General features: G+C 73.7%; 45 protein-coding genes, 1 other RNA gene and 1 pseudogene (2 of these 47 running past the window's edge). 27 read left to right on the plus strand and 20 right to left on the minus strand.

Translation table 11 applies throughout. The features are described from left to right. Window positions 1-1396, plus strand: partial view of a rhamnulokinase family protein gene (locus tag IFT72_RS04280; protein WP_192045646.1) — the 3' portion only. Its footprint begins 122 nt before the window's first position; the window shows 1396 of its 1518 coding nt (coding positions 123-1518); its start codon lies beyond the left edge, outside the window; it ends in the stop codon at window positions 1394-1396. 30 nt (window positions 1397-1426) lie between these two features. After that, on the plus strand, window positions 1427-2665 hold the full coding sequence (locus IFT72_RS04285; protein WP_192045647.1) for an alpha-hydroxy acid oxidase: 1239 nt from the start codon (window positions 1427-1429) through the stop codon (window positions 2663-2665). A 72-nt stretch (window positions 2666-2737) separates the two neighbouring features. Here the strand turns inward: IFT72_RS04285 and IFT72_RS04290 are convergent, their stop codons facing one another. Next, on the minus strand, window positions 2738-3757 hold the full coding sequence (locus tag IFT72_RS04290; protein WP_167259086.1) for a LacI family DNA-binding transcriptional regulator: 1020 nt from the start codon (window positions 3755-3757) through the stop codon (window positions 2738-2740). Between the two features lie 231 nt (window positions 3758-3988). Here IFT72_RS04290 and IFT72_RS04295 point away from each other — a divergent pair, with 231 nt between their 5' ends. The 4 genes from IFT72_RS04295 to IFT72_RS04310 all read left to right on the plus strand — a co-directional run bounded on the left by IFT72_RS04295 (window position 3989) and on the right by IFT72_RS04310 (window position 9340). Then, window positions 3989-6031 carry a beta-galactosidase gene (locus tag IFT72_RS04295; protein ID WP_192045648.1) on the plus strand — a complete coding sequence of 681 codons (2043 nt, stop codon included), beginning with the start codon at window positions 3989-3991 and terminating at the stop codon, window positions 6029-6031. Then, on the plus strand, window positions 6028-6972 hold the full coding sequence (locus tag IFT72_RS04300; RefSeq protein ID WP_056054441.1) for a carbohydrate ABC transporter permease: 945 nt from the start codon (window positions 6028-6030) through the stop codon (window positions 6970-6972). Before IFT72_RS04295 ends, IFT72_RS04300 begins: the two co-directional genes overlap by 4 nt. An 89-nt stretch (window positions 6973-7061) precedes the next feature. Then, window positions 7062-7895: a carbohydrate ABC transporter permease gene (locus IFT72_RS04305; RefSeq protein WP_056055866.1), complete on the plus strand. Its 834-nt coding sequence runs from the start codon at window positions 7062-7064 to the stop codon at window positions 7893-7895. Between the two features lie 116 nt (window positions 7896-8011). Then, window positions 8012-9340 (plus strand): ABC transporter substrate-binding protein, encoded by a 1329-nt coding sequence (locus IFT72_RS04310; RefSeq protein WP_056054445.1) that lies wholly within the window; start codon window positions 8012-8014, stop codon window positions 9338-9340. A gap of 122 nt (window positions 9341-9462) precedes the next feature. Here the strand turns inward: IFT72_RS04310 and IFT72_RS04315 are convergent, their stop codons facing one another. The 11 genes from IFT72_RS04315 to IFT72_RS04365 all read right to left on the minus strand — a co-directional run bounded on the left by IFT72_RS04315 (window position 9463) and on the right by IFT72_RS04365 (window position 22490). Further along, window positions 9463-10512 carry an NAD(P)-dependent alcohol dehydrogenase gene (locus tag IFT72_RS04315; protein ID WP_192045649.1) on the minus strand — a complete coding sequence of 350 codons (1050 nt, stop codon included), beginning with the start codon at window positions 10510-10512 and terminating at the stop codon, window positions 9463-9465. A 151-nt stretch (window positions 10513-10663) separates the two neighbouring features. Further along, a complete protein-coding gene (locus IFT72_RS04320) occupies window positions 10664-11677 on the minus strand; it encodes a zinc-binding dehydrogenase (RefSeq protein ID WP_185232528.1) in 1014 nt (337 codons plus the stop codon). Between the two features lie 19 nt (window positions 11678-11696). Then, window positions 11697-12464, minus strand: coding sequence for an SDR family oxidoreductase (locus IFT72_RS04325; RefSeq protein ID WP_056054451.1), 768 nt, complete (start codon window positions 12462-12464; stop codon window positions 11697-11699). 79 nt (window positions 12465-12543) lie between these two features. Beyond that, complete coding sequence (locus tag IFT72_RS04330; RefSeq protein WP_056054456.1) at window positions 12544-13935, minus strand: GntP family permease; 1392 nt, start codon at window positions 13933-13935, stop codon at window positions 12544-12546. 163 nt (window positions 13936-14098) lie between these two features. Further along, window positions 14099-15127, minus strand: coding sequence for an ABC transporter substrate-binding protein (locus tag IFT72_RS04335; protein ID WP_185232532.1), 1029 nt, complete (start codon window positions 15125-15127; stop codon window positions 14099-14101). Window positions 15128-15149: 22 nt separating this feature from the next. Continuing rightward, a complete protein-coding gene (locus IFT72_RS04340; protein ID WP_192045650.1) occupies window positions 15150-16067 on the minus strand; it encodes an ABC transporter ATP-binding protein in 918 nt (305 codons plus the stop codon). After that, complete coding sequence (locus IFT72_RS04345) at window positions 16064-17224, minus strand: iron ABC transporter permease (RefSeq protein WP_197981073.1); 1161 nt, start codon at window positions 17222-17224, stop codon at window positions 16064-16066. Before IFT72_RS04345 ends, IFT72_RS04340 begins: the two co-directional genes overlap by 4 nt. Further along, a complete protein-coding gene (locus tag IFT72_RS04350) occupies window positions 17221-18255 on the minus strand; it encodes an iron chelate uptake ABC transporter family permease subunit (RefSeq protein WP_192045651.1) in 1035 nt (344 codons plus the stop codon). Before IFT72_RS04350 ends, IFT72_RS04345 begins: the two co-directional genes overlap by 4 nt. Window positions 18256-18286: 31 nt before the next feature. Next, on the minus strand, window positions 18287-19135 hold the full coding sequence (locus tag IFT72_RS04355) for a galactosyltransferase-related protein (RefSeq protein ID WP_371741164.1): 849 nt from the start codon (window positions 19133-19135) through the stop codon (window positions 18287-18289). Continuing rightward, a complete protein-coding gene (locus IFT72_RS04360) occupies window positions 19123-20181 on the minus strand; it encodes a glycosyltransferase (protein WP_192045652.1) in 1059 nt (352 codons plus the stop codon). Before IFT72_RS04360 ends, IFT72_RS04355 begins: the two co-directional genes overlap by 13 nt. Beyond that, the gene (locus IFT72_RS04365) at window positions 20178-22490 is read right to left on the minus strand and encodes a glycosyltransferase (protein ID WP_192045653.1); all 2313 of its coding nucleotides are present in this window, start codon (window positions 22488-22490) and stop codon (window positions 20178-20180) included. Before IFT72_RS04365 ends, IFT72_RS04360 begins: the two co-directional genes overlap by 4 nt. Before the next feature lie 329 nt (window positions 22491-22819). Here IFT72_RS04365 and IFT72_RS04370 point away from each other — a divergent pair, with 329 nt between their 5' ends. The 7 genes from IFT72_RS04370 (at window position 22820) to rnpB (ending at window position 29759) form a co-directional block, all read left to right on the plus strand. Next, on the plus strand, window positions 22820-23755 hold the full coding sequence (locus tag IFT72_RS04370) for a WcbI family polysaccharide biosynthesis putative acetyltransferase (protein WP_185232540.1): 936 nt from the start codon (window positions 22820-22822) through the stop codon (window positions 23753-23755). Continuing rightward, a complete protein-coding gene (locus tag IFT72_RS04375) occupies window positions 23752-24801 on the plus strand; it encodes a hypothetical protein (RefSeq protein ID WP_192045654.1) in 1050 nt (349 codons plus the stop codon). The genes IFT72_RS04370 and IFT72_RS04375 overlap by 4 nt, the downstream gene beginning before the upstream one ends. Beyond that, on the plus strand, window positions 24798-26183 hold the full coding sequence (locus IFT72_RS04380) for a glycosyltransferase family 2 protein (protein WP_371741165.1): 1386 nt from the start codon (window positions 24798-24800) through the stop codon (window positions 26181-26183). The genes IFT72_RS04375 and IFT72_RS04380 overlap by 4 nt, the downstream gene beginning before the upstream one ends. 109 nt (window positions 26184-26292) lie before the next feature. Beyond that, a complete protein-coding gene (locus IFT72_RS04385) occupies window positions 26293-27675 on the plus strand; it encodes a hypothetical protein (protein ID WP_192045655.1) in 1383 nt (460 codons plus the stop codon). Between the two features lie 9 nt (window positions 27676-27684). Further along, the gene (locus IFT72_RS04390; protein WP_192045656.1) at window positions 27685-28500 is read left to right on the plus strand and encodes a Nif3-like dinuclear metal center hexameric protein; all 816 of its coding nucleotides are present in this window, start codon (window positions 27685-27687) and stop codon (window positions 28498-28500) included. A 65-nt stretch (window positions 28501-28565) separates the two neighbouring features. After that, window positions 28566-29306 (plus strand): zinc ribbon domain-containing protein, encoded by a 741-nt coding sequence (locus tag IFT72_RS04395; RefSeq protein ID WP_255465392.1) that lies wholly within the window; start codon window positions 28566-28568, stop codon window positions 29304-29306. A 70-nt stretch (window positions 29307-29376) separates the two neighbouring features. Further along, window positions 29377-29759: RNase P RNA component class A (gene rnpB / locus IFT72_RS04400), an RNA gene on the plus strand. Between the two features lie 112 nt (window positions 29760-29871). Here the strand turns inward: rnpB and ppgK are convergent. Together ppgK and map are read right to left on the minus strand one after the other, a co-directional pair. Next, window positions 29872-30639, minus strand: a complete 768-nt coding sequence (gene ppgK / locus IFT72_RS04405) for a polyphosphate--glucose phosphotransferase (RefSeq protein ID WP_185232548.1) — start codon at window positions 30637-30639, stop codon at window positions 29872-29874. A 38-nt stretch (window positions 30640-30677) separates the two neighbouring features. Further along, a complete protein-coding gene (gene map, locus IFT72_RS04410; protein WP_056055875.1) occupies window positions 30678-31541 on the minus strand; it encodes a type I methionyl aminopeptidase in 864 nt (287 codons plus the stop codon). A gap of 93 nt (window positions 31542-31634) precedes the next feature. On the opposite strand from map, the gene IFT72_RS04415 reads away from it, so the two are divergent. The 6 genes from IFT72_RS04415 (at window position 31635) to IFT72_RS04440 (ending at window position 41365) form a co-directional block, all read left to right on the plus strand. Further along, window positions 31635-31808: a hypothetical protein gene (locus IFT72_RS04415; protein WP_056054483.1), complete on the plus strand. Its 174-nt coding sequence runs from the start codon at window positions 31635-31637 to the stop codon at window positions 31806-31808. 66 nt (window positions 31809-31874) lie between these two features. Next, a complete protein-coding gene (locus tag IFT72_RS04420) occupies window positions 31875-33212 on the plus strand; it encodes a glutamine synthetase family protein (protein WP_056054486.1) in 1338 nt (445 codons plus the stop codon). Window positions 33213-33242: 30 nt separating this feature from the next. Beyond that, the gene (locus IFT72_RS04425; protein WP_192045657.1) at window positions 33243-36188 is read left to right on the plus strand and encodes a bifunctional [glutamine synthetase] adenylyltransferase/[glutamine synthetase]-adenylyl-L-tyrosine phosphorylase; all 2946 of its coding nucleotides are present in this window, start codon (window positions 33243-33245) and stop codon (window positions 36186-36188) included. A gap of 501 nt (window positions 36189-36689) precedes the next feature. After that, window positions 36690-38333: a glycosyltransferase gene (locus IFT72_RS04430; RefSeq protein WP_156369927.1), complete on the plus strand. Its 1644-nt coding sequence runs from the start codon at window positions 36690-36692 to the stop codon at window positions 38331-38333. After that, window positions 38326-39882, plus strand: coding sequence for a glycoside hydrolase family 26 protein (locus IFT72_RS04435; RefSeq protein WP_192045658.1), 1557 nt, complete (start codon window positions 38326-38328; stop codon window positions 39880-39882). The genes IFT72_RS04430 and IFT72_RS04435 overlap by 8 nt, the downstream gene beginning before the upstream one ends. 58 nt (window positions 39883-39940) lie before the next feature. Further along, the gene (locus IFT72_RS04440) at window positions 39941-41365 is read left to right on the plus strand and encodes a UDP-glucose/GDP-mannose dehydrogenase family protein (protein ID WP_056054500.1); all 1425 of its coding nucleotides are present in this window, start codon (window positions 39941-39943) and stop codon (window positions 41363-41365) included. Between the two features lie 114 nt (window positions 41366-41479). On the opposite strand, the pseudogene glnA reads toward IFT72_RS04440, so the two are convergent. Then, window positions 41480-42880, minus strand: a pseudogene (gene glnA, locus IFT72_RS04445) (type I glutamate--ammonia ligase); the annotation flags it as partial. Between the two features lie 139 nt (window positions 42881-43019). Between glnA and IFT72_RS04450 the strand changes: the two are divergent. After that, window positions 43020-43472: an RDD family protein gene (locus tag IFT72_RS04450; protein WP_167259107.1), complete on the plus strand. Its 453-nt coding sequence runs from the start codon at window positions 43020-43022 to the stop codon at window positions 43470-43472. A 113-nt stretch (window positions 43473-43585) separates the two neighbouring features. Here the strand turns inward: IFT72_RS04450 and IFT72_RS04455 are convergent, their stop codons facing one another. Continuing rightward, window positions 43586-44302 carry a DUF4191 family protein gene (locus IFT72_RS04455; protein ID WP_167259108.1) on the minus strand — a complete coding sequence of 239 codons (717 nt, stop codon included), beginning with the start codon at window positions 44300-44302 and terminating at the stop codon, window positions 43586-43588. Between the two features lie 133 nt (window positions 44303-44435). Here IFT72_RS04455 and IFT72_RS04460 point away from each other — a divergent pair, with 133 nt between their 5' ends. Further along, complete coding sequence (locus IFT72_RS04460; protein ID WP_192045659.1) at window positions 44436-45830, plus strand: hypothetical protein; 1395 nt, start codon at window positions 44436-44438, stop codon at window positions 45828-45830. A 12-nt stretch (window positions 45831-45842) separates the two neighbouring features. Here IFT72_RS04460 and sucB read toward each other — a convergent pair whose 3' ends face one another. The 3 genes from sucB to IFT72_RS04475 form a co-directional block, all read right to left on the minus strand. Continuing rightward, window positions 45843-47366, minus strand: coding sequence for a 2-oxoglutarate dehydrogenase, E2 component, dihydrolipoamide succinyltransferase (sucB, locus tag IFT72_RS04465; RefSeq protein WP_192045660.1), 1524 nt, complete (start codon window positions 47364-47366; stop codon window positions 45843-45845). Between the two features lie 64 nt (window positions 47367-47430). Continuing rightward, window positions 47431-48804: a dihydrolipoyl dehydrogenase gene (gene lpdA, locus IFT72_RS04470; RefSeq protein ID WP_192045661.1), complete on the minus strand. Its 1374-nt coding sequence runs from the start codon at window positions 48802-48804 to the stop codon at window positions 47431-47433. 191 nt (window positions 48805-48995) lie between these two features. Beyond that, window positions 48996-50471 (minus strand): leucyl aminopeptidase, encoded by a 1476-nt coding sequence (locus IFT72_RS04475; protein WP_192045662.1) that lies wholly within the window; start codon window positions 50469-50471, stop codon window positions 48996-48998. An 86-nt stretch (window positions 50472-50557) separates the two neighbouring features. Between IFT72_RS04475 and IFT72_RS04480 the strand changes: the two genes are divergently transcribed. The 5 genes from IFT72_RS04480 to IFT72_RS04500 all read left to right on the plus strand — a co-directional run bounded on the left by IFT72_RS04480 (window position 50558) and on the right by IFT72_RS04500 (window position 56538). Then, window positions 50558-51472: a proteasome assembly chaperone family protein gene (locus IFT72_RS04480; protein WP_056054517.1), complete on the plus strand. Its 915-nt coding sequence runs from the start codon at window positions 50558-50560 to the stop codon at window positions 51470-51472. Between the two features lie 46 nt (window positions 51473-51518). After that, entirely contained in the window at window positions 51519-52868 is a 1350-nt protein-coding gene (locus tag IFT72_RS04485) for an MFS transporter (protein ID WP_192045663.1), read from the plus strand. Window positions 52869-53022: 154 nt separating this feature from the next. Then, the gene (locus IFT72_RS04490) at window positions 53023-54522 is read left to right on the plus strand and encodes an RNA polymerase sigma factor (protein WP_371741198.1); all 1500 of its coding nucleotides are present in this window, start codon (window positions 53023-53025) and stop codon (window positions 54520-54522) included. Between the two features lie 4 nt (window positions 54523-54526). Beyond that, the gene (locus tag IFT72_RS04495; protein WP_185232565.1) at window positions 54527-55786 is read left to right on the plus strand and encodes a MurT ligase domain-containing protein; all 1260 of its coding nucleotides are present in this window, start codon (window positions 54527-54529) and stop codon (window positions 55784-55786) included. Next, entirely contained in the window at window positions 55783-56538 is a 756-nt protein-coding gene (locus IFT72_RS04500) for a type 1 glutamine amidotransferase (protein ID WP_185232567.1), read from the plus strand. Before IFT72_RS04495 ends, IFT72_RS04500 begins: the two co-directional genes overlap by 4 nt. A 99-nt stretch (window positions 56539-56637) precedes the next feature. On the opposite strand, the gene IFT72_RS04505 is transcribed toward IFT72_RS04500, so the two are convergent. Then, the gene (locus tag IFT72_RS04505) at window positions 56638-56865 is read right to left on the minus strand and encodes a hypothetical protein (RefSeq protein WP_056054537.1); all 228 of its coding nucleotides are present in this window, start codon (window positions 56863-56865) and stop codon (window positions 56638-56640) included. Window positions 56866-57099: 234 nt separating this feature from the next. On the opposite strand from IFT72_RS04505, the gene IFT72_RS04510 reads away from it, so the two are divergent. Continuing rightward, on the plus strand, window positions 57100-57671 hold the start of the coding sequence (locus IFT72_RS04510; RefSeq protein ID WP_167259114.1) for a type IIA DNA topoisomerase subunit B. It continues 1525 nt past the right edge of the window; 572 of the gene's 2097 nt are visible here — the first part of the coding sequence; the start codon lies at window positions 57100-57102; the stop codon falls past the right edge of the window.

Consider the following 57671-nt stretch of genomic DNA (forward strand, 5'->3'; position numbering starts at 1 on the left):
CGCGAACGAGCCCGTCGCCGTGCCCGAGGGGGAGCCCGGGGGAGTCGCGGGCCGCGTCGGCCTGCACTGGGACGCCCTCGGGCTCTGGCGGTCGGTCACCGCGGGGCTGACGCAGGCCCTCCGCGACGAGCCCGCCGTCGCGTCGATCGGGGTCGACTCCTGGGCCGTGGACTACGGGCTGCTGCGGGACGGCCGCCTCCTCGGCCCGCCGTACCACTACCGCGACGAGCGGTCGGCGGCCGGGGTCGACGCCGTGCACGCGGTCGTGCCGCCCGAGGAGCTCTTCGCCCGGACCGGCCTCCAGCACCTGCCCTTCAACACCGTCTTCCAGCTCGCCGCCGACCGGGCGACGGGAGTCCTCTCGCCCGCCGACCGAGCCCTGCTCGTGCCTGACCTCTTCTCGTGGTGGCTCACCGGCACGGCGGCGACCGAGCGCACCAACGCCTCGACGACCGGCCTGCTGTCGCCCGTGACAGGGGAGTGGGACGCCGAGCTCGTCCGGCGGCTCGGCCTCGACCCCCGCCTGTTCGCGCCGCTCGTCGACCCGGGGACGTCGCTCGGCCCGCTGCGGCCGTCGGTCGCCGCCGCGGTCGGCGCTCCGCCCTCGCTCGAGGTCACGGCGGTCGGTTCGCACGACACCGCGTCGGCCGTCGTCGCCGTCCCGCTCACGGGCGACGACGCCGCCTACGTGTCGAGCGGCACGTGGTCCCTCGTCGGCCTCGAGCTGCCGTCTCCGCTGCTCGGCGACGACGTGGGGGCGGCGGGGTTCACGAACGAGGGCGGCGTCGACGGCCGCGTGCGGTTCCTCAAGAACGTCTCCGGCCTGTGGCTGCTCAGCGAGTCGATGCGCGCCTGGAGCCGCTCGGGCACCTCCGCCGCCGAGCGCAGCAGCGACCTCGCGGCGCTGCTGGCCGAGGCGGCCGCCGTGACGCGGCCGGTCGCCGTCTTCGACGCGACCGACGAGCGGTTCACCCCGCCGGGCGACATGCCCGCGCGCATCGGCGCGTGGTGCACCGAGCACGACGTCGAGCCCCCGCGCGGCCGCGCCGAGACGGTGCGCAGCATCCTCGAGTCCCTCGCGGCCGCCTACGCGGCGACCCTCCGCGACGCCGAGCGGCTCTCGGGCCGCACCGTCCGCACGGTCCACGTCGTCGGGGGCGGCTCGCAGAACGAGCTGCTCTGCCAGCTCACGGCCGACCGCACCGGCTGCACGGTGCTGGCCGGGCCGGTCGAGGCGACCGCCCTCGGCAACGTTCTCGTCCAGGCCCGTGCGGTCGGGCTCGTCGACCGCTCGTCGTCGCTCGAGTCGCTGCGCGCCCTCGTCGCCGCGTCGCACGCCGTCGTGACCTACCGGCCGCGGACGTCGCCGCTCGCGGCCCCCGCCCGCGCCTCCTGACCTCTCCACCCCGACCCGGAAGGACCACCCATGGTCGACCGCCGCCTGCCGAACCTGCACGACCTCGCCCCGCTGATGCAGTTCAAGAAGCCCACCTTCGACCTCAAGGCGAAGCGCCTGCGCGAGGCGCTCACCATCGAGGACCTGCGGAGGATCGCCAAGCGGCGCACCCCCACCGCGGCCTTCGACTACACCGACGGCTCGGCGGAGGCGGAGATCTCGCTGCGCCGTGCCCGCCAGGCCTTCCGGGACGTGCAGTTCAACCCGGCGATCCTGCACGACGTCGCCACCGTCGACACGGGCTGGGACGTGCTCGGGAAGCGGGTCGAGCAGCCGTTCGGCATCGCGCCGACCGGCTTCACCCGCATGATGCAGACCGAGGGGGAGAAGGCGGGAGCTGCCGCGGCGGCGGCGGCGGGCATCCCGTTCAGCCTGTCGACGATGGGGACGGCGTCGGTCGAGGACGTCGCGGAGGCGGCGCCCAGCGGTCGGAACTGGTTCCAGCTCTACATGTGGAAGGACCGCGACCGGTCGATGGCGCTCGTCGACCGTGCGGCCGCGGCGGGCTTCGACACCCTGCTGGTGACGGTGGACGTGCCGGTCGCCGGCGCGCGCCTCCGCGACTCCCGGAACGGGATGACCATCCCGCCGTCGCTGACGCCCCGCACGATCGTCGACGCGCTGCCCCGGCCCTGGTGGTGGATCGACTTCCTCACCACCGAGCCCCTGGCGTTCGCGTCGCTCGACCGCTGGTCGGGCACGGTCGCCGAGCTGCTCAACACCATGTTCGACCCCACGGTGACCTACGACGACCTCGCCTGGATCAAGTCGCAGTGGCCGGGCAAGCTGGTGGTCAAGGGCGTGCAGACCGTCGAGGACGCGAGGCGCGTGACGGACCTCGGCGTCGACGCCCTGATCTTGTCCAACCACGGCGGACGGCAGCTCGACCGCGCACCGATCCCGTTCCACCTGCTGCCCGACGTCGTGAAGGAGGTCGGCGCCGACACCGAGGTGCACCTCGACACGGGCATCATGTCGGGGGCCGACATCGTCGCGGCGGTCGCCCTCGGGGCGCGCTTCACGCTGGTCGGCCGCGCCTACCTCTACGGCCTCATGGCCGGCGGGCGCGAGGGCGTCGACCGGGCGATCGAGATCCTCTCGGTCGAGATCGCGCGCACGATGCGCCTGCTCGGCGTGAACTCGCTCGAGGAGCTGGAGCCCCGCCACGTCACGCAGCTCGAGCGGCTGGTGCCCCGCGCGCGCAGCTGACGCGACGGGGAGGCGGCGGGGGCGGGCCCGCGGCCGCACGCCGGCCCAGGCCCCGGGCCCCTGCGGGCCCGGTCAGGCGCTGTCGCGCCACACGATGTCGGTCGGCAGCAGGACGCCGACGGCGCGGTCGGTGCCCCCGAGCTGGTCGAGCACCTGCTGGGCGGCCCGGCGGCCGAGGTCCTCCGCCGGCTGCCGCACGGTCGAGAGCGCCGGCGTGCAGCGCAGCGCCCACGAGCTGTCGTCGAAGCCGACGATGCCGACCTGCCCCGGCACGTCGACGCCCCGCCGGTGCAGCACGTCGAGGGCCCCGGCCGCGACGGCGTCCGACGCGGCGAAGACGCCGTCGACGGTGGGGTCGCGTCGCAGCAGCTCCGTCATGCCGTCGACGCCGGCGGTGTAGCTGTAGAACGGGTTCCGGACGACGAGGTCGGGGTCGAAGAGGTCGCCGAGGGCGGCCCGGAAGCCCGCGAGGCGGTCCTGGCCCGAGTCGCGGTCCAGGCCGGAGGCGAGCATGCCGACCCGGCGCCGGCCGGTGCCGAGCAGGCGACGCACGATCGCCTCGGCCGCCGCGGCGTTGTCGATGCCGATGTAGGGGATGTCGGGGGCGTCGAGCGGGTGGCCGACGAACGACGCGGGGAGGCGCAGCTCGGCGACCGCCTGCGAGATCGGGTCGCCGGTGCGGGCCGACAGGATGATCGCGCCGTCGACGAAGCCGCCCCGGAGGTACTCGACGACGCGGTCGCTGTCGCGGCGGGAGTCGATCATCAGGGTGACGAGCTGGTGGTCGGCCTGCGAGAGCACCGCGTTCGTGCCGATCAGGATGTTGCCGATGTTGGGGTCGTCCAGGACCACCGAGTGCGGCTCGTGCACGATCAGCGCGACGGCCCGCGACCGCTGGGTGACGAGGTTGCGCGCGGCCGCGTTGCGGACGTAGCCGACCTTCGCCACCGCGGCCTCCACGGCCTCCCGGGCCTGCGCCGACACGTAGGGCTCGTCGTTGAGCACCCTCGAGACGGTGCCTCGTGAGATGCCCGCCTCGGCGGCGACGTCGTGGATCGTGGCCCGGCGCCGGGGGGCTGGCTGACCAGGCATGGGAGTCACCTTAGCCGACCCTGGACGGCCGGGCCCGGCATCTCCGGGCCCGTCGTGTTGACAAACCGGAGAGCCTGGGTTTTACTCTGTGAACGTTCCCAGAAAGACTCGCCCCGGCCCTCGTCGGTGGTGTGTGGGAACGATCACAGAAACTGTGTGTGAACCTTCACAGACGAAGGGCTCCGGCCTGGCGTCGGCGGGGGAGAACCCGACGACGAAGCCGAGGCCCCCGTGCTGACCCAGACCCTCCCGCAGCGCACCGCGCTCGACCTCGGGCTCGACGGCCTCGTCTTCGGCTGCGACTACAACCCCGAGCAATGGTCGCGCGAGACCTGGGTGGAGGACGTGGCGCTGATGCGCGAGGCCGGGGTCAACCTGGTCGCGATCAACATCTTCGGCTGGTCGCACGTGGAGCCCGAGCCTGGGCGCTTCCGGTTCGACGACCTCGACACGGTCATCGAGCTGCTGCACGAGGCCGGCATCGGCGTCAACCTCGGCACCGGCACGTCGTCCCCGCCGCCGTGGCTCACCACGCGCCACCCCGAGGTGCTGCCGGTCGCGGCCGACGGCACGACGCGCTGGCCGGGCGGCCGCCAGGCCTACTGCCCCAGCTCGCCGGTCTTCCGCGAGCGCGCCCTCGACCTCGTGCGGGCGACCGCCGAGCGCTACGGCTCGCACCCGGCCCTGAAGCTCTGGCACGTCTCGAACGAGCTCGGCTGCCACAACGCCCTGTGCTACTGCGACGAGTCGGCCCTCGCCTTCCGGGCCTGGCTGGAGGCGCGTCACGGCACCGTGGACGCGCTGAACGACGCGTGGGGCACGGCCTTCTGGAGCCAGCGCTACTCGTCGTTCACCGAGGTGCTGCCCCCGCGGGCGACGCTGTCGTTCGTCAACCCGGCCCAGACCATCGACTTCCACCGCTTCAGCTCCGACGCGCTGCTGGAGCACTACCGGGCCGAGGCCGAGGTCATCCGGCTCGCCAGTGCGGTGCCGATCACGACCAACTTCATGGTGGCCGCGCACATCAGGAACCAGGACTACTGGACCTGGGCGGGCGACATGGCCGTGATCGCCAACGACCACTACCTCGACCACCGCCTCGAGCGCCCCGAGGTCGAGCTCTCGTTCGCCGCCGACACCACCCGGGGCCTCGCCGGCGGCGCGCCGTGGATCCTGATGGAGCACTCGACGGGAGCCGTGAACTGGCAGCCCCGCAACCTCACGAAGGCACCGGGCGAGATGCTCCGGAACACCGCCTCCCACGTGGCCCGCGGCGCCGACGGCGTCTGCTTCTTCCAGTGGCGCGCGTCCGTCAAGGGCACCGAGAAGTTCCACTCGGCGCTGCTGCCGCACGCCGGCACCTCGTCGCGCACCTGGCGCGACTCCGTCGAGCTCGGCGCCCTCGCCGGCCGCCTCGGCGAGCTGCAGGGCTCGCGGGTCGTCGCCGACGTGGCCCTCGTCTTCAGCTGGGAGAACTGGTGGGCGGCCGACCTCGAGGCGCACCCCACGTCCGACTTCTCGTACATCGAGCAGGTCCACCGCCTCTACGGGGCCCTCTGGGAGCTCGGCGTCACCGTCGACGTGGTCGCGCCCGGCGCCCCCCTCGACGGCTACGCGCTCGTCGTGGTGCCGAGCCTCTACCTCGTCCGCGACGAGCACGCGGCCGTGGTCGACGAGTTCGTCGAGGCCGGCGGCTCGGCCCTCGTCACGTTCTTCAGCGGCGTCGTCGACGAGACCGACGCGGTGCGCGTCGGCGGCTATCCCGGGGCGTTCCGCGACCTGCTGGGCGTGCGGGTCGACGAGTTCTCCCCGCTGCCGGTCGGCGGCCGGGTCGAGATCTCGGGCGGGCCCGTCGGCGCCACCGGGTCGCTCTGGTCGGAGCCCGTGGAGCTCGTCGGCGCCGAGGCCGTCCTGGGCTACGCCTCGGGCACGCTCGCCGGTCGCCCCGCCGTGACGCGGAACGCGCACGGCCGAGGCCTCGGCTGGTACGTCTCGACCGAGCTCGACGCCGCGACGCTCCGCCACGTCGTGGCCCGCGCCGTCGACGAGGCCGGGGTCGCCCCCCGCAGCGAGGTCGCCAGCCGCGCCGGGGTCGAGGTGGTCCGCCGCGTCGACGACCAGCACGAGTGGATCTTCGTCCTCAACCACTCCGACGACGTCGTCGTCCACGAGTTCTCCGGCTACGACCTGGTCTCCGAGCAGCACGTCTCGGGGTCCGTCGAGCTCGCCGCGGGCGGCTCGCACATCATCCGCCAGGACAGGAAGGCATCATGACCGTCACCTCCGCCCGCTCGCGAGGTCGCCGCGCGACCGACGAGGCCCCGCGACCCGAGGCCGCCGGCCGCAGGAGGGGGTTCCGCTACCGCAAGGCGATCGCGATCTTCGTCCTCCCGTTCGGCGTGCTCTTCGCGGCCTTCTACCTCACGCCCATCCTCTACGCGGTCTGGCAGTCGCTCCAGAAGATCGAGCGCGAGGGCACCTTCGGCGCCCCCACCCAGGTCTTCGGCGGCCTGGCGCAGTACGCGCTGGTCTTCCAGAACGGCGAGTTCTGGTCGTCCATCCTCCGGGTGCTGCTCTTCGGCGTCGTCCAGGTGCCGGTCATGCTCTTCCTGGCCCTGCTCTTCGCCCTGCTCCTCGACTCGCCCCTCCTCCGCGGCAAGCGCTTCTTCCGCCTCGCCTTCTTCGCCCCGTACGCCGTCCCCGGCGTGATCGCGGCCATCATGTGGGGCTACCTCTACTCGCCGAGCCTCTCGCCGTTCTCCGCGGTGACCTCGAGCGTGGGCCTGCTCGACGGCGGCACGGTGCTGTGGGCCATCGCCAACGTCGTCACCTGGGTCTTCGTCGGCTACAACATGCTGATCATCTACTCGTCGCTGCTCGCCATCCCCACCGAGATCTACGAGGCCGCGCGCCTGGACGGCGCCTCGCAGTGGCGCATCGCCGTCGCCATCAAGATCCCGCTCGTCATCCCGGCGATCGTGCTCACCGCGGTGTTCTCGGTGATCGGCACCCTGCAGCTGCTGACCGAGCCGCTGGTGTTCCGCCAGTTCACGTCGACGATCTCGTCGACCTTCACGCCGAACATGCTCGTCTACTCGACGTCGTCGGTGCCCAACTTCAACCTCGCCGCCGCGTTCAGCGTCGTCCTCGCGGTCGCGACGTTCATCCTCTCGATCGGCTTCCTCCGGTTGACCCAGCGGAAGGCCGACCAGTGACCGTCGACGCACCCACCCGTCCCGCCCAGTCGTTCGACGACGCCAGCACCCCGGCGCCGAAGCGCGGCCGCGGCCCCCGCGAGAGCGTCATGTCGCGCTCCGCCGCGATGATCATCATGGGCGCCTTCACGCTCTACTTCCTCATCCCGATCTTCTGGCTGTTCGTCTCGTCGACCAAGACGCTCGACAACTTCAACAGCGGGCCGGCGCTCTGGTTCTCGGCGACGTCGCTGCAGGACTTCGTCGGCAACATCGGGCAGCTCTTCACCTACAACGACGGCATCTTCCCGCGGTGGATGCTGAACAGCATCGTGTACGCCACGGTCGCCGGCGGGCTCGGCACGATCCTCTCCGCCATGTGCGGCTACGCCCTGGCGAAGTACCGCTTCCGCGGTCGCGAGGCCCTGTTCAACGTCTTCCTCGGCGGCGTCCTGGTGCCCGCGACGGCGCTCGCGCTCCCGCTCTTCCTGATCTTCAGCCAGGTGCAGCTGACCGACACCTTCTGGGCGGTCTTCCTGCCGAGCATCGTCAGCCCGTTCGGCGTCTACCTGAGCCGGATCTACGCGGCGTCGAGCGTGCCCGACGAGATCATCGAGGCCGCCCGCATCGACGGCTCGAGCGAGCTCCGCACCTTCTTCACCGTCGCGATCCGCCTCATGTCGCCCGCCCTGGTGACGGTGTTCCTCTTCCAGTTCGTCGCGATCTGGAACAACTTCTTCCTGCCCCTCGTGATGCTGCGGTCGCAGGAGCTCTTCCCCGTGACCCTCGGCCTCTACACCTGGAACTCCAACGTGAGCCAGTACCCCGAGCTGCGCACCCTGGTGCTCGTGGGGGCGTTCGTCTCGATCATCCCCCTCCTGGTCGCCTTCCTCAGCCTGCAGCGCTTCTGGCGCAGCGGCCTGGGCGCCGGCGGGCTCAAGTGAGCCGGCCCGGCCCGCTCGACCCGCACCGCGCCTCCTCGACTTCCCTTCCCCACGGCAACAGCGTCGTTCCCACCCGTGACCGGGCACCCCGGTCACGCACCTCGATAGGAATCAGCATGAACAGATCCCGCGTCCTCACGATCGCGGCAGCCGCCGTGGTCTCGACCATCGCCCTCGCCGGCTGCAGCTCCGGCAGCGGCTCGGACAGCGCCTCCGGCGACTCCGCCTCGTGCGAGGCCTCCTCCGGCACGGTCACCCTGAACTTCACGACCTGGGTGCCGAACATGGACAAGGTCGTCGCCCTCTGGAACGAGGAGAACCCCGACATCCAGGTCAAGGTCTCGATCGTGCCGAACGGCAACAGCGGCACCTACCAGAACTTCTTCAACCAGCTGAAGGCCGACAACGCCCCCGACATCGGTCAGGTCGAGTACGACACGCTGCCCGCGTTCCGCGTGCAGGACGGCCTCGCGAACATCGCCTCGTGCGAGGGCGTCTCCGACGCCGAGGCCGACTTCTCCGACGGACTCTGGAACCAGGTCACCTTCGGCGAGGACGACTCCGTCTACGCGATCCCGCAGGACTCCGGCCCCATGGCGCTGTACTACCGCAAGGACCTCTTCGAGCAGGCCGGCCTCGACGTGCCCACCACGTGGGAGCAGTACGCCGAGGACGCCGTGACGATCAAGGAGATGGGCGGCAGCATCACCAACTTCGCCAAGGGCGACGTCAACCAGTTCGCCGGGCTCGTCTCGCAGGCCGGCGGCCAGTGGTTCGACACGAGCGACGGCACCTGGAGCGTCGACATGACCGACGAGGCCTCCACCAAGGTCGCCGACTACTGGCAGGACCTCATCTCGAAGGGGCTCGTCAGCACGCTGCCGAGCTTCACCGATGAGTGGAACAACGCCTACAACACCGACCAGGACTGGACCTGGGTCTCGGCCGTCTGGGGCGCCAACACCATCTCGAGCGGCGCGCCCGACACGTCGGGCAAGTGGGCCGTCGCGCCCATGCCGCAGTGGGAGGAGGGCGAGAGCGCCTCGGCCGCCTGGGGCGGATCGTCGAACGTCGTCTTCAAGGGCAGCGAGCACCCCGCCGAGGCGTCGAAGTTCCTGATCTGGCTGAACACCTCCACGGAGGCGCTGGACGCCCTCAACAAGGAGGCCAACCTGTACCCGGCCTCGACCACCGGTGCCGATCTGCCTGCCCTGACCGCCGGCGTCGAGTTCTACGGCGACCAGCCCATCTACGAGGACTTCGCGAAGGCCGCCGAGAACATCCAGCCCTTCACCTGGGGCCCCACGATGACGCAGACCTACAGCGACATCTCGGACGGCTTCGGCACCGCGGCCTCCGGCGACGGCACCCTGCTCGACGCCCTCAAGGACGGCCAAGAGAAGACGATCGCGGCCCTCGAGGCGCAGTCGATCGCGGTCAAGTAGCGGCGCAGCACCGCAGCACCGCAGCACCGCAGCACCGCAGCACCGCGACACGACGACGCCCGTGCCGGAGGACCTCCTCCGGCACGGGCGTCGTCGGCGTCGCGGGTCGCCCCGCGCGGGCCTCAGGGGGCCATGGTCGCCGTGTCGATGACGAAGCGGTAGCGCACGTCGGACGCCAGGACGCGCTCGTAGGCCTCGTTGATCTGGTCGGCGCTGATCAGCTCCGTCTCGGGCAGGATGCCGTGCTCGGCGCAGAAGTCGAGCATCTCCTGCGTCTCGCGGATGCCGCCGATGGCCGAGCCGGCCCAGCTGCGACGCGCGGGGATGAGAGCGAACGCCGGCACCTCGAGGGGCTCCGAGGGCGCGCCCACGTTGACGAGCGTCCCGTCGACCCTCAGGAGGTTCAGGTACGCGCCCATGTCGATCTTCGCCGACACGGTGTTGACGATCAGGTCGAACGAGTTGGCCAGGTCGGTGAAGGTCTGCTCGTCGCTGGTCGCGTAGTGCGCCTTCGCGCCGAACCGCAGCGAGTCCTCCTCCTTCGAGGTCGTCTGCGAGAGCACGGTGACCTCGGCGCCGAGCGCCGCGGCGATCTTGACGCCCATGTGGCCGAGGCCGCCCATGCCCACGATGGCGACCTTGGTGCCCTCGGTCACGCCCCAGTGGTGCAGCGGCGAGTAGAGGGTGATGCCGGCGCAGAGCAGCGGCGCGACCTTGTCGTAGTCGAGCGACTCCGGCACGCGGAGGACGAAGTCCTCGGTCACGACGACGGCCTGCGAGTAGCCGCCCTGCGTGATGGTGCCGTCGGCGGGGTCGACGCCGGTGTACGTGCCGACGTTGCCCTTCGCGCAGTACTGCTCGTCGCCGCGCAGGCAGTACTCGCACTCGCCACACGAGTTCACCATGCAGCCGACGCCGACGCGGTCGCCGACCTGGTGCTTCGTCACCTCCGAGCCGACCTCGGAGACGGTGCCGACGATCTCGTGGCCGACGACCTGCGGGTACTGGATCTCGCCCCACTCGCCGCGGACGGTGTGGATGTCGCTGTGGCAGATGCCGGCGTAGGCGATCTCGATCATGACGTCCTTCGGGCCGACGTCGCGGCGCTCGATGGTCGTCTTCACGAGGGGCTCGGTGGCCGACGGGGCGGCGTAGGCGGTGACGGTGCGCATGGGGGTGCTCCAAGGGTGGTGGTGAGGGGGAGGCGCGGAGCCCGACACGAGGTCGCTCCGGTCGCCTCCCACCACGCTACGCGCGGCACCTCCGTGGAGGCAGGCCCCGTCAGTGCCCCCTCCGCGCCCGCTCCCGGCGGGAGGCGCGTCGTCAGCCGTGCCAGGCGGAGACGAGCACCTTGCCGCTGGCCGAGGAGTCCTTCGCGACCTCGAAGGCGCGGACGGCCTCGGCGGCCGGCAGCCGGTGGGTGACGACCGCCTCCAGCGACGGGTCGTCGGTGAGCAGGCGCACGGCCTCGTCGATCTCGTCGTCGAAGCGGAACACCCCGACGACCGTGAGCTCCTTCGAGATGGCCGGTGCGAGGTTCACGGGTCGGGGCTGGTCGGGCACCATGCCGATCTGCGCGACGACGCCCCGACGACGCGCGGCGACGAACGCGGCGCTGATCGCGGGGGAGGCGCCCGAGCACTCGAGCACGACGTCGAAGGCCTCGGCGGGCACCTCGTCGACGCCGAGGCGCAGGACGACGTCGGCCCCGACCGCCGTGGCCCGGGCGAGGGGCTCGGGCAGGAGGTCGACCACGGTCACGTGGGCGGCTCCGCGGGCGCGGGCTGCCGCGGCGGCGAGCAGGCCGATCGGCCCGGCCCCCGACACGAGCACGCGCGCCCCGGTGACGTCGCCCGCCCGGCCGACGCCGTGGAGGGCGACGGCGAGGGGCTCGGCGAGGGCGGCCCGGTCGAGGGGCAGCCCTTCGGGCAGCACCCGCACCATGCCGGCGTCGACGACGAGGTGCTCGCTGAGGGCCCCCTGCGTGTGCGGTCGGGTGGACGCGCTGCCGAGGTAGGAGCCGCCGGGCCAGAGGTGCGGGGCGTCCTCGACGCCGGGCGCCGGCGTGCCCCGACGGGCCGGGTGGACCGTCACGGGGGTGCCGGGCGCGAGGCGGCCGCTGGGGTCGAGGTCGACGCGGCCCGAGAGCTCGTGCCCGGGGGTCAGGGGCTCCTCGACGACGAAGGCCCCGTTGGCGCCCTCGAAGTAGTAGTGCAGGTCGGAGCCGCAGATGCCGACCCACTCGACGCGGATGCGCACCTCGCCCTCCGTGGGCTCGGGCAGGGGGACGTCGCGCTCGGCCAGGCTGAGGGCTCCGTCGATCTGGATGGTCTTCATGGTCGTGTCCTCCACTGCTCTAGACGACGCTCGTCATGCCGCCGTCGACGAAGATGTTCTGCCCCGAGACGAAGTCGCTCGCCGCCGAGGCGAGGTAGATGAGGGTGCCCTGCAGCTCCTCCACCCGGCCCCAGCGCTGGGCGGGGGTGCGCTGCCGCAGCCAGGCGTCGAAGGTCTCGTCCTGCCAGAGGTCGGTGTTCATCTCGGTCGCGAAGTAGCCGGGCGACAGGGTGTTGACCTGCACGTTGTGCCGCGCCAGGTCGGCGGCCATGCCGCGGCTCAGCTGCGCGACGCCGGCCTTGGTCGCCGAGTAGGGCGCGATCGTCTGCCGCGCGAGCATCGACTGCACGCTCGCGATGTTGACGATCTTGCCCGAGCCGCGCTCGACCATCCCCGGGGCCACGAAGCGCGAGACGTAGAACACGCTCGAGAGGTTCGTCCTGACCACCGCGTCCCAGTCCTCGACCGGGAACTCGGTGAAGGGCGCCCGACGCTGCACGCCGGCGTTGTTCACCAGGACGTCGGGCACGCCGTGCTCCGCCACGAGGTCCGCGACGGCGGACTCGACGGCCGCGGCGTCGGTGACGTCGAAGAGCGTCGCGGCGGGGCGACGGCCGGTCGCGCGCTCGATCTCGTCGCGCGTCTCCTCCAGGGCCGCGGCGTCGCGACCGTGCACGACGACCCGGGCCCCCGCCTCCGCCAGGGCCGTCGCCAGGGTGCGACCGAGGCCGCGGGAGGAGCCGGTCACGAGGGCCAGCCGGTCGGTCAGGTCGAACAGGTCGTTCACGATGTTCCTCTCGAGGGGCCCTGCCGGCGGACTCCGGGAAGGGCGGGGAAGGGCGGGGCCGTGCGGGGGCGGGGGAGGGCTAGAGCAGCGCGCCCACGCCGAAGACCAGGAGGGCGGCGGCGAAGCCGAGCACCGACTCCACCGCCTGCTGCACGGTCCAGACGCGGAGCGTCGTCTTGACGTCCATGCCCATGAGGCGGCCGACGAGCCAGAAGCCCGAGTCGTTGACGTGGCCGGCGAAGACCGAGCCCGCGGCGGTGGCGAGCACGACGGCGGCGAGCTGGACGGGGTTGAGGTCGGCCAGGGCGACCGCGGGGGCGATCAGGCCGGCGGCCGTCACGAGGGCGACGGTGGCCGAGCCCTGGGCGAGGCGCAGGATGGCGGCGATCAGCCAGGCGGCCACGATGACGGGCAGGCCGAGGTCGCCGAGGACGTCGGCGAGGGCGTCGCCGATGCCCGAGGCGCGGAGCACGCCGCCGAACATGCCGCCGGCGCCGGTGATGAGCACGACGGAGCAGATCGGGCCGAGGGCGCTCTCGAGCACCTTCTCGAGGGCGCTGCCGCTCACGCCGCGGGCACGGCCGAGGACGACGGCGGCGACGAGCACCGAGATGAGCAGCGCGATGCCGCTGGTGCCGACGAGCACGAGGGCCTGGACCCAGGTGGCGTCGCCGTCGACGACGCCGACGGACGAGAGGGAGGTGAGGCCGGTGTTGAGGAGGATCAGCACGAGCGGCACGGCGAGGACGGCGATGACCGTGCTGGCCTTCGGCGGGTTGCCGGCCTGCACGTCGTCCTTCTCGTCGCCGAAGAGCGAGAGCACGGGGAGGGGGATGCGCGCGTTGACGTACTTGGCCCACAGGTAGCCCGAGACGTACCAGAGCGGGAAGACGATGACGAGGCCGGCGAGCAGGACGATGCCGAGGTCGGCGCCGAGCAGCTCGGTCGCCGAGACGGGGCCCGGGTGCGGGGGCAGGAAGACGTGCATGACCGAGAAGGCGGCGGCGGCGCTGATGCCGTAGAGCAGCATCGACTTGCCGCCCATGCGGCGGGCCACGGCGAAGACGATCGGCAGCATGACGATCAGGCCGGCGTCGAAGAAGATCGGGAAGCCCATGATGAGCGAGGCGAGGCCGAGCGCGAACGGCGCCCGCTTCTCGCCGAAGACGTCGACCATCCGGTCGGCGAGCACCCGGGCGCCGCCCGACGACTCGACGAGGCGGCCGAGCATCGCGCCGAGGCCGACCAGCAGGGCGACGGAGCCGAGCGTGGTGCCGAAGCTCGTCACGAGCAGCTCGGCGATGGCACCGGTCGGGACGCCGGCGACGAGCGCCGTCAGCGCCGCGACGATGACGAGGGTCAGGAAGGCGTGCAGCTTGAACTTGATGACCAGCAGCAGGATGAGCGCGATGGCCCCCGCCGCGATGGCGAGGAGCGGCCCCGCCTCCAGAGTCTGTGTCCAGTCGTCCATGTCGATCTTCTCCGTTGAATTCGTCGGGCGAGGTGCGCCGTCCCACGCCGGAGCCCGGTGCGGGCCCTGCGTCCGGGTCAGGGTGCCATGAAAAGTAGGACTTTTGCAAACGGACTGACCCGGACACGGCGGCGGGCACGACGCACCCTCGCCTCGACGAGCGTCAGAGCGGTCGCGACTCGCGCAGGATCTCGGCGAGCTCGGTCATGTGCTCGGCCTGCGAGCGGTAGTCGAGGGCGGCGCCCGACCAGCCGTCGTGCACCTGCCCCGCGGCGAGGGCGGGGTGCGACGCGAAGGTGGGCTGCGCCTCCAGGTCCGCGGTCTGGAAGCCCTCGTTGTTGACCAGCAGCACGTCGCCGGTCATCATCTGGCTCGCGTTCTCCCAGCTGAAGATGTCCCAGTAGTAGTACCCGTCCGGGTGGAGGTCCGTGTACCGGACGCCGAGGCTGCGGTACAGCTCGGTCTCGGGCTCGTCGGCGGGCTTCGTCACGTAGACGCCGTCGGCGTCGGCGTACATCGCGGTCACCTCGACGTCGCTCTCGTCGGCCGCCGCCGTGAGGTCGGCCGCGGCGGCGTCGAACTCGGTCTTCGCGTCGGCGATCGTCGCGTCGTCCACGCCGAGCGCCGAGGCGAGCCGGTTGACGCTGTCGATGACGTCGAGGCCCGAGCCGCCGACCTCGATCGCGACGACCGGGGCGATCTTCTCGAGCTGGGCCTGCTGCTCGGCGTCGGCGAAGCCGTAGTACGGCGCCTCGAGGTCGAGGGTGCCCTCGCGGTCGGTGGGGTAGATGCCCGTCACGATCAGGTCGGGGGCGGCCTCGGCGAGGGCCTCGAGGTCGATCTCGCCGTAGGAGTTCCCGACGATCGCGGTGTCGTCGAGGTCGGCGCCCTCGAGGCGCGCGTCGCTCGCGACGTCGTAGCGGCCGAACAGGGCCACCGGCTCGACGCCGTAGCTCATCAGGCCGATCGCGTAGTCGGTGAAGCTCGCGACGCGCTCGGGGCGGTGGTCGAGCTCGACCGTCGTGCCGGTGTCGTCGGTGAAGCTCCAGGCGCCGGTGTCGGCGCCGTCGGCCGCGGGGGAGTCGCCCCCCGCGTCGGTCGAGCAGCCGGAGAGCACGAGGGCGAGGGCCGCGACGGGCGCGAGGAGGCGGAAGGGGCGGAGGGGGCGGCGCACGGCCGTCGAGATGGTCACGAAGAGTAAGGGTAGCCTACCCTTACCTCGTGGCGCCACCGGCGTCCGCGAGGCCGGGCTCGCCGGCGGGATCCACGGCGAGATCCGCGGCGGGGTGCAGGTCGGGGTCGCGCGGCACCACGAGCGGAGCACCGCTCGTCGGGTCGGTCAGCACCACGGCGTCGAGGTCGAACGCCTCCCGCAGCAGCTCCGGCGTCAGGACCTCCCACGGCGTCCCGTCGGCCAGCACCCGTCCGGCGCCCACGACCACGAGCCGGTCGGAGTACCGAGCGGCGAGGGTGAGGTCGTGCAGCACCATCACCACCGTGGTGCCGCGCCGCCGGTTGATCGACCGCACCAGCCGCAGGATCTCGAGCTGGTGGGCCAGGTCGAGGAAGGTGGTCGGCTCGTCGAGCAGGAGCACGTCGGCCTGCTGCGCGAGGACGAGCGCGAGCCACGCGCGCTGCAGCTGCCCGCCGGAGAGCGACCCGACGTCGCGCCCCGCGAGGTCGCGGAGCCCCGTCGCGTCGAGGGCGTCGTCGATCGCCGCCGCGTCGGCGGGCGTCCACGGGTGCAGCAGGCTCTGGTGCGGGTGTCGACCGCGCGACACGAGGTCGCGGACGGTCGTCGCCGACGGGGTGAGGGGCTTCTGCGGCAGGACCGCCAGCCGTCGCGCCACGGCCCTGCCGGGCAGCGAGCGGAGGGGCTGGCCGTCGAGCTCGACCGCGCCCGCGACCGGCGCCAGCAGCCTGCCGAGCGCGCTCAGCACCGTCGACTTCCCGCTGCCGTTCGCGCCGATGAGGGTCGTGACGGTGCCGCGCTCGATCGACAGGTCGAGCCCGTCGACGACGATCCGCCGGTCGTAGCCGAGCGTCACCCCCCGGGCGCGGAGCGCGGGGCCGGGGGAGTCGCGGGCAGGGGAGGCAGGGGAGGCGGGGGAGTCGCGGGTGGGGGCGGTCATGCGGGTCGGTCCTCTCGACGGTGGCGGACGAGCAGCCAGATCAGGTACGGGGCGCCGACCACGGCGGTGACGATGCCCACGGGCACCTCGCCGGGCAGCAGCGTCCGGGTGGCGAGGTCGGCGGCGACGACGACGAGCGCCCCGAACGTCGCCGAGGCGGCGAGGGGCGGGCGGCCCGTGCCGGCGACGCGCCGGGCGAGCTGCGGCGCGACGAACGCGACGAACTCGAGCGGCCCCCCGGCCGACACCGCGGCGGCGGTCAGCAGCACGGCGCAGGCGAGCACGACGAGCCGGTGGCGCTGCACGGCGACGCCGAGCCCCCGCGACAGGTCGTCGCCCAGCTGGCTGACGTCGAGCGCCCTCGTCTGCGACGCCGCCAGCGGGGCGACGACGGCGAACACGACCAGGGCGGGCCAGACGCTCGCCCACGAGATGCCCGAGACGCTGCCCACGAGCCACTGGCTGGCCGCCGCGGCGTCGGTGATCCGGGCGCGGGCGACGAGCCAGCTCGTGAGCCCGCCGAGGGCGGCGGTCGCCCCGATGCCGACGAGCACGAGCCGGTAGCCGTCGACGCCGCCCCGCCACGACAGCGCGTACACCGCCACGGCGGCCACGAGGGCCCCGACGACCGCGGCCGCCGGGACGCCGACGCTGAGCAGCCCTCCCGTCACGGAGTACCCGCCACCGGCCAGCACGATCGCCGCGACGGCGCCGAGGCCGGCGCCCGAGGTGACGCCGAGGATGTCGGGGGTCGCCAACGGGTTGCGCGCGAAGGTCTGCGTGAGGGCGCCGGCCAGGCCGAGGCACGCCCCGACCACGAGCGCCCCGGCGACCCGGGGCAGGCGCAGGTCGAGCACGATGAGCTCCTGGGCGGGCGTGCCGCCGCCGGCGAGGGTGCGGACGACGTCGGCGACCCCGAGCGACGACGACCCCGCGGCGAGCCCCACCAGGGCGAGGGCGACGACGACCAGCAGCGAGCCCGCCGTCGCGGCGGCCGCGCGGGGCCCGCCGACGGCGCGAGGCCGTGCCGGTGCCCGAGTCCCGGCCTCGGTCCCGGCCGCGACCTCGGTCCCGGCCGCGACCCGGTCGGCGGGCGCCGGCGGCGTGGTCGCGGGGCCGCCCCCGCCGGCGGGCGCGCGGGCGTCGAGCCGCCTCACAGCGCGGCCGCCGTCCCGCGGCGGACGATCGCGACGAAGGCCGCCCCGCCGAGCACCGTGAGCACCACCCCGACCGACAGCTCCGACGTGCCGCCGACCAGCCGGCCGACGACGTCGCAGGCGAGCAGGACGACCGCGCCGACGAGCGCCGAGGCCGGCAGCAGCCGGGCGTGCCCGCCCCCGACGAGCGCGCGGGCCAGGTGCGGGGCCGTGAGCCCGACGAAGCCGATCGGCCCGCTGACGGCGACCGCGGCGGCCGTCAGCAGGGTGATGGCCCCGAGCCCGACGAGCCGCGCCCGGAGGAGGCTCTCGCCGAGGCCCCGGGCGAGCTCGGCGCCGAGGGCGAGCGTGTCGAGCGACCGGGCGTTGACCGCCGCCAGGGCCGCGCCGGCGAGGGCGAGGGCGACGGCCGGCCCCGCCCCGTCGAGCGAGCGACCGGAGAGCGACCCGACGACCCAGATGCGGTACGCGGCGAGCGTCGTCTCGTCGGAGAGGACGAGGAACGACGTCAGCGCCACGAGGAGGGCCGAGACCGCCGACCCCGCGACCGCGAGCGGCACGGGGCTCGCGAGCCCCCGCCCGAGGGCGGCGACCGAGAAGACGACGACGCTCGCGACGACGGCGCCGACGAGCGCGAGCCAGAGCGTCGCGACGACCGAGCTCGTGCCGAGCACGTACACGCCGACGACGACGGCGAGGCTCGCCCCGGCCGAGACGCCGAAGAGCCCGGGGTCGGCCAGGGGGTTGCGCGTCTGGCCCTGCATCACGGCGCCCGCGAGGCCGAGGGAGGCGCCCACCAGCAGCCCGAGGACGGTCCGCGGCACGCGGGAGCCCCAGACCACGGCCCCGACGTCGCGGGCCGGGTCGAGGAGGGCGCCGACGACGGCGGCCGGCGAGAGGACGGCGCTGCCGAGGGCGAGGCTCGCCGCGACGACGACGACCAGGGCGGCGAGGAGGAGCACGCCCCGGGGAGCGGCCCGCCGGGCAGCACCGAGGCCGGAGGTGGAGAGGGGAGGAGCGGACGAGGTCACCAGGTGAGGTTAGCCTACCCTCACCACGAGGTCAGGCCGGCTGCCCCGTCGCCGCGGGCGTCGTCCGTGCCCAGCCCCCGCTCCGGCGCTCGATAGCCCCGGCCTCCTCGAAGGCGGCGAGCCACCCCTCCATGGGCCAGCTGCCCCAGCGCTCGGCGAACACCCGCCCGTTGCGGAGGATGTCGTCGAGGTGCTGCCAGGGCGGCGAGGAGGTCGGGTGCCACTGGTGGTAGGCGTGCGCGCCGCCCACCCAGACGAGCGGCACCTCCGCCGCGTGCGCCGCGAACGCGAAGTCGGTGTCCTCCCCGCCGTAGCCCTCGTACTCCGCCGAGAAGCCGCCGACGCGGGCCCAGGTGTCGACGTCGAGCGCGAACGAGAGCGACCAGAACAGCCGGTGGTCGCCGTCGCGGGCGACGACGGTGCGGCCGGCGGGAGGCGCGGGCCGGGCCGCGTGCGGGCGCGTCAGCCCCGCGGGGTCACGGTCGAGCTCGGCGAGGCTCGCGCCCTCGGGCAGGTACGTGACGGGGCCGCAGAGCAGCGCGCCGGGGTGCCGGGCCGCCGCGGCCTCGTAGCCGGAGACGAGGTCGGGCCCGGGCACGCAGTCCGCGTCGAGGAACACGAGCAGGCTCGCCCCGAGCGCCCGGGCCGCCGCGGCGCCGCGGTTCCGGCCCTCCGCGAGCCGCAGGCCGTCCGGCCCCGGCGGGACGTGCACGACGACGGCGTCCTCCAGCCCCGCGCCCTCCGGGGCCGGGGACTCGTCGAGCCACACGACGACGTGGGGCACCGGAGGCGCCAGCCGGCCCAGGCGGACCCGCTGGGCCCGCAGGTGGCCGAGCCGCGCCTCCGAGCACAGCGTCACGGCGACCGTCAGCGCTGCCACGAGGCCACCTCCGCGACGACGGCCGCGGCCCGGGCGGGCGCGCCCTCGACCTGCCAGGTCGACCAGTCGGGCGTCGTCGCCAGCGCCCGGTCGAGGAGGGCGGGCCACGCCTCGTCGGCCGGCCACCCGTCGACGACGACGGCGAGGCCGCGGTCGGCCAGCAGGCGCGCCGTCGCGCCCTGCTCGTCGAACGGGCGGCCCTGCGGCACGACGACGGCGCGGGCCCCGGCGGCGGCGAGGTCGGCCACGCTGTTCTGCCCGGCCGCCGTCACGACGACGTCGGCCGTCGACAGGAGCTCCCAGGGGTCGTCCACCCACGCGCCCGCCTCGCCGCCCAGCAGGGTCCACGAGGCGCCGGGGGTGACCGCCGCGGCGCGCGCGACGTCGTCGGCGAGGCGACCCGCGCCTCCGTCGCCCCCTCCCGGCAGCACCAGCACCCGCGGGCCCGCCGAGGCCGTGGGGCGCACCGCGCGGGGTCGACCGGCGAAGCGGGAGATGCCCCCCACCGTCCGGACGCGGTCGGCGGCGACGTCGAGGGCGGGGGAGGCGTGGAGGCCCGGCGCCCACGGCGCGAGGACCCGCTCGGCGGCGCGGAAGGCGAGGAGGTGGGGCTCGTCGGAGCGGTCGCCCGGCTGGGTGACGACGACGGGCGGGACGCCGAGGAGGCGGACGAGCAGCGCGACCTCGACCGAGACGTCGACGACGAACGCCGCGGGCCGGTGCTCGCCGACCCAGCCGGCGATCGCGGCCAGCCGCCCGGAGTGGCCGGGGTGGTGCAGCGGGGCCCAGTGGAGCAGGCCCCGCACCGTCGGGGAGGCGTCGCGGGGGTCGAGGTCGGCGCCGTCGCCCGAGCGGGGCGCGACGGGCCCGTCGTCGCGGGGCAGGAGCACCCACTCGGTGTCGGCGGGGAGGCCGGCGGGGGCGGGCAGGCTGCTGAACACGACCACCCGCGCGGCGAGGTGCGGGCGCACGGCCGTGAAGCGCGTGACGTGGCCGGCCCCGTGGTGGTGGACGTACCAGCCGACGAGCGGCGGGGCGTCGCTCACGCGTCGGCCCGGGCGCCGGCGTCGGTCACGTCGAGGGAGTCGAGCGTGTCGACCGTGCCCGTGTCGACCGGGGAGGGCGACGACGTCGACGAGACGCCTCGGCGGGTCTCGACGAGCGACCGGTAGAGGCCCTCGAGCACGCCCGCGCGGTGCCGCAGCGACAGCCGGTCGACGGCGTCCTCGCGGATGCGCGCCCGGAACCCGGGGGTGCTCTGCGACTGCGCGGCGAGCCCCTCCGCGACGTGGGCCAGCGCGTCGGCGTCGCCCATGGCGACGAGGCCCGCTCCGGCCGACGAGCCGACGACCTCCGAGACGCCGCCGGTGTCGAAGGCCGCCACCGGCGTCCCGACGGCGAGCGCCTCGGCGATGACGAGGCCGAACGGCTCCTCCCACACGGGCGTGACGAGCGCGCAGGCGCTGCGGCCGACGAGGTCGGCGAGGCTGCGCTGGTCGAGCTCGCCGACGTAGCGGACCCGGTCGCCGAGGTGCGGCTCGACGGCCTCCTCGAACCAGGCCGCGTCCCCGACGCGGCCGGCGAGCACGAGGCGCCGACCGGTCCGCCGGGCGGCTGCGATCGCCAGGTCGGCGCCCTTCTCGGGCACGAGCCGCCCCGACCAGACGAGGTCGTCGCCGCCCGGCCCGAGCGGCCACAGGTCGGTGTCGACGCCGTTCGGCAGCACGAGCGACTCGACGCCCGCCGCCCGCCACTCCCGCGCCGTGTGGTCGCTGACGGCGAGGAAGGCGCTGCGCGGCTCGGGCCCGCGGGCGTGGTGCTCGAGCAGGTCGGGCAGCGTCGGCGTGTGCAGCGTCGACACGACGGGCACGCCGAGTCGGCCCGCCCACGAGAGGGGCAGGCCGTGCAGGCTGTGGTTCTCGACGACGTCGAACTGGTCGGCGTGGTCGGCGACCCAGGCCAGCGCCCGGTCGAGGGCCGGCAGCGCCCGCTCGAGGTAGCCGGCCGGGTACGTCGTGTCGGTGGCCTCGGAGGGGTCGTCCCACACCACGGGCGGGAGGGTGAACTCGGTCGGCCCGCCCTCCAGGAAGTCGCTGCCCTCGGGGGCGCAGAGCACGACGTGGTGGCCGCGGGCACGGAGCGTCCGCACCTGGTTCCAGACCGACGACTCGAGCCCGCCCGCGTGCGGCTGGCGGATGGGGTACCGGAGCGGTGCGACGACGGCGATGCGGAGGGGCTCCCCGTCGCGGCCGGAGGCGTCGCCCGGCTCGGCGGCGTCCGCCCGGCCGCGCGGCTCCGGCGCGGAGGCGCCCGAGCGGTCGGCCACCGAGCGGAGCGCGGCGGCGTAGGCCTCGTCGTGCGTCGCGGCCACCGTGCGCCGCTGCACCCGGCGCACGAGGCGCCGGCGCGCGACGAGCTCGGCCCGGGCGGCGCTGCCGGGACGGCCTCCCCGGCCGTCGGTCAGGGTGCGGAGGGCCTCGGCGAGCGCGGGAGGGTCGCCGGCGTCGAACGCAGCGAAGGAGTCCGGGTGCTGCTCGGCCGCGTAGCCGACGCGGGGGCCGGCGACGGGGACGCCGAGGTCCCAGCAGAGCTCGACCCAGCCGGAGTGGGTGCCGTGCCGGTAGGGGAGCACGGCCACGTCGAGGTCGGCGAGCGACGCGGCGAGCTCGTCGTCGGAGAGGCGGGGGTGCACGTCGAGGACGGCGTGGGGGTCCGACGCGACCAGCGCGGCCACGCGGGCCCGCGCCTCCTCGTCCCGCACGCGCTCGTTGAGGTCGACGCGGACGACGACGTCGGTGCCGTCGCGGCGCAGCAGCTCGGCCGCGGCCAGCAGCGTCTCGACGGCGCGGACGGCGTCGATGTTCGGCCGCAGGTCGCGGAGCGCCGCGCCGACGACCAGCGCGTCGGACGCCCGGCCGGAGGGCGCCTCGGCGTCGAGGGGCAGCAGGTCGGGGTGCGCGACGACGACGGCCTCGCGCCCCCAGCGCCGGGCCACCTCGGCGGCGGCTCCGGGCGTGAGGGTCAGGACGACGTCCGCGGCGGGCACCAGGAGGTCGAGCTGGGCGGCGTGGTCGCCCTGGTCGACGAGCTGGGGGTTCTCGAGGTCGTGGACGGTGTAGACGAGCGGCTTGCCGACCTCGCGCAGCGCGGCGACGACGCCCGCGAGGTGCTCGAGGGTGAACGACTCCGTGCCGAAGTGGACGTGCAGGAGGTCGAACTCGTCGGCGTGCGCCCGGACCCAGCCGGCGTCGACCATCACGGGGGGCCACCACTGGCCGGGGCCGGCGCCGGCCGGGGCCGGGTCGGCGAGGCGGACGACCGTGGCGGAACGGTCCGCCGCGTCGAGCGCGCGCACGTAGGGGTGGGCGGCGGGGACGGACGCGACCCGGAGCAGCGGCTGCGGGGGAGCGACCCGGTCGTTCAGGGGATCGATGATCGTGCCTCCTCGGCGTGTCGTCTGGGGCGGGGCGGACGAGTCCGCAGGACCCTGCTGACGTCCGGGGGCCGGTCGGTGTCGAGGAGGGGGTGAGCCGATGGGAGCGGCCTCCACGGACGCTAGTCCTCGGGAGGCTCTCAGGCCCTGTGTGCGTGTACCCCTCTGATCCGCGCCGGGCGGGAGGGCCCCGGACCCGGCAAGCTGGAGCTGCCCGCCACGACCGTCGCCGGCAGGAAGGCGACCCCATCGTGACCACCACCCCCGTCGTCGACGGCCGCACGCGCCACTACGGCGACTTCTACGGGCTCAGCGAGCCCGAGGGCGACGGCGCCGTCGCCCTCGTCGTCGGCAACTGCCAGGCGGAGTCGCTCCGCATCGCCCTCGAGGGAGGCGGCCTGCGGACGGTGAGGACGCCCGCGGTCCACGAGCTGGTCGCCACGGACCTCCCGCACCTCGCGCGCTGGCTCGCCCGGGCGGAGCTGCTGGTCTCGCAGCCCGTCCGCGACGACTACCACGGCCTGCCCCTCGGGACGGCGCAGCTCGCGGCGGCGCTGCCGGCGCGGGCCCGGGTCGTGCGGGTGCCCGTCATCCGGTTCGCGGGCCTCTACCCGGCCCACGCCATCGTCCGGCCGCCGAGCGACGCGTCGCTGGTGCCGCCCGTCGTCGAGTACCACGACCTGCGGCTCGTCGTGCGGGCCGCGGCGCGGGGCGGCGCCGTCGACGCGCCCTCGCCGCTTCCCCCGCTCCGGCCCGAGTCCGTGCGGGCGGTCGCCGAGCTCTCCCGGGGCGAGCTGCGCCGGCGCGAGGAGGCCCACGACGCCGTCGTCGTCTCCGACCTCTTCGACCGCCCCTCCTTCGCCCAGATGCGCACGCTCAACCATCCCGGCAACCCCGTCTGGCGCTCGCTGGCCGAGCGGGTCCGTCGTCGGCTCGCCCTGCCCGAGCACGAGGTCGACCCGGGGCGCCCCCTGCTCGACAGCGTGCACGCGCCCCGGGAGGCCGTCGTCGTCGAGGCGTTCGGCCTCGACGAGGCGCCGACCGACCACTGGGTCGTCGGCGGCCGCCGCGTCGAGGCGGCCGAGGTCGAGGAGGCGCACCTCGGCTGGTACGCCGACCACCCCGAGGTCGTGACGGCGGCGCTCGCCCGCCACGCCGACGCGCTGCGCCTGCTGGGGCTGTCGTGAGCGGCCCGGTGCCGGCGCCCTCGGCGCCCGGCTCCGCCGGCCTGCCGGCCCTCGTCGTCACCGACGACCCGCAGCACGGGGTCTCGACGTACGCCCGCCGCGTCGCCGAGGCCGTGGCGGCCCTGGTCGGGCGGGACCTCGCGGTCGGGCCCGATGCGCTCACCGGCAGCGCGCCTCCGGCCCGGTCCCACCTCCACTTCACCGACCGGCTCTGGGGCGGGTCGCCCGAGGAGGCGGCCGACCGCGTGGAGGACCTCGCGCGCCGGACGTCGCTCACGGTCACCCTGCACGACCTCCCGCAGCCCTCCGACGGCGAGCGCAACCTCCCGCGGCGCGCCGAGTGCTACCGGCGCGTGGTCGAGGCGGCCGCGGGCGTCGTCTGCAACAGCCGGCACGAGGCGCTGCTGCTCGACGAGCACGTCCTCGCCGGGGCGGGCGCCCGGGCGGCCGTCCTGCCCCTGGCCGTCGACCCCGTCGGGCCGGCGCCCGCGCCCGGGCAGCGCCCGCGGCCGGACGGGACGGCGGCCGTCATCGGCTTCTTCTACCCCGGCAAGGGCCACGCCGAGCTCGTCGACGCCGTCGTCGAGCTGCGGGCCGCCGGGTCGGCCCTGCGGGTCGCGGCCCTGGGGCGCGCGTCGACGGGCCACGAGGCCGAGCTCGCCGAGCTCGTCGCCGGCGCCGCCTCCCGCGGAGTGTCGCTGGAGGTCACGGGCTACCTCGACGACGACGAGCTGCTCGAGCGCTGCCGCCGGGCCGCGGTGCCCGTCGCCGCCCACCGCCACGTCTCGGCCTCCGGATCGATGGCGACCTGGATCGCGACCGGGCGGCGCCCCCTGGTGCCCGACACGAGGTACTCCCGCGAGATGGCCGAGCTGCGGCCGGGCACCCTGACCCTCGTCGACCCCGACGACCTCGTGACGGCGTTGGCGGCGGCCCTCGCCGACCCCGCCTCGACCTGGCTCGGGCCGTCGGCGGTGACGGCGCCCGGCCTCGCCGACGTCGCGGCGGCCTCGGTGCGCTGGTGGGCCGACGAGGTGGCCTGGTGACGGCGCGGCCGCCGTGGGGGCGGGGCCTGCCCGGCAACCGCTGGGACCTGCTCGACGGCGACCTCCCCGCGGAGCCGCCCCGCGTGAGCGTCGTCGTGCCCCACTACCGTCAGCAGGCCGAGCTCGACCGGACGCTCGCGGCCCTCGCCCGGCAGACGCACCCCGCCGACCGCCTCGAGGTCGTGGTCGTCGACGACGGGTCGCCCGAGGCGCCCGTCGTGCCGCCCGGCGTCGTGCTCGTGCGGCAGCGCGACGACGGCTTCCGGCTGGCCGCCGCGCGCAACCTCGGCGTGCGGACCGCGACCGGCGACGTGCTCGTCTTCCTCGACGCCGACACGGCGCCCGAGCCGGGCTACGTCGCCGCGGTGACCCGGCTGCCGGCCCTCGCGCCCGAGGTGGTGGCCGTGGGGCGCCGCCGGCACGCCGACTTCGGCGGCGTCCCGGTCGACGCACCGGTCGAGGTCGCGGGGCCGGCCGCCGAGCTCCCGTCGCCCGCGTGGCTCGATGACGCCCACCGTGCCAGCCGCGACCTGCTCGACGCCGACGACCGGTCGTACCGCCACGTCATCGGGGCCGTCACGGCCTGCAGCCGGTGGCTCGTCGAGGAGGTCGGCGGGTGGGACGAGGGCTTCACCGAGTACGGGGGAGAGGACTGGGAGTGGGTCCACCGCGCCTGGCGGGGCGGGGCCGTGCTCGCGCACGTCCGCGACGCGGTCGCCTGGCACGACGGCCCGGACTGGGCCGGTCGCTCCGGCGACGACGAGGCCCGGCAGCGGCGTCAGAACGCGGAGACGATCACGCTCAGCAGGCTGGTGGCCGTGTCCGGCTCCCGCCCCCGGGCGCTGCGGGTCGACGGGCCGGTCGACGTCGTCGTCCGCCTCGGCCGCGCCCTGTCGCCGGGGCGTGCCTTCCTCACGGCGGACTCCGTCCTGGCGGTGCTGCCGGAGGCGCGGGTCGTCGTCCCGAGCGAGGTCGCGTCGGCCGTCGGCGGCGACCCGCGCGTCGTCTCCGCGGCGGCGGTCGCCACGCGGCCCGAGATCGTGACGGGTGCCCGGGTGACGGTCGACCTGCCTGGTGAGGTGAGGGTCCGGGACGGTGTGGCCCTCGTCCGGGCCGTGGCCGAGGTCGGCGTCGGCGAGCTGGGCACCGTCGAGCTGTGCGCCGTGGAGCCTGAGGACGGTGGGCGGGAGGGCGGCAGAGGCGACGAGGCCGGCGGAGCCGCGCCCGTCGTCGTCGCCCGCGTCACGTCCCGGCGGGCCGAGCTGCGGCGGGCGCGCTGGGAGCGCAGCGACCTCTTCCGGACGGAGCGCCGCGCGGCCGACGGCCTCGAGCCCCTCGTCGGCGAGCCCTCCCTCGCGGCGTGGCTCGGCGGGTGGGGCTGAGGGGCAGGCACCGCACGGGCCTGCCGACGGCCCCGCGACTCCGTCGTTCCTGCTGGTCACACCGGCGAGCCTCCCCGGCCCGGCGTGCCGCCCGAGGTACCGTCCCGCCATGACCGACAGCGTGCGGACGGCCGAGGGCGACACCATCGTGGTGCCCGAGGCCGACGACGCGCCCCAGCGGCACCGCTCGACCTTCGTCGAGCCGGTGCCCCGCACGTCGCCCGAGGCGGAGGCCACCGCCCCGCCCGAGGCGACCGACCAGGAGCTCCGCCCCGTGACACCCACCCTGACGCCCGAGGCCCCCGCCGACCTGGAGCAGTCGCCCGCCGACCCCGAGCCGTCGCCCGCCGACCTCGACCCGGCGGCGGTCGTCGAGCCGATCGCCCCGGTGCGCGAGCCGCGTCCCGTCTCCGTCCCATCGCACCGGGCCGACGTGCCCGCCGACGTCGTGCCGACCGACGCCGCCGAGCCCCGCCCCGCGAGCGTCGCGCGTCACTCCCTCGACACGTCGAGCATCACCCTCCCCGTCTTCGCCGAGCCCGTCGACCCCTCGCTGCCGCAGCCGCCCGAGCGCATCTCGCTCGACGACGACGTCCTCGTCCGCATGGTCGAGCGACGCCTCGACGACACGGCGACCGTCGACCTGATGGCCGTCGTCCAGGCCCAGATGGAGGCGCGCCGCCAGGAGGCCGCCCGCTTCGCCCGCTGGGCCGACGAGGTCGGCCGCATCGGCACCGACGAGGCCGCCGAGGCCCTCGAGCGCACCCGCCTCCGCTTCACCGGCGTCATCGACGTCGTCCTGCCCCTGACGCTCGCTCCGGGCGACGAGGTCGCCGTCGCCCCGGAGGTCTCGTCCGAGGCCGCCGAGCCCGCCGTCCTCGACGTCGCTCCTGCCCCCGAGGGCCCGCAGGTCGTGGAGGAGGCGCCCGCCGGGTCCCCGGCACCGGTCACGACCGCCGCCGCCGCCGAGGTCGCCCGCGCCGAGCCGGCTCCCGTGCCCTCCGACGTCGTCGCCGGCACCTCGGCCGCTGACGCCCCGGTCGCCCCCGTCGCCGTGGCCGCGCCCTCGCGACGCCCCCTCGGCCTGGCCGGCCTGGCCGTCGGCGTCCTCGTCGTCCTCGCCGCCCTGGTGCTCACGCTCCTCGACGCCGGCCTCCTGGTCTCCGCCGTCGTGGCGACCCTCGCGGTGCCGGTCGTCGGGGGCCTCGTGGCCACCGCGGCGCTCCGCGTCGCCTCACAGCGCCGCCCGGGCGACGCCCGGCTCGAGACCCGGGGCCCGATCGCCGTCGTGGCCGCCGTCGTGCTCTCCGCCGTCGTCGGCCTCGGCCTGCTGGCCCCCTCGTCGGAGGCCCTCTCGTGGCAGGGCTACCTGCTCGGCGGCGCCCCGCTCGAGCCGGTCGTCGGCCTGCTCGTCGCCCTGGTCGCCGCGGCCCTCGTCGCGGTGGTCGTGGTCGCGTCCGTCGCCCTCGTCCGCCCGGCGGCCCGCGACTAGGCTGACGGGGTGTCCTCCCTCGCAGCCGTCTCCGCCGCCGTCGAGCGCCTCTGGCCCCTCGCGGGCGCCGAGTCGTGGGATTCTCCGGGCCTCGTGCTCGGCGACCCCGAGCAGCCCGTCCGGCACGTGCACCTGGCGGTCGACGCGGTGCTCGACACCGTCGACGAGGCCGTCGCCCTGGGCGCCGACCTCCTCCTGACGCACCACCCCCTGCTCTTCCGCGGCGTGACGACGCTGGCGGGCGACACGACCAAGGGCGCCGTCGTGGCCCGGCTGCAGCGGGCCGGGTGCGCCCTCCTCGCGGCGCACACCAACGCCGACGTCGTGCCCACCGGCACCTCGCGGGTGCTGGCCCACCAGCTCGGCCTCGTCGACCAGTCGCCGATCACGGCGGGCGCCCTCCCGGGCACCGGGCTCGGCGTCGTCGGGCGCCTCCCGCGCCCGATCAGCCTCGTCGCGCTCGCCCGCCAGCTCGGCGACGTGCTGCCGCCCACGGCCTCCGGAGTCCGGGTGGCCGGAGACGCCGACCGCGTCGTCGAGACCGTGGCGCTCTGCGCGGGCGCCGGCGACTCGCTGCTCGACCACCCCGCCGTGCGGGCCGCCGACGTCTACGTCACGAGCGACCTCCGGCACCACCCCGCCTCCGACGCCCGCGACCTGATGCGCCTCGGCCACGGGCCCGCCCTCGTCGACGTGTCGCACTGGGCGAGCGAGTGGCTCTGGCTCGACACCGCCGCGGAGCAGCTCCGACGCGAGCTCGACGACGTCGAGGTCACCCTGAGCGACCTCCGCACCGACCCCTGGGACTTCGCGGTCGTGCAGTAGCCGCCGCCGACCCGCCCGGGCGCCCCGGCGCCCGCCCCGTTCCGCCCCTGATGAAAGAAGTCCCCGTGCCGTTGCAAGCCAGCCCCGCCGACCAGGCCCTGCTGCTCGACCTCCAGAAGCTCGACACCACCCTGCAGCAGCTCGCGCACCGTGCCGCGAACCTCCCCGAGATCGCCGTCCTCGCGACGGTCGACGGCGACGCCCACCGCCTCCGCAGCCGCATGGCGTCGGAGCAAGGCGCCTGGGAGGACGCGCAGGCCGAGCTCCGCCGCGTCGAGTCCGACGTGGCGGTCGTCGAGGCCCGCGTCGCCCGCGACCGGCAGCGGCTCGCGAGCACCTCGTCCGTCAAGGACGTCCAGGCGCTCGAGGCGGAGCTAGCCGCCCTCGCGAAGCGGGGCTCCGACCTGGAGGACATGCAGCTCGAGGTGATGGAGCGCGTCGAGAGCCTCGGCGCCGTCGCCACGGTCACCCACGAGGAGCTCGACCAGCTCGAGGTCCGCCGGGCCGACGCCCGGAGCACGCGCGACGCCAAGCTCGGCGAGCTCGAGATCGAGCGCCGTCAGGTCGAGGCCGACCGCGCCACGCTCGCCGAGAAGGTGCCGGCCGACCTGCTCGACCTCTACGAGACGCAGCGTCGCCGGTACGGCATCGGTGCCTCCCTCCTGCGCGGCGGCGTCTCGAGCGCCAGCGGGGTCACCCTGACCGGCAGCGACCTGGCCGCCGTGCGCTCCGCCAGCGCGTACGACGTCGTGCTCTGCCCCGACAGCAACGCCGTCCTCGTGCGCACGAACGAGTCCGGGATCTAGGCCTCTCCGGGGCACGGGGGCCGGCACCGGCTCGGCGCCCCGCCGGCGCGCGCTACAGTGGCAGGGCGGATGGGTCGGCAAGACGGTCGCGTCGGTCGGGGGCTCGCTCCCGACCGCCGAGGAACGTCCGGGCTCCACAGAGCAGGGCGGTGGGCAACACCCACCCGGGGCGACCCGCGAGACAGTGCAACAGAGAGCAGACCGCCTCGGTCACGTCGTGAGACGGGGCCGCGGTGAGGGTGAAACGGTGGTGTAAGAGACCACCAGCGGTTCGGGTGACCGACCGGCTAGGCAAACCTCGCCCGGAGCAAGGTCAGACAGAGGACGTCGAGGTGGCTCGCCGAGTCCTCGGGTAGACCGCTGGAGGGCTGCGGCAACGTAGTCCCGAGATAGATGGCCGTCCATGGTGCCTCGGCACCGGGACAGAACCCGGCGTATCAGCCGGCCCATCCGCCCCAGACCGACAGGAGGCCCGGGTGCAGGAGGCACGCCTCCCGCACCCGGGCCTCCGTCACGTCGTGACGACGGTCGGCCCGGGCGGTCGCCGCCCCGGGCCGTCGTCGGCTCAGACCGTGGTCGTGGGCCGCGACGACGCCGCGAGGGCCGCCGCGCCGAGGATGCCCGCGTTGTTGCGCAGCACGGCCGGCACGATCTCGGCCCGGAGGTCGAGCAGGGGGAGGAACTCCTGGTGGTGCTTCGAGACGCCGCCGCCGACGATGATGAGCCGCGGGTAGAGCAGGGCCTCGAGGTGCGAGTAGTACTTCTGCAGGCGCTTGGCCCAGTGCTTCCAGCTCAGCTCGTCGCGTTCCTTGGCGGCGAACGAGGCCTTCGTCTCGTAGTCCTTGCCGCCGATCTCGAGGTGGCCGAGCTCGGCGTTGACGATGAGGACGCCGTCGTTGATGAGCGCGGTGCCGATGCCGGTGCCCAGCGTCGTCATGACCACCAGCCCCGGGACTCCCTTCGCCGCGCCGTAGCGCGTCTCGGCGTAGCCCGCCGCGTCGGCGTCGTTGACGAAGTGGATGTCGCGCCCGAGGGTGGTCTCGAAGAGGCGCTCGGCCTCGAAGTCGATCCACTTCTTCGACACGTTCGCGGCCGAGAGCGTCTTGCCGTCCATGATCGCGGCGGGGAAGCAGACGCCGACGGGCACGTCGAGGTCGTCGACGCCGAGCTCCTCGACGATCTGCTTGACGACGGCCACGATGTCGTCGGGCTCGCCGCCGGCCGGGGTCGGCTTCTTGAGGCGGTCGGTGAGCAGCTCGCCCGACTCGACGTCGACGATCGCCCCCTTGATGCCGGTGCCGCCGATGTCGATGCCCACTGCCTTCTGTGCCACGGGTGGAACCTTCCTAGGGGAGTGTGTCGGAGTTGGGGTCAGCTGAGGGTGAGCACGTCGGCGCCGCGCTCGGTGACGACGAGGGTGTGCTCGAACTGCGCCGTGAGCGACCGGTCGCGGGTCGTGACCGTCCAGTCGTCGGGCCAGATGTCGGCCTCGACGCCGCCGAGCGTCAGCATCGGCTCGATGGTGAAGACCATGCCGGGGGTCATGACGTCGTCGTACTGCGGGGCGTCGTAGTGGGGGATGACCAGGCCGGAGTGGAACGCACGGCCCACGCCGTGGCCGGTGTAGTCGCGGACGACGCCGTAGCCGAAGCGCGCGGCGTAGGACTCGATCGCGCGGCCGATGACGTTCACCTGCCGGCCCGGCGCGACGGCCTTGATTCCCCGACGCAGGGCCTCCCGCGTCCGGTCGACGAGGTCGACCGTGGCCTGGGGCGCCTCGCCGACGATCATCGTGCGGTTGAGGTCGCCGTGGACGCCGTCCTTGAACGCGGTGACGTCGACGTTGAGCAGGTCGCCCTCGACGAGGGTCGTGTCGTCGGGGATGCCGTGGCAGATCACCTCGTTGAGCGAGGTGCAGATCGACTTCGGGAAGCCGCGGTAGCCCAGGGTCGAGGGGTAGGCGCCGTGCGCGACGAGGAACTCGTGGGCGACCCGGTCGAGCTCGTCGGTGGTGACGCCGGGGCGGAGGGCCGCTTCCACGGCGTCGATGGCCTGCGAGGCGATCCGGCCGCTCTCGCGGATGAGCTCGACGGTCGGGGCGTCGTACACGTCGCCGCCCGTGTAGGGCGCAGGACCGGCCTTGCCCACGTACTCCGGTCGAGGGATCGACGCGGGGACCGGACGCTGCGCTGAGATCCGGCCCGGGGTCAGGTGTCCGTGGGAGTCCCGAGGCATGTCGTCCACCTTAGGGGGAGACGTCGTCCGCGGGGCGCACCCGGCGGGCCCCCGGCGGCCCCGGGGCTGGGCCCCTGGAGGTAGCCTGCTGCCATGGCACCCGAGTACTGGTACAACATCACCACCCACGAGGTCGAGGAGGGCAAGGTCTCGCCGGCCGTCGACCGCGCCGGCCCGTACGCCACCCGTGAGGAGGCGGAGCGTGCGATCCAGACGATCACGGAGCGCAACGCCCGCCTCGACGCCGAGGACGCCGCCGACGACTGACCGGGCCCGCGCCCCCGCGGCGCGCGTCCCGTCCACTAGCCTGGTCGTCGAGCAGAAAGGCCGTGCATGGACAAGCAGACAGACTTCGTTCTTCGGACCATCGAAGAGCGGGGCATCAAGTTCATCCGCCTCTGGTTCACCGACGTGATCGGCACCCTCAAGTCGGTGGCCATCGCGCCGGCCGAGGTCGAGGGGGCGTTCGCCGAGGGGATCGGCTTCGACGGCTCGGCGATCGAGGGGCTCACCCGCTCCTACGAGGCCGACGTCCTCGCGCAGCCCGACCCGACGACGTTCCAGATCCTGCCCTGGCGGGGCGAGATCGACCCGACGGCCCGCATGTTCTGCGACATCACGACGCCCGACGGGCAGCCGGCCGTCGCCGACCCGCGCAACGTCCTGAAGCGGACGCTCGCCCGCGCCGGTGACCGGGGCTTCACCTTCTACACGCACCCCGAGGTGGAGTTCTACCTCCTCAAGAGTGCCCAGCACGGCCCGGAGGGCCCCCAGCCGGTCGACTCCGCCGGCTACTTCGACAACGTGCCCGGAGGCACCGCCCACGACTTCCGTCGTCGCTCGGTGCGCATGCTCGAAGACCTGGGCATCTCGGTGGAGTTCAGCCACCACGAGGCCGGGCCGGGCCAGAACGAGATCGACCTCCGCTACGCCGACGCGCTCACCACGGCGGACAACATCATGACCTTCCGCACGGTCATCAAGGAGGTCGCGATCGAGCAGGGCGTCTACGCGACGTTCATGCCGAAGCCCTTCAGCCAGCACCCCGGGTCGGGCATGCACACCCACATGTCGCTCTTCGAGGGCGACTCGAACGCCTTCTACGAGGCGGGCGCGGAGTACCAGCTCTCCCGCATCGGTCGTCAGTTCATCGCCGGCCTGCTCAAGCACGCCCCCGAGATCACGGCCGTCACGAACCAGTTCGTCAACAGCTACAAGCGCCTCTGGGGCGGCGACGAGGCCCCGAGCTTCGTCACCTGGGGCCACAACAACCGCAGTGCCCTCGTGCGCGTGCCGCTCTACAAGCCGAACAAGGGGAACTCGAGCCGCGTCGAGTACCGCGCGATCGACTCGGCGGCGAACCCCTACCTCGCCTTCTCGCTCATGCTGGCCGCCGGCCTCAAGGGCATCGAGGAGGGCTACGAGCTGCCGACCGAGGCGGAGGACAACGTCTGGGGCATGAGCGACGCGGAGCGCCGTGCGCTGGGCTACAAGCAGCTCCCCGCAAGCCTCGACCACGCCCTCTCGATCATGGAGGACAGCGAGCTCGTCGCCGAGACGCTGGGCGAGCAGGTCTTCAACTACGTGCTGCTCAACAAGCGCCAGGAGTGGAAGGCCTACCGCGCGCAGGTCACCCCCTACGAGCTGCGCTCGAACCTCGAGATCCTCTAGCCCGCGCCGCACCCCGCGCGCCCGACCGTCATGACCCGCCCGAGCACCGGACTGTCCGAGCTCGCCCGGCTGGGCTTCGCGGAGCTGCGGGAGGCCCGCGACCGCATCGAGCGGCTGGTCGCCGAGGAGCCCCGGGCGGAGTCGCTGGTCGCGTCGTTCGCCCGCGCTCCCGACCCCGACGCGGCGCTCCGGCATCTCGAGCGGCTCGTCGAGCGCGACGCCGACGGCGTCTCCCGGCTCCTCGACGGCGGAGCTGGCCCCCGCCTGGTGCGCGTCCTCGGGGCGTCGTCGGGCCTCGCGGAGTTCCTGACGCGACGACCGGACCAACTCGCGGGCCTCCTCGTGCCCCTCACCGTGCCTCCCTCACCGGAGGAGTACGTCGGCGACCTCCTCGCCGTCGTCGCGGGGCTGGTGGGCGACGACGCCGCGGTCGCGCTCCGTCGCCGGTACCGCCACCACCTCCTGCGGCTCTCGGCCTGGGACCTCGAGTCATCCGACCCGGTCGCCGTCCTGCCCGAGGTGGCCGCCGCCCTCGCCGACCTCGCCGGCGCCGCCCTCGAGGCCGCCGTCGACGTCGCCCGGCGCGAGGTGCCCTTCCCCGCCGACGACGTGGCCCGTACGCGCTTCACCGTCATCGGCATGGGCAAGACGGGCGCCCGCGAGCTCAACTACCTCAGCGACGTCGACGTCGTGTACGTCGCCGAGGGCGCCGACGGGCTCGAGCCGGGCCGGGCCGTCGAGATCGCCACCCGCCTCGCGGTCCACGCCGTGCGCGCGGTCTCCGACCTGTCGATCGAGCCCGAGCTCTGGGAGGTCGACGCGAACCTCCGCCCCGAGGGCAAGGACGGTGCGCTCGTCCGCACGCTCGACTCGCACGTGGCGTACTACGACCGCTGGGCACGCGGGTGGGAGTTCCAGGCCCTGCTGAAGGCCCGGCCGATCGCGGGCGACCGCGAGCTGGGTGAGCGCTACGTCGAGCGCATCGCGCCCTTCGTCTGGTCGGCGGCCTCCCGCGAGGCCTTCGTCGAGTCGGTGCAGCGGATGCGCGAGCGCGTCACCGACCTCATCCCCGCCGACGAGGTCGACCGTCAGCTCAAGCTCGGCCCCGGGGGCCTCCGCGACGTCGAGTTCACGATCCAGCTGCTCCAGCTCGTGCACGGCCAGGCCGACGACGGCGTCCGGGAGCGGTCGACCCTCGCGGCCCTGTCGGCCCTCGCCCGCCGGGGCTACGTCGGGCGGGCCGAGGCGGCCGAGTTCGACCGCGACTACCGCGTCCTCCGGCTGCTCGAGCACCGCATCCAGCTCTCCCGCCTGCGCCGCACGCACCTCATGCCGACCGACGACGACGACCTCCGCGCCCTCGCCCGCGGCACCGGCCTGGCCGGCTCGGCGCGCGAACTCGTCGAGGCGTGGCAGGGCGTCAAGCGACGGGTGCGCACCCTCCACGAGCGCCTCTTCTACCGCCCGCTGCTCTCCGCCGTCGCGGCGCGGCCGGAGGAGGAGCTCGCGCTCAGCACCGACCAGGCCGCCGCGAGGCTCGCGGCCATCGGCTTCGCCGACCCGCGGGGAGCGCTGGGGCACATCGCGGCCCTCACGGGCGGCGTCTCCCGCCGCGCGAGCATCCAGCGCCACCTCCTGCCGGCGATGCTGCAGTGGTTCGCCGACGGGACCGACCCCGACCTGGGCCTCCTCGCCTTCCGTCGCCTCAGCGACGGGCTGGGGGAGTCCTACTGGTTCCTGCGCATGCTCCGCGACTCGTCCGGGGCGGCGCACCGGCTCACCACCGTCCTGTCGACGTCGCGCTTCGTGGCGGACCTCCTCGAGCGCACCCCCGAGGCCGCGGTCTGGTTCGAGAACGACGACGAGCTGCGCCCGCGCAGCCTCCCCAGCCTGCTCGACGAGACGCACGCGACCCTGGCCCGCCACGACACCCCGGAGGCGGGGGCCGCGGTCCTGAGGAACGCCCGCCGACGCGAGGTCCTCCGCCTCGCCATCGGCGGCATCCTCGGCCTGATGACGATCGACGAGCTGGCGGCCGGCCTCACCGACGTGACCACGGCCGCCATCACGGGCGCGCTCGCCCTCGCGCGGCGCGACGCGGGCGACATCGAGTTCGCCGTCGTGGCCATGGGGCGCTACGGAGGCCGGGAGCTCGGCTTCGGCTCGGACGCGGACGTGCTCTACGTCTACCGGGCCCCGGACGGCGACGAGACCGCGCACCGCCGGGCCGTCCGCGTCGTGGCGGAGCTGAACCGCCTGACCGCCGACTCCCTCGTGCCCCTCGACCTCGACGCCGGCCTGCGCCCGGAGGGCAGCAGCGGGCCCGTGGTGCGGTCGTTGACCTCCTACCGGGCCTACTACGACCGGTGGTCGCTCACGTGGGAGGCGCAGTCGCTGCTGCGGGCCCGCGCCGTGGCCGGCGACGAGGCGCTGCGCCGTGACTTCACGGCCGTCGCCGACACGGTGAGGTACCCCGCGGAGCTCTCCGAGCAGGAGGTGCGGGAGGTCAAGCGCATCAAGGCGCGCGTCGAGGCCGAGAGGCTGCCCCGCGGCGCCGAGCCGTCCCGGCACCTCAAGCTCGGGCGGGGGTCGCTGAGCGACGTCGAGTGGTTCGTGCAGCTGCTCCAGCTGCAGCACGCCCACGCCGTGCCCGCCCTCCGCACGACCTCGACGCTCGACGCCCTGGCGGCGGCGGAGGAGGCCGGGCTGGTCTCGGCGGAGGACGCCCGCAAGCTGCACGACGCCTGGGTGATCGCCTCCCGCGCGCGCTCGGCCGGCGTCCTCTGGACGTCGCGGACGTCCGACGTCCTGCCGACCGACCGTCGTCAGCTCGAGGGCGTGGCGCGGCTGATGGAGTACCCGCCCGGGTCGGCGACTCGGCTCGAGGAGGACTACCTCGCCGCCACCCGACGAGCCCGGGCCGTCTTCGAGCGGGGCTTCTACGGCCTCGACGAGGCTCCCACCCCCACGGGCTGAGGCACGACACGCCCGGGATGCAGATCTCGGCGGGTGAGGCACGAATTCGTCGCGGGTGATCGCTGCGTACCCCGATATCACCCGATGTACCCCGACCGAGATGACCGGCGTGTTTCGGGCTCGTGGCCGACAGGAGCACGGCCTGTGTCTGACAGGTCCTTCTCAGGTTCACGGGTGCTCGCTCTCGGTGCGTCAGTCCATCCGGTAGAAAACCCTGTCCAGGGGGCTTGTCGCCGATCGTGAGGCGGGCTCTCATCGAGCCCTGAGGGAGGCGACGGCCGTCGTTCAGGGGGCACCAGCCGTGTCGCTGACCGGTGTCGGCATTTCGCCTGACACCAGAGGGAGGACAAGTGCCGTACCCCACGGGGTGAGAGCACGCCCCCGAAGAGGTGACGGCTTGTGAGCACCCGCAGGGTGACTGAAGATTGCCTCACCCGACACCCAGGTTCCCCGACGACGCGGACGCCACCCCCTGTTCCCCCATCTTCCGAGGCGGCCATCGTGTTGACTTTCATCCTTCAGATCCGTTCCATGGCGGGCGGCTACCCCGAGGTCTACCTGTTCGCGGTGTACTCGGCCCTCATCTGGGTCCTGTGGATCGTCAAGGTGGTCCTCTCCCGCCGGTACCGCCCCTCGACGGGCGAGTTCACCGGCACGACCAGCGTCGTCGTCCCCGTGGTCGACGAGCCCCTCGACCTCTTCCGCGACGTCATCGGCCGCATGGTCGAGCAGGCGCCCGGCGAGATCATCGTCGTCATCAACGGCGCCCCGAACCCCGACCTCGCCGCGGTCTGCGACGAGTACGCGCCCCTCGTGCGCTGGGTGCACACGCCGATCCCCGGCAAGCGCAACGCCGTCATGATCGGCACCGAGCTGAGCCGCGGCGACATCACGGTGCTCGTCGACTCCGACACGGTGTGGACGCCGGGCACGCTCTCCGAGCTCGTCCGCCCCTTCTCCGAGGCCAACGTCGGCGGCGTCACCACCCGTCAGCGCATCCTCGAGCCCGAGCGCAGCTGGATCACCCGCTGGGCGGACTGGCTCGAGAACTCGCGGGCCCTGTACTCGATGCCCGCCCAGAGCGTGCTCGGCCAGATCGGCTGCCTCCCCGGCCGCACCATCGCCTTCCGCCGCGTCATCCTCGAGCGGGTCATGGACAAGTTCATGACCGAGAAGTTCATGGGCGTCTTCCTCGAGGTGAGCGACGACCGCACCCTGACGAACCTCACGCTCAAGGAGGGCTACCGCACCGTCTACCAGCACACGAGCCTCGTCTACACCGACGCGCCCCTGCAGGTGAAGAAGCTCTTCAAGCAGCAGCTCCGCTGGGCCCGCGGCAGCCAGTACAACACCTTCCGGATGATGCCGTGGATGCTCGGCCACGCTCCGATGCTCGCCTTCTTCTTCGCGATGGACATCATCCTGCCGTTCATGCTCATGGGCGTCATCGGCGGCTGGGTCTACCGCGGCATCACCGGCCAGGGCGTCAACCTCTACCGCGGCATCCTCGCCGAGTACGGCGTCTCGACCGGGCTCATCAGCATCATCGTGTTGATGGTGCTCTCCTCCGTGCTGAGCATGGCGATCCGCCAGATGCGCCACCTCGCCGAGAAGCCCTCGGACTTCTTCCGCCTGCCCGTCTTCATCATCGTGTCGACGTTCTTCCTGATGCCCATCCGCGTCATCGGCTTCTTCCGCATGGGCCACGCGAGCGGCTGGGGCACCCGTGCCGGTGCCTACGGGGGAGGCGCGGCGGACGACGCCGTGCAGGCCCAGGTCCAGTCCGTGGGGGCCGACGACTCCCTCGACGTGCTGGAGCGCGAGTTCCGGGGCGAGGCCGACCCCGGCGTCGACACCCTGTTCGACTTCGGACCGTCCACCTCGACGGCCGGCCCGACCGGCGACTCCACCACGGTGCGCGACGGTGACCGCGGCGCGGTCATGGTGCGCAGCCACCGCGCGGAGACGGCCGTGGACGCCCGCCCCGGCGACGCCGTCACGACCAGCACGGCGACCGCGCTGGCGGAGGCGACCTCCCCGGCCCGCGTGGCCGCGCCTCCCCGTCGTCGCCTCAACCCCAAAGCCGGCTTCCCGTACCTGATCGGTGCCGTCATCCTCGCCCTGGAGGTGCTCTTCATTGTCTGAGTCCGCACAGAAGTTCGTCGCCCCGGCGCACGTGCAGTCGGGAGCCTGGTGGGCGCAGTCCCACGGCAACGCCCGCCGCACGGGCCTCGGCGCCACCGCCGTCGTCGTCCTGCTCGCCATGATCTCGTGGCTGATCTGGATCTCCCCGTCCGACAACGCCGTGCGCAGCGCGGTGCAGACCGCCGTGGGCGCCTCGCCGTCCGACGTCGCCGAGCTGAAGGCCGACCGGTCGGCCCTGCTCGACCAGCTGGTGAGCGCCAAGGCGCAGCTGGCCGACAGCAAGACCGCCCTGGCCGACGTGCAGCAGCAGGCCTGGACCTCCGAGGGGCAGCTGACCGCGGCGCAGGCGAAGCTCGCCTCGGCGCAGAGCGCCCTCGACCAGGCGCAGGCCGCGGCCGACGGCGGATCGACGGCCGCAGGGTCGGCAGCCGGCGGGTCCGGCGGCGCCGCCGCCTTCTCGGGCGCCAAGGGCGCGACGGGGTCGGGGGGCAAGGGCTCCGGCAGCGGCAGCGGCAGCGGCTCGGGCTCCGGCACCGGCAGCGGGACCCCGGCGGCCCCCCAGCCCGTCACGGCGCCGTCGCTGGCGAGCATCATCCAGCCCGAGTCGCGCTACTTCGGCCTCTACACGACGCAGTCGCCCTTCAGCTGGTCCGAGTTCGACGACGTCAGCAGCAAGGTCGGCGCGCAGCCGAACATGGCGGGGTACTTCCAGGGCTGGGACCAGGACTTCGACCCGAACGCGGTCACCCGGGCGTGGGCCAAGGGCGACCTGCCCTTCCTCACCTGGGAGTCGCGCCCGCTGAAGGCGGCCAACGACCAGGTCGTCGACCCCGACTACGAGCTCGGCAAGATCATCGACGGCGAGTTCGACGCGTACCTGACGAAGTACGCCCAGGACATCAAGACCACCGGGCTGCCCCTCGCCATCCGTCTCGACCACGAGATGAACGGCAACTGGTACCCGTGGGACGAGGGCGTCAACAACAACACTCCCGGCCAGTACCGAGAGATGTGGCGCCACGTGCACGACGTCTTCGAGCGCGAGGGGGCGAACGACCTCGTCGCCTGGGTCTGGGCTCCCACCCGCGTGGAGGGCGTGCCGACCAAGAACCGGACGCTCGAGTACACCGCGAGCCTGTACCCCGGCGACGACTACGTCGACTGGGTCGGCATGACCGGCTACCTCCGCAGCAACGCCGAGACGCCGCAGACCGGCGACTTCGACGGCACCTTCGGCAAGACCCTCGGCTACCTGCGGGCCATCACCGACAAGCCGATCGTCCTCGCCGAGATCGGCGCGGCCGAGCTGGGCACGACGAAGGCCGCCCAGAAGCCGCGCTGGATCGACTCGCTGTTCGACACCCTGGCCGACCCGGCGAACGACGACATCGTCGGCTTCGCCTGGTTCAACCTCACGGCGACCACCGTCGCGTCCGGGTCGTACCTGACCAACGACTGGCGGATCGTCTCCCGACAGGACTCGATCACGGCCTTCCGTGAGGGCATCGCCCGGCGCGACACGGGCTTCGACCTCCGGACCCTCCCGTGACCGGCCCCGCCCGTCCCTCCTCCCTCCCTGCAGCCCCCACCATCCTCAGGAGCGCATCATGACCGACGACCTCACCCCCTTCGACAGCGACGCCCCCGTCACCTCCGCCGACTCCGCCCGGCCGCGCATCAGCGTCATCGGCACCGGCTACCTCGGCGCCACCCACGCGGCCGCCATGGCGGAGATGGGCTTCGACGTGATCGGCGTCGACACCGACCCCTCGAAGGTGGAGGCGCTGGCCCAGGGCCGCGTCCCGTTCTTCGAGCCCGGCCTGCCCGAGCTGATCGTCAAGCACGTCGACTCCGGCCGGCTGGTGTTCACCACCGACCTCGCCGAGGCCGTCGCCCTCAGCGACGTCCACTTCATCTGCGTGGGCACGCCCCAGCGGCGCGGGAGCCACGCGGCGAACCTGACCTACGTGGAGGAGGCGACCCGGGCCGTGGCCCGCTCGCTGAGCCACGACGGCCTCATCGTCGGCAAGTCGACCGTGCCCGTGGGCACGGCGGCGCGGCTCCGAGAGATCGTCGCGGGCGTGCTGCCCGCGGGCATCTCGGCCGACGTCGTCTGGAACCCCGAGTTCCTCCGCGAGGGCCACGCCGTCGAGGACACCCTGCGCCCCGACCGCATCGTCTTCGGGGGCACCGACAGCCGCTCGGAGGCCGTGCTGCGGGCCGTCTACGCCGAGCCCATCTCGACCGGCACGCCGGTCATCTCGTGCGACCTGCCGACGGCCGAGCTGGTGAAGGTCAGCGCCAACGCCTTCCTCGCGACGAAGATCTCGTTCATCAACGCGATCTCCGAGCTCTGCGAGGCCGCCGGCGCCGACGTGTCGACGCTCGCCGACGCGCTGGGCTTCGACGACCGCATCGGCCGCAAGTTCCTCAACGCCGGCCTCGGCTTCGGCGGGGGCTGCCTGCCCAAGGACATCCGCGCCCTGATGTTCCGGGCCAACGAGCTCGGCGCCCACCGCGCGGTGGGCCTGATGCAGCAGGTCGACGAGATCAACATGGCCCAGCGCCAGCGCGTCATCGACCAGGCCATCGACGCCTGCGGCGGCTCCGTGCTCAACCGCCGGATCGCCGTCCTCGGCGCGGCCTTCAAGCCGCACACCGACGACGTCCGCGACTCGCCCGCCCTCAACGTCGCCGCGGCGCTGCACCTGCGCGGTGCGCAGGTGCTCGTCGTCGACCCCGAGGCGACGCAGACGGCCCAGCGCAGCTTCCCCACGCTGTCGTTCGCGGACAGCATCGAGGAGGCGGTGACCGACGCCGACGCCGTCCTCCTGCTGACCGAGTGGCCCGAGTTCGTCGGGGCCGAGCCGCTGCCCCTCGCGCAGCTGGCCGCCAACCCCGTCGTGATCGACGCCCGCAACGCGCTCGACGCCGAGGTCTGGGCGAGCGCCGGCTGGGAGGTCCGGCCGCTCGGCAGCCGCCGCGTCCCCGCGCGTCGCCAGGCGCTGTCGCCGGTCGCGATCCCGGCCTGAGCCAGCCGCCGCTCGGCGATCACGGGCCGTCCTCCTCCGGGAGGGCGGCCCGTCCGCGTGCGCGCAGCCGGTGCGCCGGGCGGCGACACGGGCTGGGGAACGACGGGAGGCGCNCTCGAACGGGTGGGGACGCTGCGCCATGGGCAGGATCTCCTTGTCGCGCTTGTACGCGATCCAGGTCTCGATGAGGTCCTCGGTGAACACGTTGCCCTTGGTGAGGAACTCGTGGTCGGCCTCGAGCGCGAGCAGGGCCGCGTCGAGCGAGGCGGGCACCTGGGGGATGTTCTTGGCCTCCTCCGGGGGCAGCTCGTAGAGGTCCTTGTCGACGGGCTCGTGCGGCTCGATCCGGTTCTGGATGCCGTCGAGGCCAGCCATCAGCTGGGCGGCGAACGCGAGGTACGGGTTCGAGGCCGCGTCGGGGACGCGGAACTCGATGCGCTTGGCCTTCGGGTTCGTGCCCGTGATCGGGATGCGGATCGCCGCGGACCGGTTGCCGGCCGAGTAGACCAGGTTGACGGGGGCCTCGAAGCCGGGGATCAGGCGGTGGTACGAGTTGATCGACGGGTTGGTGAAGGCGAGCACCGCCGGAGCGTGCTTGAGCAGGCCGCCGATGTACCAGCGCGCGACGTCGGAGAGACCGCCGTAGCCGTTCTCGTCGTAGAAGAGGGGCTTGCCGTCGCTCCAGAGCGACTGGTGGGTGTGCATGCCCGACCCGTTGTCGCCGAAGAGCGGCTTGGGCATGAAGGTCGCGACCTTGCCCCACTGCTCGGCGGTGTTCTTGACGATGTACTTGAACTTCAGGATGTCGTCCGCCGCGTGGACCATCGTGTCGAACTTGTAGTTGATCTCCTGCTGGCCGCCCGTGCCGACCTCGTGGTGCGCGCGCTCGAGCTCGAGCCCGGAGTCGATCAGCTTGAGGCTGATGTCGTCGCGGAGGTCGGCCGTCTTGTCGACGGGGCTGACGGGGAAGTAGCCGCCCTTGTAGGCCGTCTTGTTGGCGAGGTTGCCGCCCTCCTCGACGCGACCGGTGTTCCAGGCGCCTTCCTCGGAGTCGACGCTGTAGAAGCTCGCGTTCTGCGTGACCTCGTAGCGGACGTCGTCGAAGATGTAGAACTCGGCCTCGGGCGCGAAGAACGCCGTGTCGGCGATGCCGGTCGAGGCGAGGTACTTCTCGGCCTTCTTCGCGACCTGGCGGGGGTCGCGGCTGTAGAGCTCGCCGTTCCGCGGGTTGAAGATGTCGAAGACCAGGATGAGCGTGCGCTCGGCCCGGAAGGGGTCCACGTAGCCGGTCGTGACGTCGGGGATGAGCTGCATGTCCGACTCGTGGATCGAGGCGAAGCCACGGATGGACGATCCGTCGAAGAGCTGCCCGACGGAGAAGAACTCCTCGTCGACCGTGGAGGCGGGGATGTTGAAGTGCTGCTGGACGCCGGGGAGGTCGGTGAACCGGATGTCGAGGAACTTGACGTCGGTGTCCTTGATGAACTTCAGCACCTCGGAAGAATCAGTGAACATCTAGATGTCTCTCCAATGGTGTGGAACGGATCGGCCAGCGGGACGCAGCCACTGACGACGGTATGGGCGAGGGGTTTCGCTGCGGTGTCCCTCGTGTTTCCGGCATGTTACGCATGTGCCGGTCGGTAGGCTCGACGCCATGCCCGACTCCATCCGCCGACCTCCGTCCGAGCCCGCCGCGCCCTCCGGCCAGGGCGGCTCCGACGGCCGCCAGGAGTGGCCGGGCCAGCGTCTCGGCCTGCCGCGCGAGGGGCCGCGGTCGATCGCGCGCCTCGGGCGCCGGGTCGGCGGCCTGGTGATCGACTGGGCCCTCGCCTCGGTCGTCGCGTACGCGTTCTTCGACGGTGAGGGACTCGCCATCACCGCCGTGTTCGTCGTCGTGCAGGTGCTCTTCCTGGTCACCCTCGGGGGCACGCCGGGCCACCTCGCCCTGGGCATGCGCCTCGTGCCGATGCGAGGGGGAGCGGTCGGTCTCTGGCGCCCGCTGGTCCGCACGCTCCTGGTCGCCCTCGTCGTCCCCGCCGTGGTGTGGGACCTCGACCAGCGCGGCCTCCACGACCGCATCGCCGGCACGGTGCTCGTCCGCGTCTGACGCCGCCCGCGCGGGCCCGCCCGGTCCGGTGGGTGCCGCTCGACACGATGACGGCGCCGCCCCCGAGGGGAGCGGCGCCGTCGTCGTGCGGGGCGGTCGGTCAGCGCAGTCGGTCAGCGCGGTCGGCCGGAGCGGACCTTGAACGGGTCGACGCCCTTGGGGATGGGCAGGCCGTTCTTGCCGAGCGACTGGAGGCGGTTGCTGACCGCCAGCACCTCGTTGCGGTTCAGGGTCGACTTGACCTTGTTCATGCGACCGGCGAGCTTGTGCAGCGGGACGGCGTCGGCGTCGGGGCCGACGTGCAGCACGGTCACGGCGACGTTCGGGAGGATGCGGGCGACCTTGCGGCGCTCCTCGTCGACGAGCTTCTTGGTCTGGGCCGCGGCGCCCTCGGCGATGAGGACGACGCCGCCCTTGCCCACGGCCCGGTAGACGGCGGCCTGGGTGCGGCCCTGCACGGCGACGGGCATCTCGGCCGCACGCCACGAGCGGCGGAGGCCGCTCTTCATGACGGCGCCGACGGCGCCCGGCTGGCCCTCGATCTGCGAGTACGCGGCCTTCTCGGCACGTCGCCCGAGGACGATGAGCAGCAGGAGGACGCCGAGCATGAGCCCGACGATGATGTACAGCACGAGCGCGAGCACGTTGCCGCCCGAGAGCAGCAGGGCCGCGACGACGCCGAGCACCACCGGCACGAGCAGCGCCGCGAGCATCAGCGGCAGCGCCTGGGAGTCGTAGCGGCGGGTCATCTGGAAGACCTGCCACATCTGCTTGAACCGACCCGGTTCCTTGGGCGGCTTGGGGGTCGGGTTCTCGGAGCGTCGTGCCATGTCGACCAGGATACGGGACGGGCGTGCGCACGGCGGCCCGGTCGGCCCTCCCGGCCTCCGCCCGGGGCGGACCCGTCCACAGGGCATCCCGGGGAGTCGCGGGGCCGGGCCCGGCACCGGGCACGCTCTCCGGGTGAGCAGCTCCCGCACCGGCCCCTACGACGTCCACGCCCGAGACGAGCACGACGGCCTCGAGGCCCTCCGCGCGACGGGACCGGACGGGCTGCCGGTCGTCCTCCTGCGGCCGGCGCAGGCCGGCCCGCACGGAGCGCGCGTGCAGGCGGAGCTCGCCCGGGCCGCCCCGGTGCGCCACGCCCACCTGCTGCCCGCCGTCGACGTCCTGCACGAGCCCGACGGGCGCCTGGTGGTGGTCGTGCCCGACGGCGACCTCGTCCCCCTCCCGTCGTGGCTCGCGGGCCGGGGGCCCCTGGCGCCGGGGGAGCTGGTCACCCTGGCGGTGCCTCTCCTCGCGGTGCTGGAGCGCGCGGCCGCGACGGGTCTGCTCGTCGGCCGCCCCGACCTCGGCGACGTGGTCCTCGACGACCGCGGCGCACCGCTGCTGCGGCGCCTGCGCACGGCGGGTGCGACGACGGACGTCGCGACGGCCCGTGCGTCGGCGGCCGCCGCCTCGCGGGGTCTCGTCGAGCTCGTGGCGGGGCACCTCGAGGAGGGCTCGTCGCCCCTGCTCACGGCCCTGACGGCAGCGGACGACCTCGACGCCGTCGTGGAGGCCGTGCACGACCTCGCGGCCCCGCTGCCGCTGCCGTCGGCGGCGGTGGCGGAGACGGACGACGCGACCCGGGGCGACGAGGTCGACTGGTCCGCCCTGGCGGGTCCGCCGCGCCCCGCGTGGGCGGCCGCGCTGCCGGAGGCGGCCGTGGTCGACGCGGCCCTCGACTGGCTCGCCGCCCGTCGCGAGACCTCCGTCCGGGCGCGCGTCGCGGCGGTGAGGCCCCGGTTCTGGCTCCTGGGCGGCGTCGTGGCGGCGTCGGTCGTGATCGCCCTCCTGCTCTCGGCACCGGGAGGGTCCGTCGACGGCGGCACCGCCGTCGCGACGGACGGCGGGGGCGCGGCCGGCCCCTCCCCGACACCCGCCCCGGCAGCGGACGCCGGTGATGGCGGTGATGCCGGTGCGACGTCTCCTCCCGGGCAGCCGCCGACGACCTCCCGGGGTGGCGACCGGCCGACCCCGGGCGACGACGACGTCGTGACCACGGGGGAGGACGCCGTCGCCGCGGCCCGGGTGCTCCTTGAGGCTCGGGAACGCTGTCTCGCCGATGTCACGCCCTCGTGCCTCGCGGCCGTCGACCAGCCGGGCTCACCGGTCGCGGCGCGAGACGCGCAGCTGCTGGACGACCCCGGGGCGGCGGGAGGGGCACTCGTCCCGACGGCGGTCGACGGCGAGGTGCAGCGACTGGGCGAGACGGTGCTCCTCGACGCCCGCGGGGCCGACGACGAACCGGCCTCGGTCCTGGTGGTCAGGACCGAGGCCGGTTGGCGGCTCCGCGAGGTGGTCGCCCGCCGGTGACGGGCGACCGGGCTAGATGCCGAGCACGGAGGCGAAGTCGCCCGCCTCGAGGCGGTCCTTGACCGCGACGAGGAAGCGGGCGGCGTCAGCGCCGTCGACGATGCGGTGGTCGTACGACAGGGCGAGGTACACCATGGAGCGGACCGCGATGGCCTCGCCCCCGGCGGCCTTGACGACGACGGGGCGCTTGACCACGATGCCGGTGCCGAGGATGGCGACCTGCGGCAGGAACACCACCGGGGTGTCGAACAGCGCGCCGCGCGACCCCGTGTTCGTGACCGTGAAGGTGCCGCCGGCGAGCTCGTCGGGCTTCAGCTTGTTGTCGCGCGTCCGCTGGGCGAGGTCGGCGATCTGGGCGGCGATGCCGGCCAGGTCGAGCTCCGAGGCGTTCTTGATGACGGGCGTGAGCAGGCCGCGCTCCGTGTCGACGGCCATGCTGACGTTCTCGTGGTCCGGGTAGACGATCGAGTCGCCGTCGACGGTCGCGTTGAGCTTCGGGTGGGCCTTGAGGGCCTCCGCCGCCGCGAGGGTGAAGAACGGGAGGAACGACAGCTTGTTGCCGGTCTTCTCCAGGAACTCGGCCTTGTGGGCGTCCCGGAAGGAGGCCACGGCGGTCACGTCGACCTCGACCACGCTGGTGAGCTGGGCCATCGCCTGCATCGACTGGACGGCGCGCTCGGCGACGACCTTGCGGAGGCGGGTCATCGGGACGGTCGTGCCGCGGAGCGGCGAGACCTCGACGGGGGCGGGAGCCGCGTCGCCCGACGACGCCGGGGCCGACGCCGCGGCCGAGGCGGCCTCGGCGGCGGCGAGCACGTCCTCCTTGCGGATGCGTCCGCCGACGCCGCTGCCGCTGAGCGTGCTGATGTCGACGCCCTTCTCGTTGGCGAGCTTGCGCACGAGGGGGGTGACGTAGCCCGTCGGAGCGGAGCTGCTCGAGGCGGACTCGGCGGCGGGAGCGGCGGCCGGCGCGGGGCTGGCCGCAGGCGCTGCCGGAGCCGGAGCGGCGGCGGGCACCGCGGCCGGCACGGCGGCGGGAGCGGCCACCGGGGCGGACGGTGCGGGGACGGGAGCCGACGCGTCGGTCGCCCCCGGCTGGGCGGGCGCGTCGTCCGACGCGGCGGGCGCCGGGTCGACCTCGTCCGCCGGGGCGAGGGGAGCGGCGGGCGCTTCCTCGCCGGGAGCGGGAGCGTTCGACGACGAGACGACGGTCTCCTCGGTCTCGGCCTCGGGCTCGGGCGCCTGCTCGGACTCGGCAGGGGCCGACTCGGGGGCGGAGCCGCCGTCGGAGGAGCCGCTGCCGTCACCGATGCGCACCAGCGCCGTGCCGACCTCGACCGTCTCGTCCTCCTGGACGAGGATCTCCTCGACGACGCCGGCGACCGGCGACGGGATCTCGGTGTCGACCTTGTCGGTCGAGACCTCGAGCAGGGGCTCGTCGACCTCGACCCGGTCGCCGACGTTCTTCAACCATCGGGTGACCGTGCCCTCGGTGACACTCTCCCCGAGTGCCGGGAGGTTGACGGATTCGCTCATGCGTGGAACTCCTTTGACGACATCATGTGCCTGTGTGTGCGGTGCGGTGCAGTGGTGGGTGGTGCTACATCGCGTGGAGGGGCTTGCCCGCCAGGGCCAGCATGGCCTCGCCGAGCGCCTCGTTCTGGGTGGGGTGGGCGTGGACCAGGGGAGCGACGTCCTCCGGGTAGGCCTCCCAGTTGACCGTCAGCTGGGCCTCGCCGATGAGCTCGCCGACGCGGGCGCCGATCATGTGGACGCCGACGACGGGGCCGTCGACGACGCGGACGACCTTCACCGAGCCGCTCGTGCCGATGATGTGGCTCTTGCCGTTGCCCGCGAGGTTGTAGTCGTAGGTGGCCACGGCGTCGCGGCCGTGCTTCTCGACGGCCTTGGCCTCGGAGAGGCCGACGGAGGCGACCTCGGGGTCGGAGTAGGTGACCTTGGGGATGTTCACGTCGTCGATGACCTGGGGCGAGAGCCCCGCGATCTCCTCCGCCACGAAGATCCCGTGCTGGAAGCTGCGGTGGGCGAGCTGGAGGCCGGGCACGATGTCGCCGACGGCGTAGACGCCGGGGACGCTCGTCGCGAGGCGCTCGTTCGTGATGACGAAGCCGCGGTCCATGGTGAGGCCCACCTCCTCGTAGCCGAGGCCCGCGGTCGAGGGGCCGCGGCCCACGGCGACCAGCAGGATGTCGGCCTCGAAGGTCTTGCCGTCCTCCAGGGTGACGACGACGCCGTCGTCGCTCTGGGTGACGCTCTGGAAGCGGACCCCGAGCGAGAAGCCGATGCCGCGCTTCCGGAAGGCGCGCTCGAACTGCTTCGAGATCGACTCCTCCTCGTTCGGCACGAGGTGCGGCAGCGCCTCGATGATGTCGACCTCGGCGCCGAACGACTTCCAGACGCTGGCGAACTCGACGCCGATGACCCCGCCGCCCAGGATGGCGACGCGCGACGGCACGTGGTCGAGGGCGAGCGCCTGCTCGCTGGTGATGACGCGGCCGCCGATCTCGAGGCCGGGCAGGCTGCGCGAGTACGAGCCGGTCGCCAGCACGACGTTCTTGCCCGTGAGGGTCACGTCGCCGACCTGGACGGTGGTGGGCGAGGTGAGGCGCCCCTCGCCCTCGACGGTCGTGATCTTGCGGGCCTTGAGCAGGCCCTGGAGGCCCTTGTACTTGCTGGCCACGACGCCCTCCCGGTAGGAGGTCACGGCGGCGATGTCGATGCCGTGGAAGTCGGTGTGCACGCCGTACTTCTCCGACTCGCGCGAGACGTCGGCCACCTCGGCGGAGTGCAGCAGGGCCTTGGTCGGGATGCAGCCCCGGTGGAGGCAGGTGCCGCCGACCTTGTCCTTCTCGACGAGCGCGACGCTCAGCCCCAGCTCGGTCGCCCGCAGCGCGGCGGCGTAGCCGCCGCTGCCGCCGCCGAGCACCACCAGGTCAAAATTCTGTTCCGACACCCAGCAACTCCCTCGTGCGTTCGGAGGTACCCCGCGGGGCTGAGGTGCTGCGGCGTCGTGGTGACGGCGTCGTCGCACCCGCCAGCGTCTGCTCCGTCAGGAGCTGCGCCCGGCAGGTGCTCTGCAGGGCGCGGGGCTGGTGTCGCCCGGGGGACCGATCTCGGCGGGTTTCTCCCGCCTCCCCGACCCTACTACGCGACCGAAAAGACGGCTGCCAGCTCCAGCAGGGTGCGGACGGAGACGCCGGTCGAGCCCTTGGCCGTGAAGCCGTAGCCGCCGCCCTTGTTGTTCGACGGCCCCGCGATGTCGAGGTGGACCCACGGGAGGACGCTGCCGTCCTCGCGGCGCCCGACGAACTCCTGGAGGAACACGCCGGCGAGGAGCATGCCGGCGGCGGTGTTGCCCGGGGTCGCGTTGACGAGGTCCGCGACGTCGGAGTCGAGACGGGCGCGCAGCTCGCCGGGCAGCGGCATCCGCCAGAACGTCTCGCCGACACGGCCCGCGAGGCCGACGACCTCGTCGGCCAGCGCGTCGTTGCCCATCACCCCGACCGTGCGCGTGCCCAGGGCCACGACCTGGGCGCCCGTGAGCGTGGCGACGTCGACGACCGCGTCGGGCATCTCCTCGCTCGCGGCGACCAGGCCGTCGGCCATGACGAGGCGGCCCTCCGCGTCGGTGTTGGTCACCTCGACGGTGGTGCCGCCGCGGATCGTCAGGACGTCGTCCGGGCGGATCGACGTGCCGCTGACCATGTTCTCGGCGATGCAGAGCCACGCCGTGAGCCGGACGGGGAGGGCGAGGCGAGCGGCCGCGACGGTGACGGCGAGCACCGTGGCCGCGCCCGTCATGTCGTCCTTCATCCCGAGCATGCTGCCGGCCGGCTTGAGCGAGAGCCCGCCGGTGTCGTAGGTGATGCCCTTGCCCACGAGGGCGAGGTGCTTGGCGGCGCCCTCGGGCGCGTACTCGACCTTGACCAGGCGAGGCCCGCGCGACGACCCCTGCCCGACCCCGAGGATGCCGCCGTAGCCGCCGGCGCGCAGCTCGTCCTCCGCGAGGACGGTGACGGTCAGGGGCAGGCCCTCGGCCCGGGCGACGGCCACGTCGGCCAGCGCCTGCGGGAACATCTGCTGCGGCGGGGTCATGGCGAGGTCACGGACGGTGTGGACGGCCTCCGCGACCACCGCGGCGCGCGTCACCAGCGACTCCTCGAGGTCACGGTCGGCGACCAGCACCAGCTCGCGCGCGTGCCGCCGCGACTCGCCGGCCGAGGCCGAGCGGAAGGAGTCGAACTCCCAGGAGGCGATGGCCGCGCCCTCGAGGACGGCCGCGGCCTCGTCGTCGTCGGCCACGGGGAGGGCGAGGGCGACGCGGTCGACGCCGGTGAGCTGACGGACCGCCGAGCCGGCGGCGTAGCGCAGGGACTCCGCGTCGACGACGTCGCCGAGGCCCACGAGGGCGACGACCGACGCGGCCACGCCCACGGCGGGCAGGCGGACGAGCTGGTCACGGGCACCGGTCACGCCGAGGACTGCGAGGTCGGTCGGCAGGCCCTCGAGCTCCACGGTCACGGTGGGGCCGTCGGCTCCCTTGAGGACGCCCACGACGAGGACGTCAGCGGTGGTCTCGGCGGGGGAGGTGCGGACGGCGGACAGGCTGAGCTCGGTCATGACGTCGATGCTACCGACGGCGCTGTTCGCTCTCGGCACGCGCCGGCGGCCGGGGAGGCGACCCCGGGGTGTCTAGGCTCGATCACATGCACGACCCCGCCGGCCTCTACGACCTCGCCCCCGACTCCCACGACGTGCCCGAGGGCCTGCCGCTCGTCGCGGGGCTCACCGGCTTCGCCGACGCGGGCTCCGCCGTCAGCCAGCTCGGGCAGTACGTGCTCGACACCCTCGACCACACCCTCGTCGCGACCTTCGACCCCGACGAGCTCCTCGACTACCGGGCCCGCCGTCCGGTGTTCACCTTCGACCAGGACCACGTCGCCGAGATCACGACCTCCCCGCTGTCGCTGCACCTCGTGCAGGACGACGTGGGGCAGCCGTTCCTCTTCCTCTCCGGGTTCGAGCCCGACTTCCAGTGGCAGCGCTTCACGGCGGCGGTGGTGGGCCTGGTCGAGCGGTACCGCGTGTCGACGACGACGTGGGTGCACTCGATCCCCATGCCCGTGCCGCACACCCGCCCGCTCGGGGTCACGGTCAGCGGCAACCGGGCCGACCTCATCGAGACCCTCTCCGTCTGGAAGCCCGTGACGCAGGCGCCCGCCAACGCCCTCCACCTGATCGAGAAGCGGCTGCACGACGACGGCCACCCGACGGCGGGCTTCGTCCTCCTGGTGCCGCACTACCTGGCCGACACCGAGTTCCCCGACGCGGCCGTGACCGCGCTCTCGAGCATCAGCGCGGCCACCGGACTGATCTTCCCGACCGACCGCCTCCGCACCGAGGGGCGCGACTTCCTCGTGAAGGTCGACGAGCAGGTGCACGGCAACCAGGAGCTGTCGCGGCTCGTGACGACCCTGGAGGAGCGCCACGACACGTACATGGAGGGCAACCCCCTGCCGTCGCCCCTCACCGACCAGGACGGCCAGGTCCCGTCGGCCGACGCCCTGGCGGCCGAGCTCGAGAAGTTCCTCGCGACGCGCCGCCCCGACGACGAGGGCTGACGCCCGCTCCGTGCCGGGGGAGGAGCGGGTCGGGTAGGTTCGTCGGGTGAACTCCGCGCGTGCCTGGCTGGTCTGGGGCACCGCCGTCCTCGCGTACGTGGTCGCCGTGCTCCAGCGGTCCTCCCTCGGCGTCTCGGGCGTCGAGGCGCAGCAGCTCTTCGGCATCTCGGCCGCCACCCTCTCCACGCTCGCCGTCGTGCAGCTCGCGGTCTACGCCGGGCTGCAGATCCCGGTCGGCGTCATGCTCGACCGCGTCGGGCCCAAGGCCCTGATCGTGACGGGCGGCGTCCTCCTGGCAGTGGGGCAGGGCGTGGTCGCCCTGTCCCCGCCCGTGATCGGCGTGGCCGTGGTCGGTCGCGTCCTGGTGGGGGCCGGCGACGCGATGACGTTCATCTCGGTGATGCGGCTCCTGCCGGCCTGGTTCCGCGGGCCGATCCTGCCGCAGGTCTCACAGTGGACGGGCAACATCGGCCAGGCCGGGCAGGTGCTCTCGGCCCTGCCCCTGTCGCTCGTGCTGCACTCCGCGGGCTGGTCGCCCGCCTTCCTCAGCGCCGCGGCGCTCTCCGTGCTCGCGGTCGTCCTCGTCGTCGCCGTCGTCAGCGAGTCCCCGGAGGGCCGCGACCGCGACCGCGCCGTGCTCACCTGGCGCGAGGCGGGCCGGCAGCTCGGCGAGAGCGTGAAGCGGCCGGGCACCCGCCTCGGCTTCTGGTCGCACTTCGTGACGCAGTCGTCGGGCACCGTCTTCTCCCTCCTCTGGGGCGTGCCCTTCCTCGTGGGCGGGCTGGGCTTCACGAGCGGACAGGCCTCGGGCCTCCTCACCGTGCTCGTCGTGTCGGGCGTCGTGGCCGGGCCGGTGCTCGGCGTCCTGATGGCGCGCTTCCCGCTGCGCCGCTCGGCGCTGGTGCTGGGCATCGTGACCGTGCTCGGCGTCGTCTGGACGGTGCTGCTGGCCTGGCCCGGGGTGCCCCCGCAGTGGCTGGCGGTCGTCCTGGTCGTGGCCCTCGGCGTGGGAGGGCCCGGCTCGATCATCGGCTTCGACTTCGCCCGCACGTTCAACCCCCTGCGCAGCCTGGGCGTCGCGAACGGGGTGGTCAACGTCGGGGGCTTCCTCGCGAGCTTCGTCATGATGTTCCTCATCGGCGTCGTCCTCGACCAGGTGGACGCCGCACGGGTGGCGTCCGGGCAGCCGAGCGACCTCTTCGCGTTCGACTCCTTCCGGGTGGCCTTCCTGGTGCAGTACGTGGTCGTGGGCGGCGGGGTGGTCGGCCTGCTCCTCGCCCGCCGCGGCACGCGTCGTCGCCTGCACCTCGAGGAGGGGATCCAGGTCGCTCCGCTCTGGGTCGCGCTCGACCGCCGCTGGCGCGAGGCGCGGCGCCGGCGGCGAGGTGGCGCCTGACGCACGGGCGTCCGCCGAGGGCGCACCGCGGGGGCGCCCGCGTGTCGAACGGCTCGCCCGGGCCGTGCAATAATGGTCGAAGGACCCGTTCGTGTCCTCGCACACCGTCCGCCGTGAGGCGCGTCACCGCGAGGACTTGACATGGGTCCTCGTACTGCCCGAAATCCTGCACCATCTCCCGCGCGCCCCGTGGCGTGCGAGACCACAGCGACATCGGCCCGCCACCCGGGCCGATCCGGTCGGCCCGCCCCGCGGGCCGACCGCCCAGAAGCAAGGCCGACCGACGTCAGGGCGCCGGTCGACACGTCGAGACGCCGCGCCGCAGCCTCCCCGACGCAACCGACGATCGAAAGGTGTTCGCATGGCTACTCGCAGCAAGGCGACCACGGCCGCCCCGGCCGTGTCCGACGAGGGGACCGAGCTCGTGTCCCCGGCCACGGAGGCGGCCGAGACCGCCGCCGCGGCCCCCGCCAAGAAGGCCCCGGCCCGCAAGGCCCCCGCGAAGAAGGCCCCGGCCAAGAAGGCTCCCGCGAAGTCGACGAAGGCGGCGGCCGGCGAGGACGCCCCCGACGACGAGGCCGAGGTCGAGCCCGTCGAGGTTCCCGCCGACACCGAGGCCGACGCCGCCGACGAGACCGAGGGCGACGCCCCCGCGAAGGCTCCCGAGGTGCTGCCCACCGGTGCCCTCGTCATCTCGCAGGACGACGACGACGAGATGCCGGTCTACTCGACCACCATCACCGGTGCGACGGCCGACCCCGTCAAGGACTACCTGAAGCAGATCGGCAAGGTCGCCCTCCTCAACGCCGCCGAGGAGGTCGAGCTGGCGATGCGGATCGAGGCCGGCCTCTTCGCGGAGGACAAGCTCTCGCACAGCACGGGCCTCAGCAAGGAGCTCGAGCGCGAGCTCCGCTGGGTCGCCCGCGACGGGCAGCGGGCCAAGAGCCACCTGCTCGGCGCGAACCTCCGCCTCGTCGTGAGCCTCGCCAAGCGCTACACCGGTCGCGGCATGCAGTTCCTCGACCTCATCCAGGAGGGCAACCTGGGCCTGATCCGTGCCGTCGAGAAGTTCGACTACACGAAGGGCTTCAAGTTCAGCACCTACGCGACGTGGTGGATCCGCCAGGCCATCACCCGCGCCATGGCCGACCAGGCCCGCACCATCCGCATCCCCGTCCACATGGTCGAGGTCATCAACAAGCTGGCCCGCGTGCAGCGGCAGATGCTGCAGGACCTCGGTCGCGAGCCCACGCCCGAGGAGCTCTCCCGTGAGCTGGACATGACGCCCGAGAAGGTCGTCGAGGTCCAGAAGTACGGCCGCGAGCCCATCTCGCTGCACACGCCCCTCGGCGAGGACGGCGACAGCGAGTTCGGCGACCTCATCGAGGACACCGAGGCGGTCGTCCCGGCCGACGCGGTCGGCTTCACCATGCTGCAGAAGCAGCTGGAGTCGCTGCTCGACAGCCTCTCCGAGCGCGAGGCGGGCGTCATCCGCATGCGCTTCGGCCTCGGCGACGGGATGCCGAAGACGCTCGACCAGATCGGTGACACCTTCGGCGTGACGCGCGAGCGCATCCGCCAGATCGAGTCGAAGACGATGGCCAAGCTCCGCCACCCGTCCCGGTCGCAGTCGCTCCGCGACTACCTCGAGTAGACCCGTGAAGTACGTCATCCCCGTCCTGGCCGGGCGCCTGGTCCGTGCCGCGGCCCGGCTCCGCGGCGGCGGCTCGGCCTACCCGGGCCGCACCGTCCTGACGCTGGCGCCGGACTTCCTCAGCCACGTCGCGTCGCAGTTCGAGCAGGGCGTCGTCTTCGTGCTCGGCTCCAACGGCAAGTCGACGACGACGATGATGCTGACGGAGACGCTGCGGGCCCACGGCCTGTCGGTCTTCACCAACCCGACCGGGGCCAACCTGCCCCAGGGCATCGCGTCGGCCTTCCTCCGCGAGGTGACGGTGACCGGCCGTGTCAAGCACGACATCGGCGTGATCGAGGTCGACGAGGCCTTCGCGGTCGAGCTGACCCGGTCGCTGCACCCCTCGACGGTGCTGATGCTCAACGTCCAGGTCGACCAGCTCTACCGCTTCTTCGAGACGGAGCGCGTCGGCACGATGATGACCGACACGGCCGCGCTGGCGACGACCGCCGTGGTCACGAACCGCGACGACCAGCACCTCGCGCCCTACGAGGCACGCCCGGGGCAGATCGTCACCCGCTTCGGCGCGGCCCCCGACGTCGTCGAGGCGTCGCCCAACGGCCTGCAGAACGCCCACGACTTCAGCCGCGAGGCCGACGGCGGGCGGTCGGCCGACAGCGAGGTCCTCTCGCTCTCCGGCGACCGAGCCACCATCTCGGTCGGCGGCACCACGGTCGAGGTCAGGCTGCCCGCCCGTGGCCTGCACTACGCCGTCGACGCCGCGGCGGCGCTGCAGACCGCCTCGGTCGTCCTCGGCCGACCCGTCGACCCGGCCGCCGTCAGCCGGGCGTTCGAGTCGATGAAGCCTGCTTACGGGCGGGGCGAGCGCATGTCGCTCGGCGCCGACGAAGCAGAGTTCATCATGTTCAAGAACGCCGCGAGCCTCCAGCTGAACCTCGACGCCCTGCCGCAGGACGTCGAGCAGGTCATGCTGGCGATCGACGAGGGCACCCCCGACATCTCGTGGATCTACGACATCGACTTCTCGCATCTCGACCACGTCGACGTGCTGGCCGGTGCCAAGGCCTGGCAGCTCGCGCTCCGTCTCGAGCACGACGGCATCCCCGTGCACGTCATCGAGGAGGACATCTCGAAGGCCATCCGGCTCATGCGCCGGCTGCCCTCGCCGAGCGACCACACGAAGCACTTCGTGACGAACTACGAGCAGATGATGCTGGCCCGTCGCATCCTCGGCCACCCCGACCTGGAGAAGACCGCGTGAGCAGCGACACCCTCCGCCTCGTCCACCTCTACCCCGAGCAGCTCGGCGTCAGCGGCGACCGGGGCAACGTGACGGCCCTCGTCGAGCGCGCCCGCCGGGCCGGCATCGAGAGCGAGGTCCTCGAGTACCGGGTCGGCGACGCGGTACCCACGGTCGCCGACGTCGTGCTCGTCGGCCACGGCCCGCTCTCGGGCGTCCGCGCCGTCAGCGAGGACGCACAGCGCCTCCGCGACGCGCTGGAGGGCTTCGCCGCGTCCGGCGTCCCCGTCGTCGGGGTGGGCGGCGGCATGGAGCTCCTCAGCCACGGCGTGCAGACGACGGAGGGCGAGACGGTGGCCGGCATCGGCTTCCTCCCCGGCACCGTCCGCCGGGGCGCGCCGCGCCGCACGAACTACTTCCAGGTCACGACCGAGCACCTCGGCGACACGCTGACGCTCTTCGGCTTCGAGGACCACGCGGCGCACGTCGAGCTCGACGCCGACGCGGAGGCGTTCGCCACCGTCGTCCACGGCGGCGGCAACGGCGACGGTCGCTCCGAGGGCATCCGGCGGGGCGCCTCCTTCGGCACGCAGCTCAAGGGCCCCCTGCTCCCGCTCAACCCGGCCCTGAGCGACCGCCTGCTGCGGGCAGCGCTCACGCGCCGGAGCATCTCGTACCACCCGTCGGCCGCGCACGCGAAGCTCGACGAGTACGCCGCGGCCTCGCAGCGCGTCATCCGCGACAACCTGGAGCGCTCGTTCAAGGCGATGTGACCCGAGCGCGGGCGACCGCACGACGAAGGGCCCGTGCCGGGTGGCACGGGCCCTTCGTCGTCACGGGCCGGGGCGTGCCCGGCCGGGAGTCGTGGGTGGTCAGCTCGCCGTGAGCTTGGCGCTCTCGTCGAGCCACTCGACGGCGTCGGGCTGCAGCTTGTCCTTGAACTTCGCGCCGTGGTGGGCGCAGAAGAGCAGTTCGCCGCTGGCCATGGTCGCGCGGACGTAGGCCTGGGCTCCGCAGCTGTCGCAGCGGTCTGCGGCGCTGAGCTGGTACCGGGAGCCGAGCTCGTCGACGGCGGTGGTGTCGGTGGCCATCTGAGTCATGGGGTGCTCCTCCTGACGGTGGTGCTGTGGGTGGGTGACACTCATCAAAACACGCGCGCGGCGAGCACGGAGCACATTGCGCGGGATTTCGCTCCGCGCGTAGCGGAACGGCCCCGGACGGGGGCCTCGCGGGTGTCGACCCGGCCGTGTCGGGGGCTCTCGTTAAGATGGTCCGAGCCCACCGCCTCCGGATCCCCCGGTCGACGCGGTCGGCTCAGCGTCAGGAGATCCCCGTTGGCCACGTCTGATTACTCGGCTCGACACCTTTCCGTCCTCGAGGGGCTCGAGGCGGTGCGCAAGCGACCCGGCATGTACATCGGGTCGACCGACTCCCGCGGGCTGATGCACTGCCTGTGGGAGATCATCGACAACTCCGTCGACGAGGCGCTCGGCGGCCACGGCGACGCCATCGACGTCGTCCTGCACGCCGACGACAGCGTCACCGTCCGCGACACCGCGCGCGGCATCCCCGTCGACATCGAGCCCAAGACCGGCCTCACGGGGGTCGAGGTGGTCTTCACCAAGCTGCACGCCGGCGGCAAGTTCGGCGGTGGCTCGTACGCCTCCTCGGGCGGCCTGCACGGCGTCGGCGCCTCCGTCGTGAACGCCCTCTCGGAGCGGCTCGACGTCGAGGTCGACCGCGACGGCGTCACCTGGGCGATGTCGTTCCGCCGCGGGGAACCCGGCACGTTCGACGACTCCGGCGAGCCGACGCCCGACGCGCCCTTCACGCCGTTCGTCTCCGGCAGCGTGCTGCGCCGGGTCGGGAAGGTGAAGAAGGGCGTGACGGGCACGCGCATCCGCTA

This window comes from Frigoribacterium sp. CFBP 8754, assembly GCF_014841815.1.
Classification (GTDB): Bacteria; Actinomycetota; Actinomycetes; order Actinomycetales; family Microbacteriaceae; genus Frigoribacterium; species Frigoribacterium endophyticum.

Coding starts and splice junctions, on each gene's coding strand:
- IFT72_RS04285 (WP_192045647.1), top strand. CDS start 1,427: ATGGTCGACCGCCGCCTGCCGAACCTGCACGACCTCGCCCCGCTGATG.
- IFT72_RS04290 (WP_167259086.1), bottom strand. CDS start 3,757: ATGCCTGGTCAGCCAGCCCCCCGGCGCCGGGCCACGATCCACGACGTC.
- IFT72_RS04300 (WP_056054441.1), top strand. CDS start 6,028: ATGACCGTCACCTCCGCCCGCTCGCGAGGTCGCCGCGCGACCGACGAG.
- IFT72_RS04305 (WP_056055866.1), top strand. CDS start 7,062: ATGTCGCGCTCCGCCGCGATGATCATCATGGGCGCCTTCACGCTCTAC.
- IFT72_RS04310 (WP_056054445.1), top strand. CDS start 8,012: ATGAACAGATCCCGCGTCCTCACGATCGCGGCAGCCGCCGTGGTCTCG.
- IFT72_RS04315 (WP_192045649.1), bottom strand. CDS start 10,512: ATGCGCACCGTCACCGCCTACGCCGCCCCGTCGGCCACCGAGCCCCTC.
- IFT72_RS04320 (WP_185232528.1), bottom strand. CDS start 11,677: ATGAAGACCATCCAGATCGACGGAGCCCTCAGCCTGGCCGAGCGCGAC.
- IFT72_RS04330 (WP_056054456.1), bottom strand. CDS start 13,935: ATGGACGACTGGACACAGACTCTGGAGGCGGGGCCGCTCCTCGCCATC.
- IFT72_RS04340 (WP_192045650.1), bottom strand. CDS start 16,067: ATGACCGCCCCCACCCGCGACTCCCCCGCCTCCCCTGCCTCCCCTGCC.
- IFT72_RS04385 (WP_192045655.1), top strand. CDS start 26,293: ATGACCGACAGCGTGCGGACGGCCGAGGGCGACACCATCGTGGTGCCC.
- map (WP_056055875.1), bottom strand. CDS start 31,541: ATGCCTCGGGACTCCCACGGACACCTGACCCCGGGCCGGATCTCAGCG.
- IFT72_RS04415 (WP_056054483.1), top strand. CDS start 31,635: ATGGCACCCGAGTACTGGTACAACATCACCACCCACGAGGTCGAGGAG.
- IFT72_RS04420 (WP_056054486.1), top strand. CDS start 31,875: ATGGACAAGCAGACAGACTTCGTTCTTCGGACCATCGAAGAGCGGGGC.
- IFT72_RS04425 (WP_192045657.1), top strand. CDS start 33,243: ATGACCCGCCCGAGCACCGGACTGTCCGAGCTCGCCCGGCTGGGCTTC.
- IFT72_RS04440 (WP_056054500.1), top strand. CDS start 39,941: ATGACCGACGACCTCACCCCCTTCGACAGCGACGCCCCCGTCACCTCC.
- IFT72_RS04450 (WP_167259107.1), top strand. CDS start 43,020: ATGCCCGACTCCATCCGCCGACCTCCGTCCGAGCCCGCCGCGCCCTCC.
- IFT72_RS04455 (WP_167259108.1), bottom strand. CDS start 44,302: ATGGCACGACGCTCCGAGAACCCGACCCCCAAGCCGCCCAAGGAACCG.
- sucB (WP_192045660.1), bottom strand. CDS start 47,366: ATGAGCGAATCCGTCAACCTCCCGGCACTCGGGGAGAGTGTCACCGAG.
- IFT72_RS04475 (WP_192045662.1), bottom strand. CDS start 50,471: ATGACCGAGCTCAGCCTGTCCGCCGTCCGCACCTCCCCCGCCGAGACC.
- IFT72_RS04480 (WP_056054517.1), top strand. CDS start 50,558: ATGCACGACCCCGCCGGCCTCTACGACCTCGCCCCCGACTCCCACGAC.
- IFT72_RS04505 (WP_056054537.1), bottom strand. CDS start 56,865: ATGACTCAGATGGCCACCGACACCACCGCCGTCGACGAGCTCGGCTCC.